The 54,640-nt window shown below is 42.1% G+C and carries 74 protein-coding genes (2 of these 74 cut by a window edge); 21 read left to right on the plus strand and 53 right to left on the minus strand.

What is annotated here, in order from left to right; genetic code table 11:
- The 4 genes in view from tusD to BS636_RS13360 are tightly spaced (at most 44 nt apart) and all read left to right on the plus strand, a layout consistent with a single transcriptional unit that may run on beyond the window.
- Positions 1–321, plus strand: the 3' portion of a protein-coding gene (tusD, locus tag BS636_RS13345; protein ID WP_099339215.1) for a sulfurtransferase complex subunit TusD. It extends 48 nt beyond the left edge of the window; the window shows 321 of its 369 coding nt (coding positions 49–369); its start codon lies off the left edge, out of view; the stop codon is at positions 319–321.
- Between the two features lie 44 nt (positions 322–365).
- Entirely contained in the window at positions 366–716 is a 351-nt protein-coding gene (locus tag BS636_RS13350; protein ID WP_099339216.1) for a hypothetical protein, read from the plus strand.
- 11 nt (positions 717–727) lie between these two features.
- Positions 728–1,012, plus strand: a complete 285-nt coding sequence (locus BS636_RS13355; RefSeq protein WP_099339217.1) for a DsrH/TusB family sulfur metabolism protein — start codon at positions 728–730, stop codon at positions 1,010–1,012.
- Between the two features lie 16 nt (positions 1,013–1,028).
- Positions 1,029–1,340 carry a TusE/DsrC/DsvC family sulfur relay protein gene (locus BS636_RS13360; RefSeq protein WP_099339218.1) on the plus strand — a complete coding sequence of 104 codons (312 nt, stop codon included), beginning with the start codon at positions 1,029–1,031 and terminating at the stop codon, positions 1,338–1,340.
- Between the two features lie 271 nt (positions 1,341–1,611).
- Here BS636_RS13360 and BS636_RS13365 read toward each other — a convergent pair whose 3' ends face one another.
- Together BS636_RS13365 and ybaK are read right to left on the minus strand one after the other, a co-directional pair.
- The gene (locus tag BS636_RS13365) at positions 1,612–2,088 is read right to left on the minus strand and encodes a hypothetical protein (protein WP_099339219.1); all 477 of its coding nucleotides are present in this window, start codon (positions 2,086–2,088) and stop codon (positions 1,612–1,614) included.
- Between the two features lie 273 nt (positions 2,089–2,361).
- Complete coding sequence (ybaK, locus tag BS636_RS13370; RefSeq protein WP_099339220.1) at positions 2,362–2,829, minus strand: Cys-tRNA(Pro) deacylase; 468 nt, start codon at positions 2,827–2,829, stop codon at positions 2,362–2,364.
- An 849-nt stretch (positions 2,830–3,678) separates the two neighbouring features.
- Here ybaK and aroQ point away from each other — a divergent pair.
- From aroQ to accC, 3 genes are read left to right on the plus strand one after another with little or no spacing between them, the layout of a single operon-like run.
- Entirely contained in the window at positions 3,679–4,134 is a 456-nt protein-coding gene (gene aroQ, locus BS636_RS13375; protein WP_099339221.1) for a type II 3-dehydroquinate dehydratase, read from the plus strand.
- 16 nt (positions 4,135–4,150) lie between these two features.
- On the plus strand, positions 4,151–4,567 hold the full coding sequence (gene accB / locus BS636_RS13380; RefSeq protein WP_099339222.1) for an acetyl-CoA carboxylase biotin carboxyl carrier protein: 417 nt from the start codon (positions 4,151–4,153) through the stop codon (positions 4,565–4,567).
- A gap of 18 nt (positions 4,568–4,585) precedes the next feature.
- The gene (accC, locus tag BS636_RS13385) at positions 4,586–5,950 is read left to right on the plus strand and encodes an acetyl-CoA carboxylase biotin carboxylase subunit (RefSeq protein ID WP_099339223.1); all 1,365 of its coding nucleotides are present in this window, start codon (positions 4,586–4,588) and stop codon (positions 5,948–5,950) included.
- A gap of 73 nt (positions 5,951–6,023) precedes the next feature.
- Here accC and BS636_RS13390 read toward each other — a convergent pair whose 3' ends face one another.
- On the minus strand, positions 6,024–6,449 hold the full coding sequence (locus BS636_RS13390) for a hypothetical protein (protein ID WP_171266094.1): 426 nt from the start codon (positions 6,447–6,449) through the stop codon (positions 6,024–6,026).
- A gap of 326 nt (positions 6,450–6,775) precedes the next feature.
- Between BS636_RS13390 and BS636_RS13395 the strand changes: the two genes are divergently transcribed.
- Together BS636_RS13395 and BS636_RS13400 are read left to right on the plus strand one after the other, a co-directional pair.
- Positions 6,776–8,203, plus strand: coding sequence for a diguanylate cyclase (locus BS636_RS13395; RefSeq protein ID WP_099339225.1), 1,428 nt, complete (start codon positions 6,776–6,778; stop codon positions 8,201–8,203).
- A gap of 36 nt (positions 8,204–8,239) precedes the next feature.
- Positions 8,240–9,730: an amidase gene (locus tag BS636_RS13400; protein ID WP_099339226.1), complete on the plus strand. Its 1,491-nt coding sequence runs from the start codon at positions 8,240–8,242 to the stop codon at positions 9,728–9,730.
- Between the two features lie 19 nt (positions 9,731–9,749).
- On the opposite strand, the gene BS636_RS13405 is transcribed toward BS636_RS13400, so the two are convergent.
- The gene (locus BS636_RS13405) at positions 9,750–10,916 is read right to left on the minus strand and encodes an MFS transporter (RefSeq protein ID WP_099339227.1); all 1,167 of its coding nucleotides are present in this window, start codon (positions 10,914–10,916) and stop codon (positions 9,750–9,752) included.
- A gap of 241 nt (positions 10,917–11,157) precedes the next feature.
- Here BS636_RS13405 and BS636_RS13410 point away from each other — a divergent pair, with 241 nt between their 5' ends.
- Together BS636_RS13410 and BS636_RS13420 are read left to right on the plus strand one after the other, a co-directional pair.
- A complete protein-coding gene (locus BS636_RS13410; protein ID WP_099339676.1) occupies positions 11,158–11,385 on the plus strand; it encodes a hypothetical protein in 228 nt (75 codons plus the stop codon).
- A 406-nt stretch (positions 11,386–11,791) separates the two neighbouring features.
- Positions 11,792–12,001, plus strand: coding sequence for a hypothetical protein (locus BS636_RS13420; RefSeq protein WP_099339229.1), 210 nt, complete (start codon positions 11,792–11,794; stop codon positions 11,999–12,001).
- 148 nt (positions 12,002–12,149) lie between these two features.
- Here the strand turns inward: BS636_RS13420 and BS636_RS13425 are convergent, their stop codons facing one another.
- The 49 genes from BS636_RS13425 to BS636_RS13650 form a co-directional block, all read right to left on the minus strand.
- A complete protein-coding gene (locus tag BS636_RS13425; protein WP_099339230.1) occupies positions 12,150–12,899 on the minus strand; it encodes an N-acetylmuramoyl-L-alanine amidase in 750 nt (249 codons plus the stop codon).
- On the minus strand, positions 12,896–13,456 hold the full coding sequence (locus tag BS636_RS13430) for a DUF1640 domain-containing protein (protein WP_099339231.1): 561 nt from the start codon (positions 13,454–13,456) through the stop codon (positions 12,896–12,898). Before BS636_RS13430 ends, BS636_RS13425 begins: the two co-directional genes overlap by 4 nt.
- 59 nt (positions 13,457–13,515) lie before the next feature.
- Positions 13,516–13,749, minus strand: a complete 234-nt coding sequence (locus BS636_RS13435; RefSeq protein ID WP_099339232.1) for a hypothetical protein — start codon at positions 13,747–13,749, stop codon at positions 13,516–13,518.
- On the minus strand, positions 13,742–15,829 hold the full coding sequence (locus tag BS636_RS13440; RefSeq protein ID WP_099339233.1) for a hypothetical protein: 2,088 nt from the start codon (positions 15,827–15,829) through the stop codon (positions 13,742–13,744). Before BS636_RS13440 ends, BS636_RS13435 begins: the two co-directional genes overlap by 8 nt.
- 17 nt (positions 15,830–15,846) lie before the next feature.
- Positions 15,847–16,233: a hypothetical protein gene (locus tag BS636_RS13445; RefSeq protein WP_099339234.1), complete on the minus strand. Its 387-nt coding sequence runs from the start codon at positions 16,231–16,233 to the stop codon at positions 15,847–15,849.
- Positions 16,230–16,583, minus strand: coding sequence for a hypothetical protein (locus BS636_RS13450; protein WP_099339235.1), 354 nt, complete (start codon positions 16,581–16,583; stop codon positions 16,230–16,232). The genes BS636_RS13445 and BS636_RS13450 overlap by 4 nt, the downstream gene beginning before the upstream one ends.
- Positions 16,576–17,802 (minus strand): hypothetical protein, encoded by a 1,227-nt coding sequence (locus BS636_RS13455; RefSeq protein WP_099339236.1) that lies wholly within the window; start codon positions 17,800–17,802, stop codon positions 16,576–16,578. The genes BS636_RS13450 and BS636_RS13455 overlap by 8 nt, the downstream gene beginning before the upstream one ends.
- A 53-nt stretch (positions 17,803–17,855) precedes the next feature.
- Complete coding sequence (locus BS636_RS13460) at positions 17,856–19,475, minus strand: hypothetical protein (protein WP_099339237.1); 1,620 nt, start codon at positions 19,473–19,475, stop codon at positions 17,856–17,858.
- Between the two features lie 9 nt (positions 19,476–19,484).
- Positions 19,485–21,458: a hypothetical protein gene (locus BS636_RS13465; protein ID WP_099339238.1), complete on the minus strand. Its 1,974-nt coding sequence runs from the start codon at positions 21,456–21,458 to the stop codon at positions 19,485–19,487.
- Positions 21,448–21,867 carry a hypothetical protein gene (locus tag BS636_RS13470; protein ID WP_099339239.1) on the minus strand — a complete coding sequence of 140 codons (420 nt, stop codon included), beginning with the start codon at positions 21,865–21,867 and terminating at the stop codon, positions 21,448–21,450. Before BS636_RS13470 ends, BS636_RS13465 begins: the two co-directional genes overlap by 11 nt.
- Entirely contained in the window at positions 21,864–25,616 is a 3,753-nt protein-coding gene (locus BS636_RS13475) for a tape measure protein (RefSeq protein WP_099339240.1), read from the minus strand. The genes BS636_RS13470 and BS636_RS13475 overlap by 4 nt, the downstream gene beginning before the upstream one ends.
- A gap of 92 nt (positions 25,617–25,708) precedes the next feature.
- The gene (locus BS636_RS13480; RefSeq protein ID WP_099339241.1) at positions 25,709–26,170 is read right to left on the minus strand and encodes a PH domain-containing protein; all 462 of its coding nucleotides are present in this window, start codon (positions 26,168–26,170) and stop codon (positions 25,709–25,711) included.
- Positions 26,171–26,248: 78 nt separating this feature from the next.
- The gene (locus BS636_RS13485; protein ID WP_099339242.1) at positions 26,249–26,914 is read right to left on the minus strand and encodes a zinc ribbon domain-containing protein; all 666 of its coding nucleotides are present in this window, start codon (positions 26,912–26,914) and stop codon (positions 26,249–26,251) included.
- A gap of 344 nt (positions 26,915–27,258) precedes the next feature.
- Entirely contained in the window at positions 27,259–27,822 is a 564-nt protein-coding gene (locus BS636_RS13495; protein ID WP_099339244.1) for a hypothetical protein, read from the minus strand.
- A 40-nt stretch (positions 27,823–27,862) separates the two neighbouring features.
- Positions 27,863–28,057, minus strand: a complete 195-nt coding sequence (locus tag BS636_RS13500; protein WP_150129003.1) for a hypothetical protein — start codon at positions 28,055–28,057, stop codon at positions 27,863–27,865.
- 4 nt (positions 28,058–28,061) lie between these two features.
- Positions 28,062–28,313 (minus strand): hypothetical protein, encoded by a 252-nt coding sequence (locus BS636_RS13505; protein WP_099339246.1) that lies wholly within the window; start codon positions 28,311–28,313, stop codon positions 28,062–28,064.
- A 107-nt stretch (positions 28,314–28,420) separates the two neighbouring features.
- A complete protein-coding gene (locus BS636_RS13510; RefSeq protein WP_099339247.1) occupies positions 28,421–29,176 on the minus strand; it encodes a hypothetical protein in 756 nt (251 codons plus the stop codon).
- On the minus strand, positions 29,176–29,346 hold the full coding sequence (locus BS636_RS16340; protein ID WP_171266027.1) for a hypothetical protein: 171 nt from the start codon (positions 29,344–29,346) through the stop codon (positions 29,176–29,178). The genes BS636_RS13510 and BS636_RS16340 overlap by 1 nt, the downstream gene beginning before the upstream one ends.
- 9 nt (positions 29,347–29,355) lie before the next feature.
- Positions 29,356–29,778 carry a hypothetical protein gene (locus BS636_RS13515; RefSeq protein ID WP_099339248.1) on the minus strand — a complete coding sequence of 141 codons (423 nt, stop codon included), beginning with the start codon at positions 29,776–29,778 and terminating at the stop codon, positions 29,356–29,358.
- A complete protein-coding gene (locus BS636_RS13520; protein WP_099339249.1) occupies positions 29,753–30,250 on the minus strand; it encodes a phage virion morphogenesis protein in 498 nt (165 codons plus the stop codon). Before BS636_RS13520 ends, BS636_RS13515 begins: the two co-directional genes overlap by 26 nt.
- A gap of 7 nt (positions 30,251–30,257) precedes the next feature.
- The gene (locus BS636_RS13525) at positions 30,258–30,698 is read right to left on the minus strand and encodes a gp436 family protein (protein ID WP_099339250.1); all 441 of its coding nucleotides are present in this window, start codon (positions 30,696–30,698) and stop codon (positions 30,258–30,260) included.
- Between the two features lie 7 nt (positions 30,699–30,705).
- On the minus strand, positions 30,706–31,053 hold the full coding sequence (locus tag BS636_RS13530; protein WP_099339251.1) for a hypothetical protein: 348 nt from the start codon (positions 31,051–31,053) through the stop codon (positions 30,706–30,708).
- 10 nt (positions 31,054–31,063) lie between these two features.
- Complete coding sequence (locus BS636_RS13535; RefSeq protein ID WP_099339252.1) at positions 31,064–32,143, minus strand: major capsid protein; 1,080 nt, start codon at positions 32,141–32,143, stop codon at positions 31,064–31,066.
- Between the two features lie 5 nt (positions 32,144–32,148).
- Positions 32,149–32,520 (minus strand): hypothetical protein, encoded by a 372-nt coding sequence (locus BS636_RS13540; RefSeq protein ID WP_099339253.1) that lies wholly within the window; start codon positions 32,518–32,520, stop codon positions 32,149–32,151.
- A gap of 3 nt (positions 32,521–32,523) precedes the next feature.
- Positions 32,524–33,495 (minus strand): hypothetical protein, encoded by a 972-nt coding sequence (locus tag BS636_RS13545; RefSeq protein ID WP_099339254.1) that lies wholly within the window; start codon positions 33,493–33,495, stop codon positions 32,524–32,526.
- Between the two features lie 53 nt (positions 33,496–33,548).
- Positions 33,549–34,754, minus strand: coding sequence for a phage minor head protein (locus BS636_RS13550; protein ID WP_099339255.1), 1,206 nt, complete (start codon positions 34,752–34,754; stop codon positions 33,549–33,551).
- On the minus strand, positions 34,732–34,935 hold the full coding sequence (locus BS636_RS13555; RefSeq protein ID WP_099339256.1) for a hypothetical protein: 204 nt from the start codon (positions 34,933–34,935) through the stop codon (positions 34,732–34,734). The genes BS636_RS13550 and BS636_RS13555 overlap by 23 nt, the downstream gene beginning before the upstream one ends.
- Positions 34,935–36,419, minus strand: coding sequence for a phage portal protein family protein (locus BS636_RS13560; RefSeq protein ID WP_099339257.1), 1,485 nt, complete (start codon positions 36,417–36,419; stop codon positions 34,935–34,937). The genes BS636_RS13555 and BS636_RS13560 overlap by 1 nt, the downstream gene beginning before the upstream one ends.
- A 10-nt stretch (positions 36,420–36,429) precedes the next feature.
- On the minus strand, positions 36,430–37,965 hold the full coding sequence (gene terL / locus BS636_RS13565; protein ID WP_099339258.1) for a phage terminase large subunit: 1,536 nt from the start codon (positions 37,963–37,965) through the stop codon (positions 36,430–36,432).
- Positions 37,966–38,436, minus strand: a complete 471-nt coding sequence (locus BS636_RS13570) for a DUF2280 domain-containing protein (RefSeq protein WP_099339259.1) — start codon at positions 38,434–38,436, stop codon at positions 37,966–37,968. It lies immediately after the preceding gene.
- Between the two features lie 45 nt (positions 38,437–38,481).
- Positions 38,482–39,123: a putative metallopeptidase gene (locus BS636_RS13575; RefSeq protein ID WP_099339260.1), complete on the minus strand. Its 642-nt coding sequence runs from the start codon at positions 39,121–39,123 to the stop codon at positions 38,482–38,484.
- Positions 39,083–39,523: a hypothetical protein gene (locus BS636_RS13580; RefSeq protein WP_099339261.1), complete on the minus strand. Its 441-nt coding sequence runs from the start codon at positions 39,521–39,523 to the stop codon at positions 39,083–39,085. The genes BS636_RS13575 and BS636_RS13580 overlap by 41 nt, the downstream gene beginning before the upstream one ends.
- Positions 39,524–39,576: 53 nt before the next feature.
- Positions 39,577–39,981, minus strand: a complete 405-nt coding sequence (locus BS636_RS13585; RefSeq protein ID WP_099339262.1) for a type II toxin-antitoxin system HicB family antitoxin — start codon at positions 39,979–39,981, stop codon at positions 39,577–39,579.
- 46 nt (positions 39,982–40,027) lie between these two features.
- A complete protein-coding gene (locus tag BS636_RS13590) occupies positions 40,028–40,210 on the minus strand; it encodes a type II toxin-antitoxin system HicA family toxin (RefSeq protein WP_026441143.1) in 183 nt (60 codons plus the stop codon).
- A 92-nt stretch (positions 40,211–40,302) separates the two neighbouring features.
- Entirely contained in the window at positions 40,303–40,476 is a 174-nt protein-coding gene (locus tag BS636_RS16345; RefSeq protein WP_171266028.1) for a hypothetical protein, read from the minus strand.
- 12 nt (positions 40,477–40,488) lie between these two features.
- Positions 40,489–40,656: a hypothetical protein gene (locus BS636_RS16350; RefSeq protein ID WP_171266029.1), complete on the minus strand. Its 168-nt coding sequence runs from the start codon at positions 40,654–40,656 to the stop codon at positions 40,489–40,491.
- A gap of 652 nt (positions 40,657–41,308) precedes the next feature.
- A complete protein-coding gene (locus tag BS636_RS13595; RefSeq protein ID WP_099339263.1) occupies positions 41,309–41,749 on the minus strand; it encodes a hypothetical protein in 441 nt (146 codons plus the stop codon).
- Between the two features lie 12 nt (positions 41,750–41,761).
- Positions 41,762–42,004 (minus strand): hypothetical protein, encoded by a 243-nt coding sequence (locus BS636_RS13600; RefSeq protein ID WP_005026858.1) that lies wholly within the window; start codon positions 42,002–42,004, stop codon positions 41,762–41,764.
- Entirely contained in the window at positions 42,004–42,423 is a 420-nt protein-coding gene (locus BS636_RS13605) for a hypothetical protein (protein ID WP_099339264.1), read from the minus strand. The genes BS636_RS13600 and BS636_RS13605 overlap by 1 nt, the downstream gene beginning before the upstream one ends.
- Positions 42,416–42,805: a hypothetical protein gene (locus tag BS636_RS13610; RefSeq protein WP_099339265.1), complete on the minus strand. Its 390-nt coding sequence runs from the start codon at positions 42,803–42,805 to the stop codon at positions 42,416–42,418. The genes BS636_RS13605 and BS636_RS13610 overlap by 8 nt, the downstream gene beginning before the upstream one ends.
- On the minus strand, positions 42,802–43,038 hold the full coding sequence (locus BS636_RS13615) for a hypothetical protein (RefSeq protein WP_099339266.1): 237 nt from the start codon (positions 43,036–43,038) through the stop codon (positions 42,802–42,804). Before BS636_RS13615 ends, BS636_RS13610 begins: the two co-directional genes overlap by 4 nt.
- Positions 43,035–43,301, minus strand: a complete 267-nt coding sequence (locus BS636_RS13620; RefSeq protein ID WP_099339267.1) for a hypothetical protein — start codon at positions 43,299–43,301, stop codon at positions 43,035–43,037. Before BS636_RS13620 ends, BS636_RS13615 begins: the two co-directional genes overlap by 4 nt.
- On the minus strand, positions 43,298–43,456 hold the full coding sequence (locus tag BS636_RS16355) for a hypothetical protein (protein WP_171266030.1): 159 nt from the start codon (positions 43,454–43,456) through the stop codon (positions 43,298–43,300). The genes BS636_RS13620 and BS636_RS16355 overlap by 4 nt, the downstream gene beginning before the upstream one ends.
- Entirely contained in the window at positions 43,453–43,713 is a 261-nt protein-coding gene (locus BS636_RS13625; protein WP_099339268.1) for a hypothetical protein, read from the minus strand. Before BS636_RS13625 ends, BS636_RS16355 begins: the two co-directional genes overlap by 4 nt.
- Complete coding sequence (locus tag BS636_RS13630) at positions 43,710–44,468, minus strand: ATP-binding protein (RefSeq protein ID WP_099339269.1); 759 nt, start codon at positions 44,466–44,468, stop codon at positions 43,710–43,712. The genes BS636_RS13625 and BS636_RS13630 overlap by 4 nt, the downstream gene beginning before the upstream one ends.
- On the minus strand, positions 44,465–45,436 hold the full coding sequence (locus BS636_RS13635; protein WP_099339270.1) for a hypothetical protein: 972 nt from the start codon (positions 45,434–45,436) through the stop codon (positions 44,465–44,467). The genes BS636_RS13630 and BS636_RS13635 overlap by 4 nt, the downstream gene beginning before the upstream one ends.
- A complete protein-coding gene (locus tag BS636_RS13640) occupies positions 45,433–46,077 on the minus strand; it encodes a GIY-YIG nuclease family protein (RefSeq protein ID WP_099339271.1) in 645 nt (214 codons plus the stop codon). Before BS636_RS13640 ends, BS636_RS13635 begins: the two co-directional genes overlap by 4 nt.
- A gap of 51 nt (positions 46,078–46,128) precedes the next feature.
- On the minus strand, positions 46,129–46,620 hold the full coding sequence (locus BS636_RS13645; protein WP_099339272.1) for a phage regulatory CII family protein: 492 nt from the start codon (positions 46,618–46,620) through the stop codon (positions 46,129–46,131).
- A 57-nt stretch (positions 46,621–46,677) separates the two neighbouring features.
- Positions 46,678–46,932: a transcriptional regulator gene (locus tag BS636_RS13650; RefSeq protein ID WP_099339273.1), complete on the minus strand. Its 255-nt coding sequence runs from the start codon at positions 46,930–46,932 to the stop codon at positions 46,678–46,680.
- Positions 46,933–47,048: 116 nt separating this feature from the next.
- On the opposite strand from BS636_RS13650, the gene BS636_RS13655 reads away from it, so the two are divergent.
- The 10 genes from BS636_RS13655 to BS636_RS16400 form a co-directional block, all read left to right on the plus strand.
- Positions 47,049–47,750 carry a LexA family protein gene (locus BS636_RS13655; RefSeq protein ID WP_099339274.1) on the plus strand — a complete coding sequence of 234 codons (702 nt, stop codon included), beginning with the start codon at positions 47,049–47,051 and terminating at the stop codon, positions 47,748–47,750.
- 108 nt (positions 47,751–47,858) lie between these two features.
- Positions 47,859–48,896: a nucleoid-associated protein gene (locus tag BS636_RS13660; RefSeq protein WP_099339275.1), complete on the plus strand. Its 1,038-nt coding sequence runs from the start codon at positions 47,859–47,861 to the stop codon at positions 48,894–48,896.
- Positions 48,897–48,907: 11 nt separating this feature from the next.
- Positions 48,908–50,107 carry a hypothetical protein gene (locus BS636_RS13665; protein ID WP_099339276.1) on the plus strand — a complete coding sequence of 400 codons (1,200 nt, stop codon included), beginning with the start codon at positions 48,908–48,910 and terminating at the stop codon, positions 50,105–50,107.
- Between the two features lie 95 nt (positions 50,108–50,202).
- Positions 50,203–50,553 (plus strand): hypothetical protein, encoded by a 351-nt coding sequence (locus BS636_RS13670; RefSeq protein WP_099339277.1) that lies wholly within the window; start codon positions 50,203–50,205, stop codon positions 50,551–50,553.
- Between the two features lie 218 nt (positions 50,554–50,771).
- Complete coding sequence (locus BS636_RS13675) at positions 50,772–51,194, plus strand: hypothetical protein (protein WP_099339278.1); 423 nt, start codon at positions 50,772–50,774, stop codon at positions 51,192–51,194.
- 2 nt (positions 51,195–51,196) lie between these two features.
- Positions 51,197–52,315: an ATP-binding protein gene (locus BS636_RS13680; RefSeq protein ID WP_099339279.1), complete on the plus strand. Its 1,119-nt coding sequence runs from the start codon at positions 51,197–51,199 to the stop codon at positions 52,313–52,315.
- Positions 52,312–53,742 (plus strand): hypothetical protein, encoded by a 1,431-nt coding sequence (locus tag BS636_RS16495; RefSeq protein WP_228206909.1) that lies wholly within the window; start codon positions 52,312–52,314, stop codon positions 53,740–53,742. Before BS636_RS13680 ends, BS636_RS16495 begins: the two co-directional genes overlap by 4 nt.
- A gap of 130 nt (positions 53,743–53,872) precedes the next feature.
- Positions 53,873–54,115 carry a hypothetical protein gene (locus tag BS636_RS13690; RefSeq protein ID WP_099339280.1) on the plus strand — a complete coding sequence of 81 codons (243 nt, stop codon included), beginning with the start codon at positions 53,873–53,875 and terminating at the stop codon, positions 54,113–54,115.
- Positions 54,115–54,390 carry a hypothetical protein gene (locus tag BS636_RS13695; protein ID WP_099339281.1) on the plus strand — a complete coding sequence of 92 codons (276 nt, stop codon included), beginning with the start codon at positions 54,115–54,117 and terminating at the stop codon, positions 54,388–54,390. Before BS636_RS13690 ends, BS636_RS13695 begins: the two co-directional genes overlap by 1 nt.
- Positions 54,390–54,640 carry the 5' portion of a hypothetical protein gene (locus BS636_RS16400; protein WP_213064241.1) on the plus strand. Its footprint extends 97 nt past the window's final position, so 251 of the gene's 348 nt are visible here — the first part of the coding sequence; its start codon is at positions 54,390–54,392; its stop codon lies off the right edge, out of view. Before BS636_RS13695 ends, BS636_RS16400 begins: the two co-directional genes overlap by 1 nt.

The following is a 54,640-nucleotide window of genomic DNA, read 5'->3' on the forward strand; positions in this document are numbered from 1 at the left end:
TGGCATGCCTTGGGACTGGTCAAAGCATTACATCACAAACAGGAAGACTTTCGAGTTTTCTTCTATCAGGACGGTGTGTCGGTTGCCAACGCTTTGCAATGGGTACCAGATGACCAGCGTCACCTGACCCGTGAATGGCAGTCTTTGCAAATACGTCTGCCTGTGTGTGTGAGTGCGGCCTTAGCGCGTGGCATTACAGATCAGGAAAATGCTCAACGTCACAATATTCAACAACATAATCTTGCAGATCAGTTCGAATTGGTCGGATTGGGCGAACTCGCTGATGCTGTTCAGTCTGCACATCGTCTGCTTCAATTCTAATCGGTCTATTTTTTGGGATATGTTGCTTTTAAAAGGTATATTGTGTGAAATCTGTACTCGTTATATTAACTCAATCGAATCTGAATTCCTTGCAGGTTCATGAAAGTCTCTCTGCGACAATGGTCCTTGCTACTTTTGGTTCAGAAGTTAAAGTCTTGCTACAAGGTGCTGCCTTAAGCTTATTACGCTCAGACCTACAATTTGAACAGCTCAAACATGCTTTTAAGATTGCTTCTAATATGGTCGATAGTTTCGAGTTTTATGATCTGACGCCAATTTTGGTGGAAAGCAAAGATCAGAACTCGGCTTTTGTGCAAAATACTGAACAAGAAGTTGAATTTGTCGAATTAAATCCTGCCTTTATCCAAGGCTTCGATCATGTGCTGTACTGGTAAGGTTGTCCATCATGTCTGATAAAACTCTTTATATGATTCAAGCCAACTATGCTGCTACGGCACAGATCCTTGAACAATTGTCCCAGCTTTATACTGAAAATGATCAGGTGATTTTGATGGGTGATGCAATATTGTCTGTTGAGCATCCTTTTATTCAGCAGCTGCAAGAGATTTATATTCTGGAAAATGAAGCTGAGTTATTGCTTCAGCCAGAAATTGAAAACTTGAAAATCATTAACTATGCCGAATTTGCAGAGCTATGCCTTAGCTTTAGCCGCTGCATTTCTATGAAGTAATACATACGGATCTATCATGAATCTAGAGTTAGACCAAGATGGTCATTTGGTCGATTACACCATCTGGAATGAAGACGTTGCACAAGTACTTGCGAACAGCCTGGAGTTACAACTTACTCCTTGGCATTTTGAGGTTTTACAAGCAGTCCGTCAGTTTTATCAGCAGTTTGGTCATTCCCCGGCAACTCGTCCTTTAATTAAATTCCTGATGAAAACTGTAGGGCCCGAGATCAATAATGCCGTGCTTCAAGAAAAATTTAATACAGGACTAGTAGCGCGTCATCTTAGCCGTCTGGCAGGTATTCCTAAACCGCCGAACTGTCTTTAATTTCGTGATAAATAAATGCGTAGTCAGGTTTCAGCGATTTAAACCTGACTGCATATTTTGTTTTAATATCTTGGGAGTCGAAAAGAGCTAGGCTATAAGTTCTTATTAAGCAGATAAAACATCCTTCGCATCCAGATTATTTAAATCACTAATGACCTAACGACCAGAAAGCCTTCTATAAGACAAATTCCATTCAACTCTAATCTATCTTTAGACCAAGCTCAGAAAAAACCTACTATTTCGTAGAATGCCAAACATCAATCTAGATGCTTTAAGCATAACGTGTTTTCAATTTTGCCGTTGCTCGTGTCAGTTCATGTTGATACTCAGGCAAGAAAGTCAGTAACAGATCAATATTGGCCAGCGCTTCTTCCTGTTTAAGCGCATTATTTTCTAATAGATTTTGTTGTCTATTCAGAAATATCCTGAGCTGCAAATATTCAGGTTTTTGCCCATCCTGCATTGCAAATAACATATTGGCAAAATCTGTGACAAATTGATCACGCTGTTGATTCAGAGACTGAGATTGATTCCGTGCTGCTCCCCGACGCTGTACTGCCTGATTCAGATTTTCTGCCTGAGCGTCTAGAAGTGGCTTATGCGTATTCATCCCATAAAATGCCAACGCACTAGAATAGTTCAATGCCAATTCTTCACGATGTATTTCATGATGTACCTGATAGCCAATTAACCATAAGATCAAAAATAAAGCTACGGTACTCAGCAGGTAAACACCTTTTTCATTCATCTGCCACCTCCAGGTTGAAACCGTACAGAAGTGGATCCCCAAATGATAGAAATGGACGAACGGCATTCAGTCGAATAACAATATTCATGAGCAATGCTCCAATTTATTTTTCTTTTAATTTCTTATTTTTATAGACAACTCATGGCTGCCTTTGCATTAAAACAATATACAAATGCAAAAATATTGTGTAGCGCTTTCCGACCAAAAGAAAACCCGAATTTTACGATTCGGGCTGAATTAAAATACTAATCAGTGTCTTTGTAATGTATCGAATTATTCATCAATCACATCAATAAAAGAAGCACTTAAAACCTTGGCTAAATCTGTTGGATTTAAACCAATATCCAAACCACGCTTGCCTCCACTGACATAAATTTTATTCAGCTTTTCTGCGGATGCATCAATTACAGTCTTCAAGCGCTTTTTCTGACCGACTGGACTGATTCCACCAACCAGATATCCAGTCAGACGTTCTGCCTGTTTAGGATCTGCCATTTGTAGTTTCTTGCAGCCAAATGCAGCAGCCACTTTTTTAAGATTCAGCTGATAATGAACGGGTAACACTGCGACAAAATATTGCTTTTCATCTGTGACTAATAATGTTTTAAAAACTTCTTCAACAGCTAGTCCAAGTTTCTCTGCAGCTTCCAGACCGAAGCTTTTGGCATTAGCATCATGTTCATACTCATGAATGCTATATTCGATTTTATTGGCTTTTAAGAGTTTGCAAGCTGGAGTCATGAGATTGGCTATTTTGTTTTAGATGAGCCCATTATATAAAATTCAAATGCTTCCCGAACGAGTTCAAGTTATCTATTGGATAAATTTTCTGCAAAGGGTTTCACTACAAGATGAATGACTATCATCGAGCAGACATCCTACGGCCATTCATCGCCTTAAAAGACGACCTTTTGCCAATTCAAGTTTCTTTTTATTTGGCTAGATCTAAAGCACTTACTCCAATTCAATGAACATTTCAGTCAATTTGACTACTCAGAAATACAGGAATGGATAAAAAGTAGAATCAGCTACTTTAAATATTCAAAGGATTACCCTGCTAAGTTCACAAGATAAATATCCTTATCCTATACTAGGCATGTTTGATTCATAGTGAATTATTAGCCAATTTATATTTTAAATTTATTTAAATTCATCATCTTATTAAATAATGATGTAGATAAATAAGCTAATCCTGTAAAAACAAAATCTGCATATAAATTAAACATCACTTTTGTGACGAAAAAGCCTGATTTATAGGCTTTAGATATTGAAACCTACAGTTACCTGACAGAATCTGATCAAAAATAGTTGACTTATTTACTGTCAGTCGGCAATGTTACATAAACATTATTAACTGTTTTAGCCAATTGCGCTTACAATGTAAAAATTCGACATAACTCCTATAAATGTCATTTTTTAACATTGCCAATTCCTTGCAAAGTTCCCATTATATAGACCGCTATCAGGTACGTACTTTCTACACCGATTCAAACAAAATTTTTATAAAATGTAGAATTTCATGCCATAATGGAGGAAGTTTGCTGACATCTTGCAAACTTCTTTTGAAACTTTTGAATTGGAGCAAGCTGAATGAGTTCGACCATTTTGGTCATTCATGGACCGAATCTTAATTTGCTGGGAAAGCGTGAACCAGAAGTATATGGTCACTTGACTCTTGATGATATCAATCAGCAACTCAGCGCTCAGGCTAAAAATGCCGCATTAGAATTAGACACTTTCCAAAGTAATTGGGAAGGTGCCATTGTCGACCGAATTCATCAAGCACAACAAGACGGCGTTCAATACATCATTATTAATCCTGCAGCTTTAACGCATACCTCTGTTGCAGTACGTGATGCGCTTCTTGGTGTTGCCATTCCATTTATTGAAGTCCATCTGTCTAACGTCCATGCACGTGAGGCATTCCGACATCATTCATATCTATCCGATAAAGCGATCGGCGTGATCTGTGGTCTAGGAGCAAAAGGCTATGCCGCTGCCCTCGATTACGTCATTGAAAAAATTCAATCTTCTAAGCAATCTTAATTAGGAATACTGTCTCATGGATATCCGTAAAATCAAGAAACTCATCGACCTGATGATTGAGTCTGACTTACAGGCGATCGAAGTTAAGGAAGGAGATCAATCCATTGCCCTAACTCGTCGCAATCCAGTGGTTGCAGCAGCTGTTCCTGCAATGCCTGCACCTGCAGCTGATGTCCCTGCTGCGAAATCTCCACGTGGTGCAGTGGAAAAATCTCCGATGGTTGGTGTGTTCTACGCAGCACCAAGTCCAGGTGAAGCACCATTTGTAAAAGTGGGTCAAACTGTTTCTGCTGGTGAAACACTAGGTATCATCGAAGCAATGAAAATCATGAACCCGATTGAAGCAACTCAAAGCGGTGTGGTTGAAGAAATTCTGGTGAAAAATGGTGAAGTGATTCAGTTCGGTCAGCCACTTTTCCGTTACCGCGCTTAATCACCCCGGGGATTCATAATGTTGCAAAAAGTTTTAATTGCAAACCGTGGTGAGATTGCCCTGCGCATCACCCGAGCTTGCAAAACTTTAGGAATTAAAACTGTCGGTGTCTATTCAGACGCTGACAAGGACTTGATGCATTTGCGCTTCTGCGATGAAGCAGTATGTATCGGTCCTGGCGCAAGCAGCGACAGTTACCTAAATATCCCAGCAATTATCACAGCAGCTGAAATTACCGGTGCGGATGCGATCCACCCGGGTTACGGCTTCCTGTCTGAAAATGCTGAATTTGCTGAAATTGTAGAAAGTTCTGGCTTTATCTTTATCGGTCCACGCCCTGAACATATTCGCCTAATGGGGAATAAGGTTTCTGCGATTATTGCCATGAAAAAAGCTGGCGTACCAACCGTACCCGGTTGTGATCATGCAGTAACGATTCACAATGCACTTGCTGAAGCTAAAGAAATCGGCTTCCCGCTGATCGTGAAAGCTGCTGCCGGTGGTGGTGGTCGTGGTATGCGTATCGTAGAACGCGTGGACACTTTACTTGAGTCTGTGCAAGCAGCACAACGTGATGCAGAAATGTGGTTCGGCGATGACACGGTTTATATGGAACGTTTCCTGCAAAAGCCTCGTCATGTTGAAGTACAGATCTTGGGCGATGGTAATGGCCATGCGATCCATCTGTATGACCGTGACTGTTCTTTACAGCGCCGTCACCAGAAAGTACTCGAAGAAGCACCAGCACCAAACTTGCCTGAACAGGCACGTGCTGACATTCTTGAAGCGTGTGTCAATGCATGTAAATTGATGCAATACCGCGGTGCAGGTACGTTTGAATTCCTGTTTGAAGACGGCGAATTCTTCTTTATTGAAATGAATACCCGTGTTCAGGTCGAACATCCTGTTACTGAAATGGTAACTGGTGTCGATATCATTGAACAACAGCTACGTGTTGCTGCTGGCCTAGGTCTGGATATTCAACAAGAAGATGTACAAATTAAAGGTCATGCGATCGAATGCCGTATCAATGCGGAAGATCCATCTACCTTTATGCCATCTCCAGGTCTGATCGAGACTTTCTATGCACCAGGTGGTGCAGGTATCCGTCTAGATTCGCACATCTACCCAGGTTATAGCATTCCACCGTATTACGATTCGATGATTGCTAAGCTGATTGCTCATGGTAAAGATCGTGAAACTTCGATTGCGCGTATGAAGCAGGCACTGGATGAAATGATTCTGACTGGAATCAAGACCAATATCCCGCTGCATAAAGACCTGATCCTTCAGGATAAGAACTTCTGTGAACAGGCAATGGATATTCACTATCTGGAAAAACATCTGCTTAAGCAACTTGAAGGCGCTGAAGAAAAGGCTTGACCCTTTTTCGGTATCCTCAAAAAAACCGCTGATTATTCAGCGGTTTTTTATTGGTAGCCATATAAACCTAAATTTAAGGAAGAATACGTCTTAACGTTGCAAAACACTGCTCTGCCTTGTCAGTGGCACAGAAGTTAATGGTATGCGGGTTCTGCCATTTCACAAAATATTGCGATACTTCACCAGACTGATCTTCCTGATTGCCAGAACAGTCTTTTTGATTATTATCATATTTCACTTGAAGAATTAAGGCAGGAACCTGAGCGGTGGTATCTTGAGGCAACTGATAGTCATAAATGCCTGATGACCACTCATCGCCACTTTTAATAATCACATTGTTATCGCTTTTAAAATTATAGTATTCGATACACTTGCGGTTATTCGGGATTTCCATGCCCCATAAGCCCATAATTTCAGGACGCGTCACCACACGATAGGTATTGGCAACAGCCGTAGCTTGAGCTGCTGTTTGAGTTTTATTATTTATATCTGCAGCCATCGCCCAGTTGGTTAAGGTAAGCAGCATAAGGCTTAGACATGTTTTTTTCATATTCAAAAAGTATTCCTTAGATTATCCCTAACTTAGCATATTTTTTACATTTGGGAGTATGGCGAAAAGTCATTTCATCTGCTTAGATAAAAATATCAGTTAGATACATAATAGCCATTTCTTTTCCACATAATTTTGTTTATATTTTGTACTTATACAATATTAAGTTTCGATTAAATTACAAACAATCAACAACAAGAAGAAAAATCTCAGAGCTTATTTAACTAAAAACAGCATGTGATTTTTCATTGTAAATTTATTAGGGTAGCTTCATTTTGCGATTTGCTGATTTTAAAGGAAAACAACTGGATCCGGATAGCTCTGCATATATTATCATTGCATTGTTAATTCTTATCTGTAGCTTTATTGGTATTGCAACTCGTCCAATAGGCTATTTAGCATTTCTGTGGCCCGCCAATGCAGCCCTGCTCGCCTTTTTTTTACGTTTTCCAAAGCTCAATAACAAAGGCGGCTGGTTAGGCGCATTTAGTGCTTTTATGTTTGCCGACCTGCTTACAGGCGACTTTGTACTACAAAGCTTTTTCCTGACTCTCTCAAATCTGCTCAGTACCATTGTTTCCCTATTTTGTATCCGCTATTTCAAGATTAATTATAAATACTACAATAGTGGCTATACCTTTATTCATATGTTTGGCATCTTTGCCTTTGCAGGATGTCTAGCCAGTGCAGCATTTGCAGTCATCACGCTGGTAAATATCCCCGGTTCCTTTGTCACCCTGGAAAATATGAAGACTGACTTTTTTCTGTGGTGGACGGGAGAAATGGTCAATTACATCATCATTCTGCCCTTGGTCTTGGCATTCCCTACTGCCAAGCAGATTCGTTATTTTGTCACTAATCGTAGAAAAAAAACGTATTCTTTCAGCTATTTTCTACCAGTAATCACCGTAGCGGTCTGTGTAGTCTTAACTCATATTTTTGCTGGTCCAGGTGCATTAATCTACCCTCTAGCCGCTTTAATCTGGGCAGCACTGACTTATCGCATTTTTACCATTTCAATCATTAATACACTGGTGCTGATTACTACCTATGGCAGCTTGACCCAGATCTATCTGGCTGATGATACGCTTGCAGATTCTACCGCCTTCATTTCCTTGCGCATCGGCCTGTTTATGCTGGCACTCGCGCCGCTGATTCTCTGTATTATTAGTCAAAACCGGAATGAGCTGTATAAGCATGTGCTTTATCTGGCGAATTATGACAGTCTAACACGCACCATGAACCGTCATTACTTCTTTAAAGAAGGTGAAAATTTACTGAAACAGTCTAGAAAGCTATCGTTTTCTCTCATTATGCTGGATATTGATTATTTCAAACGACTGAATGATCAATATGGTCACCATGTCGGGGATGCCGTGTTACAGCAGTTTTCGGAACTGGTACGTACCAATCTGCGCAGCTGTGATCTGTTTGCCCGGATTGGCGGTGAAGAATTTGTGGTGTTGATGTGGGATATAGAACATGATGAAGCACATTGGGTGGCTGAACGTATTCGCGATCTGGTGCAACAAACTCCGATTTATCTAGAACACGGCAAATCAGTACATATCACGGTAAGTTTGGGTATTACCCACCAGGAAACCCCACAGCAGAGCGAATTACAGGATTTAATCAATATTGCGGATCAGGCACTTTATCAGGCCAAGCATTTAGGCCGTAATCAGGTGGTGCTTGCGTCCTAAGCTTTTTAATTTTTATTTATTCAAACAAGGAATGTCATGAATTATCAGGAATATCTTAGCTATGATGGTCTGGGACTGGCCGAGCTGGTCGCAAAAAAAGAAATCCATGCTTCTGAGTTGCTGAATATTGCCTTAGAACGCAGTAATCAGGTCAATCCTGAATTAAATGCCATCATCATCCCAATGCATGATTATGCCCTAAAGCGCACTGAAGCAAATTTGTCTGGTCCTTTTGCAGGTGTGCCCTTCCTGGTTAAAGACCTGTTTCAGGAATATGCTGGGTATCCGACTTCTTATGGTTGCTCAGGCTTTAAACGTATTGGCTATATTCCGGATACCAATGCTGAGATTGTGAATCGCTGGGAAAAGTCCGGGATTGTGACCTTTGGCCGCACCAATACGCCTGAATTTGGAATCAAAGGCATTACCGAACCTGATGCTTGGGGGAGCTGCAAGAATCCATGGAACCTAAGCCATAACAGTGGCGGTTCATCTGGTGGCTCAGCTTCTGCCGTCGCTGGAGGTATTGTGCCGATTGCAGGCGCAGGTGATGGCGGTGGTTCGATTCGTATTCCCGCCTCTTATTGTGGTTTGTTTGGATTAAAACCGAGTCGTGGACGTACGCCGTGGGGTCCACAAATGAGTGAAGCGATGCATGGTGCAGCCATCCAGCATGTCTTGACTAAAACCGTGCGTGACAGCGCTGCAATGTTGGATGCCACCCATGGTGAAGACCATCACTCTATGTTCAAGATTGAGCGTCCACATACGCATTATTTGAAGATCATTCAGCAACCACCGAAAAAACTAAAAATCGCATTTAATACCAAATCACCAATTGGAACCAAAGTCTCCAAAGATGCCATTCAAGCTATCGATCAGACGGTGAAACTATTGGAATCATTAGGTCATGAGGTGATTGAAGATCATCCAGCAATTGATGGGATGCAATTGGCCAAGGATTTCATTACCACCTGGTTCAGCCAGTTCTCTTATATGCTGGAAGAAATCCGTAAGCAGTACCCGTCTAAATCGACTGATTTTGAGCTGGATTCTCTGGTTTTATCTGCTTTTGGCGCCAAAACCACGGCGATTGAATACATCCAGAACCTGAACAACTGGGGCATCTATGTTTCCCAGATGAATCATTTCTTTGACCGATATGATTTATACCTGACACCCGCTACGGCGTCGGTAGCCCCGCGTAATGGCGAAGTGAAAACACCAGCTTGGCAAAAGCCAATTCTAAAAGCTTTACTTGCTACGGGTAAGGCTCATCTATTGGCTCAGGGCAAACTGGTGGATCAGATCGTTAAGGAAAACCTGAAATGGGTACCATTTACCCAGTTATCCAACATTACCGGCCTGCCAGCAATGTCAGTACCGCTATACTGGAATGAACAGAATCTACCATTAGGATCTCAGTTCATTGCGCCGTTTGCCCGTGAAGACCTGTTATTACAACTGGCTGCACAACTTGAAGAAGCGCAGCCATGGTTTAACCGTTATAAAGACATTCAAATCTAGTTTTTGATGAAGCATTGCCTCAGGTGGACTTGGTAGCTTCCACCTGATTTGGCAAACCAGTTAAAAATATCAGACCTATTAATGTAGATGCGGCGGCATACATAAAGATGGTGGCACCCCCAAGTTGATCCCAATACTGACCAGCAAGAATACTACCGCTTGCCACCCCTAAACCCCACATGGTGCTATACAGTGCCTGACCACGTCCCTGCTGTCCTGCAGAGAAGTTCTGGAAGATCACCCGCATTGCAATCATATGAAATAGACCAAAACTAAAAGCATGAATACTTTGTGCAATAAACTGAGCCATAAATACCGATGGCAATAATCCTACAATCAACCAGCGCAGTCCTGTCAGCAATAAGCAGATGACCACTAGGGTTCGCCACGACCAGCGATTAAAAAATAAGGTCGCATAGGCAAACATGATAATTTCTGCGATAACACCAACAGACCATAGCAGCCCAATCTGACTAGTACTAAATCCATGCTGGCTCAGGAAATTACTATAAAAACTATAAAACGGCGCATGGGAAAACAGCATGATCAGTTCAATGATAAAGAAGCTGTATACCACTGGTCGTTTCAAGATAGGCAATAATGGTTCAAGTTGTTTTTGCGCTGATGGCGCCGTCGAAGGTTCCTTAATCGTAAAGGACCAAATAAAAGCGAGGAATGAAATACACAACAATAGCACTGGCAGCATACTTACTGGGATAATTTCGAATATTGCCCCAATACCAAATACGCCGACAATAAAACCCACCGATCCCCATTTACGCACTTTACCATACAGCTCAGCACGTTTTTCTCCGAGCCAGAATAAGGTCACACCTTCAAATTGCGCAAGAATTGCATTTTGGAAGAAGCTAAAAATCAGCATCAGTAATGCGACAGATTGAAAGCTATTCGGGATGATAAAGATCATGAACCAGATGCAGGCTTCCATCCATGTGGCAATGCGTACTAGCAGCATACGCTTGCCAGATTTGTCTGCGATCCAGCCCCAGATCAACGGTGCAAAGAAACGTGTCACAATGGCAATAGAAGATAAAATCCCGATTTCTGAATAGCTGAAACCCTGGTCTTCCAGGTACAAGCTCCAGAACGGCATGAATGCCCCAACTATTGCATAGTAACAAAAGTAGAAACCACTTAGTCTGGATTGTATTGTCAGTGATTGCATTAGTTTGTAATACCTTGCATTTTCAATAACTTAAAACTACTAATAGTTGCATCACATTGCATTCGTTTTGCCTTCATTGCAGTTCAACAGTCTACAAATCAGTCTACAAATTTTATTTTTTGTAGATTTCTGAAAATTTGTAGACTGCCTACTTAATTTGCTGATTTATAGGCTGGAATTTTAGCACAATGCAGTTATTATGCTTGACGATAGGTCTATTAGATCAATAGGTAATAATAAAATGGATGAGCTTGTAGATAAACCACATATTTACTGTAATAGGGAGTTTATAAAGTGCTCTATTTGTGGGTCTTTAGATAATTATGGTTTTAATACCACAGAGCATTTCTTCATTGTCGCTGCTACAGAGGGTAAGCCAATTAATGGAAGTTATCCTATAGCGAGTATTGAATGTATGCAGTGCCATAAAAAAGCTAAAACCAATCAAGATCCATATTTTTATTATTAAATGATCGTAGATGGCCCAAGATACTTCTACACTCTATATAAAAATTAATATCTTTTAAGTAAATATATCCTGATACACATAAGACCTATCTATTAATTAAGCAAAGGCCTAAGCTTATTTTATAACTAATAAAATAGTATTTATTAGATTTAGTTTGCAGGCCTTACTATGAATACGAGAAAGGTAACCGTACATAAAATGTATGAAGAGTTTCACTCATATCCTATCACTCAATATACGGGTGAATATGATGATAAGAATAATCTAATAAGATTATTTAATTCATCAAAGGAGCAATTAATACGAGTTTTTGGTACATACCAGTGGTGCTTGCCTAGTACAAGTATCTGCTATTTTGTTGAAGAAGACCCCTTCTATCAGAGAACTATGGATTAAGGAGATTGTTGTGAAAGATCTATTAACATCGTTCCAATTAAAACGTAATCAAGAAGCTGATGAAAAATTATTAAGTAATGATTTTAAGCAGAATTCTAATGATTATCTACATCGCGATCAGTATGATTTCTTTAAATACAGATTTATAGATAGCGTAAATGGTAGAAAACTTTACTATAAAAACTTTATTATTAATAACCCATCATTAGTAACTCAATAAAAAAATAAACTTAAATAAATATCAAATATTTAAAAGCCCTCAGTTGAGGGCTTTTTAGTTCACACACTGAACACAGACAGTTATATGAATTTTTGTGCTTATTGAATGAGCTGTGCAGCCTGAGAGTAGGAGGCACAGCAATAAAGTCTTAATTACGACTTTCATAATCGATCAGCACTTTGGCTACGGCTTTCGCTGCCAACCAGTAACGAGCGTTAAATCGGGCAAGCTCATCTTCGTTTGAGATAAACCCAAGCTCTACAATCAAACCGCCAGCATTCACGTATGCTAGACGGCCACGTGCTGACTTAGATTGATCAATCCAGCCATTATCACCACGTAAACGACTACCTAGTGCATCGGCTACAGTTTTAGATAAGTCCTGTGCAAGTTTCTTATCTTTCGGTAGCGCAATCGTTTCAACGCCATTAGCCTGTTTAGAAGTGGCAGCATTCATGTGAAATTCAACCGCAACGCTAGATCCTTTGATCAACTTAATAGCTGAAGAAAGCGGATCATTTCGAGATCCAGTGCCATCGGTCTTGACCTGTAATCCAGCCTCACGTAAATAGTGAGTCACTGCATTGCGGAAGTTGACGACCAGATCTGCTTCTTTAATTTTGCCACTTACTGCACCAGGGTCGGTGTTGCTATGCCCTGCTGTAATCGTGGCAAAACCTAAAGGTTGCTGGTGTAATTTTGGTTGTGCGATCTTACGACCCAACCAAGCAAGCGCTGGAATTAAAATACCGGTCACAGTGGCATGATATTGCTGCGGGATGATCTGGTAATCAGTCAGCCACTGCAGCAAAGGGATTAATACAAGCATTAAAAAAGCCCCCAAAATTGGGAGCTTCACGGAAAGATATTTCCAGGCACTTTCATTTATAAAATTCATTTTATCTCACCTGTATGGTTACGTTCATAAAGTTTGTTGCGGATTTCTTCGGTTGTTCTTAAAAGCTGGTCAGACTGTTTTTCAAGAACTTGGATTTTTTGACTGTTAGCCATAGCCAAGGCATTCACTGTGTCGCTCTTAGCTGTTTGATTATTCCAAGCAGCAGCAAATACACCGATGATTGCAATACCACCCCACCTAACCAGATTGGTTACGCTATCAATTTTGGTTTTGCTTTCATGGAGCACTCGGATCTGCATATCCATTTCTTTGAACTTTGGATCAATCTCATTTCGGACTTGCTTGATCTCGCTTTTGAAGTTGGACTTAGCTCGATCTAAGTCATCTTGCAGGTTGTCACGAGTCTGGGTTAAGTCATTCCGAGTCTGCTGATGCTCCTTATTGAGCTGCTCTAGCTGCATATTCATACGATCAAGCTTTTGGGGCATTTCAGCTAACTTATCCATGCTCTGCCGCAACTGGTTAATGTTGTCTGAGATGGCATAAAGCTGGCTTGGGGTTATCGGTGGTGGATCAGTTGAATAGTCATTTGACATTGTGCCCCCTAAATTTTGGTAATAAAAAAGCACCCGAAGGTGCTGTGATTTGGTTAAGTCTAAACTTCTATTTCTGAATGTGACCCACTTGGCGCAGGTCGCAAAATTACTTGATTGGATATAAACACTCTGGCACCCAAGTTATAAGCTGTGCCGGATGTGCAAAGAACTGGACCAGATCCACCATCAATCTGAACCCGATACTCTGGATGCTTCACTGAAGTAATAGTACCGATGTACTCAGCATGGGTCGGATTAAGCAGCTTGCGTAGTTCAAATAAAGGGTTATTCACGGCTGATACGCTCCACAGTAATGGTTTCATTCACCTTTTCATGTGAGAAGCTGCCTGAAACCGAATCAATCACACCCCACCACTGGCCGTTAAATGCAATCGACTTACCGGGCAGCATCTCGCCAATTTCTTGACTGACTGGAATATCAGAAAAGGTGTGCAACTCCTGAATGTTGGCTTTCACCAGTTCATTTTTGCCATAGCTAGCACCAGATACCACATTAAATAATGGCCCTGTGACTGTTTCTAGCGGCACATCACCCGAGGTACCACGTTGCTGTACCTTTAGGCTTTCGCCACTTCGACTATTCACTATGGTAATGGCATTAAAGTCAGCAATGTATTCATCGTTCTGCTTGATGTTTTGCTGCATCACCAGGCTTTCAGATAACAGAATGTCGTAATCATCCACGGTCATCGTATCCCAGTAGCCTTTCTGGTACCGGGGTAAAATGGTTAGTGTATTCCCTGCTTTTTGACTATAGATAAAGCCGCCGCCTGCATCAACCACCTGTTTGATTGCATCAATTGGTGCTAGTTCTGCATAACTCAGGCTTTCAGTTGGTACGATCCAGCCTAACTCATCAATCAGTTTCCAATCCAAGACTGTGCCGACATTAGCCCGGTCTAGTTCAGCTTGCACCAGCTGTACAGAGGTTCGCTCATTGTCCTGAATAAATGAGCGTGAAGGTGAGTACTTGTCTGAGTTCAAGGCTGTGACACTTCGACCTGGGTAAGTGTATAAAACACTGGCAAAGCGCCGAGTTTCTTCTGGATCCTCAAGCAAAATATGATGTTCAAAACCATTAATGATCAGTTTCAGAATCACCGGCTGGTCGTTAATCGGCTGTAGCTTTTCTTTTTCCGTATGAGCCACGGTAATGGAGTAAGTCCAGCACCACTGAGACCGACTGGTACTGTAGCTACCATCCATGACTTTAATCTTCTCGCCGGTATCGAGTCGCTCGGCTGTTAATGTGTTCACGATATACCACCAATTTTTATTCGGAAGTGCTGGAATACAATCATCCGCACCAAAATTTAAAATAACATTATGAGCATCAACCTCAGTACACAAACAAATGAAGTTGAGATTTCCATCACCCACATATTCAGGTATTTCTGGCTTTGGCCAAGGTTGAACCGGATGCTTGCTGTAATGAATCGCTTTGGCTTTATCCCATGGCAAATCTGACTTGGTGGCAATCTCAAGGCTTTTATCCCACTCAAATGAAAAGCGGTGCTCAAAGACTTGCGCCACCTCATGTGAATAAGTAAAAGTCTTACGCCGACGGATCATTTCTTGCCAAACGGTTTCACGGTTATGGCGCAGCTTAATTGTCTCTTCATGCAAGTATCGCTGATGAATAAAGCGCTTATCACCTTCCTCCCAGATCACATACGCATCAGAACTTAAGCCGGTTGCTTGCTCATGAAGGGATATAATCGCCCGAGTTAAGGATCCTGCCTGCTCATACCGGATATCTGCCTGACTTGAAACCACCAAACCCTGGTCATAAAAAAGAGCCTCATTCGAGACTCTTAATACTGGTTTGGCCCACGGTATTTCTGTGGTGCTCAGGCATGCAATCGCTTTCTGATATCGCATGTCAAAACCATAAGACACCCCGACCAGATGGTTGATGTCGAATAATGCTTTAACTTCAAATTTAAAATCAGTATCTAAAACCGTATCAATGGTGCACAGATTTTCATTAAATACTGCTTCGATTTCAAAGCTAAAATTGGTATCTAAAATCGTATCGATCTGGCCAATAACATCAGTGTTTTCACTAAATACAGCAACTACATCAAAGCTAAATCCAGTATCAAGCACCGTATCGATGACTGCAGTATTTGCACCACTGTCGGCATAGAACGCTGTGATTTCAAATGAGAATTCGGTATCGAGTACAGTGTCGATTACAGCTGTAACATCATCGCCAAAATTGAGATTGGTTGAACCATCGGCCAGGTGTTCAAAATTCAGAATGATGTTGTGGCTGTCGGTATTATCAGGCTTAAAGTTTAGGTTTAGGTTGTGAGCATCAACGGTGCCGAGCTTATTTTTAAAATCCACATGAGCACCCTTTTAGATTAAGGTCTGAGTTTTATCGATTGGATAGATAAGGTACCACCCACGACCAGATTTGTATTCGCCAGAGTTATGTCGGTTCCCACAGCTAAATCTGCAGCCACTTCACCTGCGCCGTTGTAGATCCGCGCCCAAGTAGCGGTCCCGGTTTTGATCACCGTTGCTGTGTCGGTCGGATGAAGCTCTACATAGTTGGGTGTGGTTTCTTTAATACAAGGCTTGGGGAGTGTGAGTGTTACCAGTGCACTATTCGAATCTGCTGCAACAGCAGGACTGGCTGGTTGTACGCCTTCATAAAAAATAACGGTAGCACTTTGGCTACCGCTATCCATAAGATTTGCAAAGGCTTGAATCATGGCAAGCCGGGCATTGATTGATGTTTGGCTCATTTGGCGATGACCTTATCCTGAATGACTGCGTTGTATTGATTGTTTGGGTCAAAAGCCACCACAAAGCAATCAAGGCCTACAGCAATATTTCGAAATGCATAGGAACCATCGGCTTTTGATGTGGTTTCCCAGAGCAATTGACGATTATCACGACGAAATACACAAACAGGGACTGGCGAGTACTTGGTACCCATTTTTTTGGTTGTGCCTTTAATCTGTCCTAAACCCTGATCTGCATTCAGCACTGTAATGATTGAGTGTGGTAGCCTGACAATCATAAAATTCATCTGGCGTAACTTATTGTAATCTGGGATATAGCCACCAAAAAAGGTTCTAAGTATTTTAAGCAATTTTTATCTCCTCAACAGGTAAAGAAAGCCATGCTGTGCCGGAAGAACCGGAGGAATTTGCGGATTTTATAAAATGAACTGCTACATAATTACTAAAATCAATTTCAGAGATTAATGCTGGAAAATCTCCTTTTTTAGGCGCTGGAGAATTAGAAGAATTATAAAGGACTTGATACAAGCCAATTGCATAACCTGCAAATTGACGTTCTGAATAAGTAAATACCGCAACTGGTTGACAAGTAGTGGTATTAAAATTTTCAATTGTTGGAGGTAAAAAGCTTGAAATGGCATTATTCCGATCAAGAAGCTCTGAAGAATTTCCGCTTAAGTTCATCCTATTGATAGACAAATATGCTCGCATTGCTGAAAGCTGACCGGAAGTAGTTATGGTAGCTGCTCCATTGTCTTGCGCTAACAGCAATGGATAATTAAGAATATCGTAGCTTGATTGAAATGGCATTATTGCAGATACCGCAGCAAAATGCTCATACGCAGCACTACTTGATTGAGAATACATTAGTGCAAAATGATAATAGCTACCGACAACCATCCCCTTGCCGAAAGTGGCAAAACCTTGACTGTATGTGTAATTGTCAAAAGTACGTGCTGTAGAGCTTGTGAAATCCCATCTGATATTGCTAGTTGCACCCGTTACAGTCGCACAAGTTGCCAAGTCAGTCATGCAATTTGGATCAGCAATATACCCCAAGGCTAAATCAACCGTGCGCCCAATACCGACTGCAATACAGTTTCGACCTGTGCCTGTTGCATTTTGAAAGCACAAACGAGCATACATATCCGAGTCATCAATGTGCTTAAACTTATAGATATGAATATGCGCTTGCTCATACACCAATTCCCACCCGAGTGATGCAATCTGTGTTGTAAATCCACTTGCAACAGAAGTTGGTGCGTCATCAAGCGTAAATGTCACTGTATTTGTGGTGACAGAATCAATCCAAAACTCACCTCCATTGATTGACGCAAGCGCACCTGAATCAATTTTTAAAACACGGTCAGCAACATAACCATGCGTACCGCCATACGTCAGTGTGACTTGATTGCCTGCAACCGAAACACTCGATACAGTCTGTTCATTATAACCAAGGGTAAGCATTTTTTTAAACCGGTCTGGAAACAGGTTTTTTGATCCTGCACAAAAATCCAACCCAGCGTCTGAAAAATCAAATAACTTTGTTTGGGTTTGCTTTATCGCCATTTTTATTTATCCATGAAAAAGACCGCATGAAGCGGCCATATTTGATTTAGATTTTAGACAACGCGGTCAATGTCACCGCGCAGCATGATCTGGAATTGATCTGAAATTACCGTTGGCTCTGACTGTTTTACAGTTCGAATTACCCAGACTGGGAAATTTGCTGCAATCGTATTGAAGCGCAATGTATTGCCATTCGCCCAACCCGTCCCCCAGCCTTCTTTTTTAATGATGAAATACGGTACACCAGTGACTGGGTTAAGTGGTGCATAGTCAACACTGATTGAGCCAGCCAAAGCCAAGCGCCCCGTGTACTCACCTACGCAATAGAAGGTTTCGTTACCTGTAAATACAATTGCCCAACGCTCCTGAATTGAACCCTTGTTTGTGACTTGCAGCGGATACAGTGAATCATTGTAATTTGCTGAAATCCCCGCACCTGTTGACTCATCAGCCCATACATTGCCCCAAGATCCCTGTACAAACTTGCGGGTATATCGGGCCTGCATATCACCAATGACCAAAGCAGAACCGACTATAGTATCTACTGCATCATAGTTATGGGTTAAAGGCTTGGTAAGGGTTAGCTGACCGTTAATCTGCACATCACGGATCAAGCCCATATCCTGATAACGGTATTTGACTGTGAGTGGTGCAACGAGATTACCCAGTACGAAGTCACCCCCCAATGTCACGCGGCCATAGTCATAATCAACCGTGTACAAATCAAAAGGCACTTTGGTTCCATTGGCATCTTCAAGTTCCGCCCATGAAATACGCTGATCGTTCAGGTCGTACGTGCTCCCTGCAGTTGCACTTGGCAGCTCTTGCGCTTTGCTTGAGCTGACAATTCCGATACCACCAACACGGAAGATCGGCACCCGGCCATCGATCGGCAAACGTGTTGCAGACAATCCTAGAATTTCTGAATCCAGCGGGATATAGGTATAAGCCACAGCGTTATAGCGTACAGATGAAGCATCGACCCAGACCGGAACATTGATATAGGTATCCACTCCTTCCTGGTATTCCAGCAACGGGTCATACCAGTCATTCGCTTCAATCTCTGCCCGGTTGGCTTCAGTGATCTTGGTTTTGGTGTAAAAGTAAATTGTGACAAAACCATTATCCCAATTCACTTGGCCATGCGCCCGGCTGGTTTCAATCACACCATTTTCATCAGCTGTTAAAGTCAATTGACCATGCTCGATAGTACCCACAACCACAGTTAAGGATTGTGGACGGATCGGCATGATTGGCGTTCTAAAGCTGATCTTATTGACTGGCAACAAGTCAGTTGTAGTGGTCAAGGATTCCAGAGTAATCGTGTTGTCTGTATTCGGTGTCCATGAGTCGATTTCAACAATACCGGTGCCATATTGAATGACACCAGACTGAATCCCGCTGTTATTGGCTGGATTCACATTGCGATACAGCAAGCCAGTACGATCCAAGAAGGTGTCATCACCGACTTTAAAACGCGCTGAGCCTGTCAGAATCTGCTCATCAAAGCCAGAGGATAAATCCAGCTTTAACTTGTTGGCCGTCACTGTATGGGTTGCCGAATTGGAACCTGATGTATCGCGATATCTAACTTGCACATCAATAGCGTTAAAGGCTCTTAACTCAACCTGTTCACTTTCAATACTGGATGTTTGTGGGATATAAAAAGACATATTTCCTCACTATGCTGCTGCGTAGGTTGTTGTAAACATTGGCTGGTATTTTTTGATAAATTTATTTGCCATGTGCTCTGGTGTAACTTCAACCGCACCTGTGGCATAGATAATGGTGCCTTGTACTTGCCCGCGCTCATTGACCAGATTCCCGATGGTCGAATTTACCGGTACATCAGATAAAATTACCTTACCGGTTGTTTCCCCATCAGCACTCTGTAGAGGAATTTCCAGATACACACTGTTCGGCTGAATTGCTGATCCTGTGCCGATGTTAAAGACCAGTTTTTGATTGACGTCTGGTGCAACATCCATTTTGGTCTGTTCAAGTGATTGACCATAGTTGTAGATCACCGAAAAGACCGTACCTTTCTGCGGCAACTTATTTGGAATGATTTTTCCAGTACCAGCGGAATAATTAATTTCACCTGTAGCATCTCCAGTAAACTTGCCTTGAGCATTCGAAGTCGCTGTTTTGGACTCACCCTCAAGCAACCAGTTGATGGTGATACCCGGCAATACACCTGGTCGACCTAAATCAAACTCAAATGCAGCTTTTTCCACACTTAAATTGGAGCGTACGAAAGTGACAATTGGTGTACCCCAGTTCAGCAAAATCGGGGTGTCTACATCTGGCAAGGCACCAGTCGTTAATAGCCATGAGCCGGTTTCATAATTGATCATGCCTGAGCCAAAGGAAGGACTGGCAGCCTTTAACTGGCCTGAACCATCATCTTTAAGCTCATAGAACTTGCCCTGCGACATGTATGAAATCGAAAGTGCGCCAGGTGCAGGAATTGGAATTAAAACTCCGGTCCAGTTGGTGCTTTGGTTATTTTGAGTCACCGGAATGGCATGACTCTGGTAATACTGATTCGGTGCAGCTGCTGGTTTAAAAGTAATATTCAAACTTGCGGTTCCAGCCGGTGCTGCCGCAGTCCACTGAATCAAACCGCGCTGGTAATCAATAGTGCCGACTTGGGTGCCTTGGGTATTTTTAAGCAAGCCGCCCTGATCGGTGATCTGCTGCCCCTGCATCGTGAAAGAAACACTAGATGGAATCACTGCAGAGCCGATATACAGGTTTTGACTAGCCCCAACAGTAATGCCGGGATAATTGACTGTAATCGTGCCTTCATTGCCTGCGACCAGCACCACACTTTCACCTGCAGCGTTCACATCAATGATCGGGGTTTCAGTCTGGGCAGATGGGATGAGTTGAGCAAAGATACTTTTGGCATTTACGGTAAATTCACCCACATTGGCATCGGATGCCAGCGCTGTAGACGAGTAATACAGACCGGTATCAGCTACAAGTGTGTCACGGATAATGGTTTTTGATTTTTCCAGGCTATACCATTGACGCGCTGAAAGGCCGACAAAATCCACTTCAAGCGGATCGTTTATGGAATAAGTAGCAACCTTATATTCAACATCTTTTTGATCAATTACCATCTTGGCAATGCGGGTCTCTACCTTGGTGATTCGCACGTACTGCTCGCGCTCTAAAGCCTTCCCTTCATCTGAAATCAATACAATGGTATCGCCTACCGATGCTTCAACTTCTTGTGGCCACATCACGACCTGAAGCGATGACATGCCCTGCCAATGGGTATCAAGTGGCGTACCAGCAATCTGACCACCTTTGGCTAGATAGTTTTCTACCCGGTTCTGGGCAGACTGACGTTCATCGGTCCAATTCTTGGTGCTGAACAGCAAAGCAGACACGTTCGGATCTTCTGGCAGTTCAGAGATAAAAACAGTTGCGCCCATCAACAGGTCCGTGTCTTCAGTCGTTACCGCCGGAAAGACTTTGCGCATGGATACATCACCCATCGTGCGATCCATTTCCGAGATGTCGTTGAACAGGTTATTGCTGATCCCATCCTGAACCACGACACCGGAATATTTACCACCGCCGTCGGAGTTGTCAGTCAAGCGTTCAGACTTGTAAATTACTAAATCTTTGGTTTCAATCGCCATCGTCTAACTCCGTAAAGCGTAAAGTCACGTTGTAATAATCATCCAGTGATACCGCTGGAATTCCTTTTACCGGTGCGGCTTCTAAAGCCCCGTCCTGGTGGTTAAATTTGACTATGAATTGCCGGTTGTCATGAGGCTGTTCAAACTGCAGTCTGAAATTTTCATCTTGCAGCTTGGACCACTCCAGAACAGTCCATAGTTCACGCAATTTGATCCAGCCCATTTCCCGATCGGCAGGCTGTAAAGTGATTGGCCGGCCAGACTTCTTTTTGCCTTCCTGAATATGCAAAGTGCCGTCCATGGCATAGGCTTGGTTCTGCTCAATGGCCTTCCATGAGAATTCATCAGGCCATAAAAAACCGTCCTCTAATGGGACGGTTTCTGATGTTGCTAAGCGAATAAGTTTCATGTTGATTTCGCCTGTACTTTTAATTGATTCACAAGTTCATTCATTAAGGATTCCTGTCCAGCAGGCCCGCTAAATTTCATCTGCTTACCATTGAAGTCAAAGTTGTATGTAACTTCCTTGGCAGGCTGATTGGTGTCTCTGACAGACGGCGCAGAAGGAATCGACGGTGCATAGTCATTCAGGCTACTGGAACCGGTCTTACCAACCGATGGGCTCATTTTCTGCAACATTAAATCAATATAGTCCTTGTTGTTCGCAGCCATAAGGTTTACAGCTTTAAAGTCCAAGGCAAACCCGGGAATATTCTTGCCAGCCTCATACTGATATTGCATTAGTGCATTTTTACGAGTTGATGCAGAGGCGTTAAATAATTCATTTGCTTTACGGTTGATTTCCTTTTCATCGCTAAAGCCTTGAGAGCGCAATGCCTGCTTCACACCCTCAAGCGTATATTCAGTACGTGACTTGCGCCCCGCCATACCGCGATTCGTTACAGAGTTTTCATCTGCATTTGCTGCCGCCTCTGCTGCTTGTCGTGCTTCTTCCCATGCATCACGGGTTGCATTGCCGCTAGCCACACCACGGCGTCCAAGCTCATCAAAGCCAGAACCAGCATGACCTGTTGCGTTACGGACGCGGTGTAAGCTTTCTTCCACAGCATTATTGGCTTTTACTGAAACTTGGCCAGTTTCACTGACCTGAACAGATAAACCTAATGAAGCCGCTTTGGCGTTTGCTGCAGCAATACTTTGGGCATCTCCTGATGCGTAAGCCAGTTGAATTGTCTTTTCATAGGCCTTTTGAAGATCAGCTTGTGTTGCTTGACCACTTTGACGCACTGTTTCAAAGTCAGCCAATGCCATTTGAGCTGACAATCGGAGTTGCTCCTTGGTTTTGATCCCGAGACGCTCAAAGGCTTTCCCTGTTTCATCCAATTCATCTGGTAATTCAGCATTAGCCTTACGGATAGCCATAATGCCGAGTTCAACCTGCTTGGTTGAGAATACACCTTGCGCTTCAAACTCACGCATTTTGGCATTTGCCGCATCAATTTCAGCCTGGCTTCTGGCCTTACTAAGCCAATCCTCCCATGCTTGGTAAAGAACATCACCGGCTTGTTTACCGGTATAGCCTGCTTCACCTAACTTAGTTTTAAGTCCCTCTAGCTCATTCCCAGAGTTGGAAAACGACTTAGAGACTTTATTTAAGGATGCATCAAGGTCTACACCAAATAGCCTGGCCGCTTCCGATGCTCTGGAGTATGCGGATTCAGCAACCTGACCAGAGCCAGTTGTGGCATTGTTAAGCTCGGTAATACGAATCTCGCGATTATTCTTAAGTTCATTTTCCTTAGCATTAATGGCGTCAACTGACGCTTGTGCTGAAGCCAATGCATTTAAGTCACCAGTCTTTTTAGCTTCCTCGATCTGCTTATCCAGTAAAACTCGCTCAACAGCGGCTTGTTTTTGATAGGCAAGCAATTCTTCATCAGCTTTTTTAACGTTTTCCTTGGCCAGTACTAACGCTTCTTCCTTTTTAGCGGCAGTTTCAGCAGCCTGTTCGGCACTCTGCCCAGCTTGAACACTAACCTTGCCAGCCTCATCAATTGTGACGATATAGCCCTTGGTTAATAGGTCGGCCTGCATTACGCCGTCCATGACACCACCATTAGCTTTGATAGCTGCTTCAGCGGTGGCTTGAGCAGAAGCCAGGAGGTCCTTATCTAATGCGGCCTTATTACTGGCATGCTCTTTTTCACGCCCTTCCAATTCATTAGATTTTTGGATAATTTCGTCAATAGTTGACTGATTGCCATCCTTGCGGGCCTGGTTTAATTGCGCCTCTAAAGCTGCACGTTCATCAGTAAGTGCTTTGGACTTCTGATTAAAATCCTGATTCTGTTTTATCAGTTCGGCAAAAGTAGCGTTATTGCTTTGTAAGGATTCTTGGTTTTTCTGGTCTTGGGTTTTGCTAATCTCCTTGATGGCAGCAACACCCTTGGACTTGAAATCCATCGCGCCATCTGAAGCTCGGTCATAATATTCTTGAGCTTTCTTAGCCATTGCCTCCATATCTGCAATGGCTTGGTCTTTAGCATCACCCCACTTAAATTTAGCCTTAAGCCCTTCCCATGCAGCACCAACGTCATAGAACACACCGGCAAGCAAATTAGAAACGATACTAATTGCCTCGAAACCATCACCAATAAAACCAAAGACCACATTGAGGGCCTGTAAAGCTTTGGTAAAGCCATTAGTTTTATCTGTTGCAGTATCCACACCACTATCAAAATTGAATATTGCCCCAAGGAGTGTATTTAGCTGATCTACAGTGTTTCCAATTCCAGTCCCTAGAGTGCTAGCCATAGACTTTACAGTCTCATAAGCAGTACTTAACGCCTCTTTAAGTGCTTCAATGGTGGCAGGGTCAATCTTCTTGAGTTGATCCCCTACCCAGATAAAGCCCTCTCCAACATCCTTAAGAATGGTCTCTATTACATCCATGTTGTCAGCAAGAGTCACCAACCACTGCGCTACCGTTGCAGATGCACCGTTTGCCTGATCCATGGTGCCAATCAGGATCTGCCATTGTGTAGCGATACGCTGCAAGGCATTGCCGATTGTAGTTGGGAACTTAGCATAATCAGCTTCAATTGCTGCTGACTGCTGCTGTAGTGCCTGGATGACTTTTTCAGCTGATAACTCACCCTCTCCTGCCATTGCGCGCAGCTCACCAGTGGTCACCCCTAATGACTTAGCCAACGCCTGAGAGATACCAGGTGCCTGCTCCATGATAGAGTTAAACTCGTCACCACGTAACACACCGGATTGCAGCGCTTGAGTCAGCTGAACAATTGCAGCTTCTGATGCCTGGGCAGATCCACCACCAGTCTGAATGGCCATGTTAATAGTTTTGACCAGATCCAGACTTTGCTGCTGGGTCATCCCCATCTGCTTACCTACATCATTCACTTTTGTGAATAGGCCCGCAGTAGCATCAAGACTGGTATTGGTCATCAGTGAAACTTGGTGCACGCCAGCCATAGCTTGCTGGAAGTTGCCACCATCACTGGTTGCAATATTGATTCGGGCTGAAAGGTTAGTATAAGCATCTGCTGTTTCGGCAAGCTCACGAACACCTAGGCCAATACCAATTGCAGCCATGGCCCCAACAAGAGCATTCACCGCAAATTTTGCGCCGTCGATCCCCTTTTGGGCCGACTGAGCTGCTGTATCTGTTTCTCTTAGGCTTGTATTTGCCTTGCCTACTTCTGCCTGGAATCCACTAAAGGCCTGATCTGCCTGCTGGACTTCTTTTTCCAGCTGGTCGACCTCTACCTGAGCTTTTTCAATATCCGCAGGTGATGCCTTGGTTTTTGAAAATGCTTCAAGATTTTGCTTGGCTTGGGCCAAATCACCCTTAAGCTGATCTAATGCCTTTTCAGCCCTATTACCAAAATCAGTAAAATTGCCGGCCGTAGATTTCGCATTATCACCAGCGCTCTTAATAATGCTTGTAGCGCCATTTAAAGATTGAGTAAGTTTGTCTGCTAACTCACTGGTGCCTTTAGGAATGATATTGCCCATTTCCTTCGAGGTATCAGTGGTTGCTTGTTTTAATCGATTAGATTCTTGTTTTATTGCATTAAATACAGACTTTGCCGCATCTTCCGACTGTTTGATGTTGCCAACAAAGCCTTTAGTATCGGCATCCATGACTAATTTGAATGTTAAATTTTTACCAGACATGCTGACCTCTAATCAAAATTGCAAGCAATAAAAAACCCGCCGAAGCGGGTATAAGCTAGGTATCAAAAAAGCACCCTAAAGTGCTTTTTGATTTACGATACTTTTTTATCAGCATCATCTAATTCATCGAGAAAATTGTTTACTTGCTGTCTGAATTCCATTGGTCGTGAAATATATGGAATTGGCGCATGTGAGCCCCCTACTCCTTTAACCACAATAGACCCAAAATTAAGAATGCGCCCCAAGATACCTTGATCCACACCTAGACTTTCGACACGGTTAACTTTTAACTCGATTGTATTTCGACGTATTAAACCTGACTTTGCAATGATGCGTCTATTTGTTAGGGCTAGCTCTGTGGTTAAGACATGTACAGCAGCAATTGCAATTAAGATTAGACCGAAAATTAAAGATACTGCGCTTTTAGAACCAATTGCAGATAAAACAAATAATCCACCAAATAGTAAATACCAAAATTGGGATAGCCATGTTACTTGCGCTTTGATGATTATTTTTTCATCTCTTGCTAAATTTTCCTCAATATAACTGCCCATATAACCCTCTTATAAAGTATTAAAATAGTGGAAGCATACTAATACCTGCTTAGTTCTATATCAATGACTTGTTTAACCTTAAAGGGTTTCTTCCACCATACTTCCGCAATGCTTGCATTTAATTGCAGCAAGTTTTATTTCTTCTGCACACAGCGGGCATAGCTTCATATCAGTAGCAACCGCCTGAATAGGAGTTTCTACACGCCTTCCTGCATTGTGGGAAAAAATATCATCTGATACCAGTTTTGTACTGGTGGTTTTTCGCACTTTAGGCTCAGGCTGATTTTGCTCATCTAAATCAATATTATTTAAAATTGGCTTATTTGCAGTTTTGGTAAATGCAGCATAAACCAGCAAAAGACTACCTATAAACAAGAAAACCCATCCATATTGTATTTGAACGGTGCTCATCATTGCTTCTGCCATGCCACTAAATGGATTGCCCTCAAGTTTATCTACAACATCACCCTTAATACTATTTAGCTTATAGAGCAGATAAATAAAATCTATCACCACTATTAAAAGCGATATACCACCAGTAACCCGCAAAGGCTTTATATTGTTTATGAAAGCAAGTATAAGGCTGACAATCGACAACCCTAACAGCACATACCCATCTGCACGCCCACTACTAAATACAGATATTGATCCGACAATAGGCATACTGACAATAGGGAGAAAAATCCCAAGTAAAAGCACAACCCCGCCCACTAAACCAGCCAGCTGTTGTTTAGAAAATTCCATTCATACCCCCTACAAATTACGCCATAGAATTTTCACAATTCTATCTCGGCATAAAATAATGGTGTATTCCTGCAAATCTACCTGTTTTACATACTCAGTTGCTGCACAGTGAAAACGACCATCATTCAAAACATAGAATCTCGGCTTACCAAGTTCCAGTTTGCTTTTAACCGCATCATGACTGTCCCCGACTCTTACCAGGTCACCCGACGGCGCTCGGATACTTGTTGTTGTCTTCTCAGCATATGCAAACCCCGATACCAAACACAAAACTAATAATAATTTTTTCAAAACTATCCCCCTAAATTATTATTTTCCCATAATAACTTTAGGGTGATGCATGATCAATCCGAAACCATTTCTTTTTTAAATGATTCAAAACCTTTCTTGTCAGACTGTGCTACACGTGCTGCTACGGCGTTATTGAAGATTCCCTGTTTATACAACTTGTTTGCCGCTTTGACATAAGCCTGGAATGCGCCGTAGGTCATTTTCATAATTTCGCTATGTTGATGACCCATGGATACCAGAAACTGGAATGAATCGAACCAGGTAGATTCAGTAGTTGGCTTTTTGATGCCACATTTAGGCTTTTCATATTTGAAGTAAGCCTGGTTGACCAGCAGTACAGCTTTAAGCAGATCCTTAAATCCCTGCTCATCAGCAGCGAGTTTCATTAGTGATTCATGGTCCAGATCGGTAACGCATGCCATGGTCGAAATGACTTGCACACCGTGAGCCTTGAATAGCCCTGTCAAAATCTCATCTGAATGATTTTGGTCTTTAATGAAGTTTTTCAGTACTTCAGCATGCGCTAACCACCGATCAAAGTCTTTCATCTGGATCTGACGTACTTCAATGTCATTCACTTTGATACTGCGATTCGTTGCTAGGAAAAAATCATTCATGATGGGGTCTCAAGTATTAAAAAACCGCCTTAGTGGCGGTCTATTTAAATAGGGTTTTGCTTATCCAATCCAAGGCTTTGATAATTGGTTTTTTAATTTCCGCCATCAGTTCATCGAGCGGATGTTTAGCTTGGAGTTTTTTGTGATACTTCAGTGCTTTTGAATCATCATTACTACAAAAGCCTTTGGCTGCAACTTGTCTTTCAATAATTTCAATCTGCTCACGATGATTCATCTTCTCACCCATGCAAAAAATCAGCTAAGACAATATACCCATCTTTAAACTTGTCTGTAATGCCAATCAATTCAACTTGAATATTATTGCCATTAAAATGTGTACCATATGGCAGTGTTAGGTCGGCATATTTATGATCGTATTGTGCCATATAAGCTGTTTGCTTTGCCGATTCCTCATCTTTAGCTGCCACAACCAAGCCTACGAATTCATCATAACTAGGGTCATCATTGCGTGTGATTCGGTAGAGGTTCATTATTCTCACCTATGCTTATAATTCTGCTTCAATTATAGCATCAGTGAAAAATACAGGCACAAAAAAAGACGCATAGCGCCGTGGAGGTTCTTTGTGCCTGCATGGGTTTAGCTTGTTGCCGGAATCGTTACGATATGACCATATAAGCCAAGTGTTGGGTCTGTTTCTTTACCCACATCGGATAAGGCCTGACCAGAGATTTCATACTGACCCAGCTCTTCATGAATCAATGGGAAAGTTGTTTCTGGTGACTTCTTGGTACGCCATAAGCGCACAGCCATGTGCTTACCATTTGCTGTATTCACCCCTTTGAAGAACAATTCATATTCTTCATTAAAGTTGTTTGCCAAAGTGGTATGTGTTACGGCGCCAGTCGTATAAGTTGCCAGAATAGGCATCGTGAGATCAGCCACGTCATGGAAAATCACAGTGCCAAACTTAGCATCCACGGTGTACTGATCATCGGTAAGTGTTTTTGGTGTGCCACTAGCAGAATCCTTAAAAGACACTTGGGATAAGTTATAACCCTTTAATTGAATTTCCTGACCAGTAACCACAGTCCCTAGAGACTCATCAGTGATGGTGTTACTTGCAACTTCAGAATTTGTACCAGAGACAATGTACTCCAGATTATCTTTGTCCACTTCCTCAAGTGTTCCAGAGAAATTCACAGAGGTTGTATTCACCATTGTGAAATCAGTTGTGCGATTACCTGATGTTGATTCCTGATGCTCAATAATGTCTGCACCAATTTCAAGCTCAAAATCAGGCACGTTGCCAAGGTGACGCATAGCACCAGCAATACCATTGGTTAGTTTGGATAAGTAGAATTTACCCTGCAATGAAATATATTCTTTAGCCATTACTTTTCATCCCCTGTGGTTTTCTTGGCTGGAGCAGCTTTAGGTTCAGGCATTTCCTGAATCACACCATCTGCCAGTAATTTTTTAATCTGAGCACCATCCAATCCGCCGACCATATCGCCTTTTTGAAAGCGGCCGACAGGCTGAGTTGCCTTATATTGTTTTGCCATGACTGGCTCCTAAATGAATTTTTGTGATTCAAAGATAATCGTGATGTATGCAAAGCCAGGACTGTAGCCATCCCGTACCGAAATCATTTCCAGCGCTGTCCGTGATGCTTGAGGTTGCCAACCCGAAAGCAGTTGAATTACTTTCTCGGTCAAAAGCCCTGCTTCATCACTTACAGCACGTCCATCGGTCATTTGAGACTGAGCATTACGACACGCCACCGTGACCGCCCATTGCTGGCCGATCTGATTAATACTTCCACGGCCTGCACTTGCCTTTTTATCTATACGGACAAAATTGACATGTGCCGACGGCGCAACCTGCGACATCTCCGTCACAGTGACTGAATTCAACGGCGTATAGATCTTTAGAAACTCTGGAATTTCTTTCAGCTTATTTGCAATCTCATCACGTACCGCGAAGAAGGTGCTCATCTATAAAACTCCCAACAATGTCTAAAACCATAACTTCATCCTCAGCATCAATACCAAGCTGAGTCCGAGGTGGAATAATGGATTGCTTAACCTTTCGATATTGACCACCCACCGCGAAAGTAATGTATTGACCATTCTTGGGTAGGATTGTTGCGCCGTAATGCAGATGAGGTGCATAGGCAACATCTGTACCCACTTCCACACCATTTGAAAGCACATTGTGAGTATAGGAATTCATTAAACGACCAGTATCACGCAGCGTTTCACCGCCTTGCATACGTGCACGCCATGAAATCCGCCATGGATTGCCATCTACACCGGTACCAGTTAGAAACCGATGCTGAGTACTGTTGACCAACCCAGCACCAATCTCATCAAACAACTGGCTCTTGAGTGAATCAAAGTCACCTAATTGACTCAGCACCGCTTCAATAGGTGAACTATCAGCTCGAATGGTTATTGCGAAAGCCATAAACACCTCACTTCATGCTGGGCATCATGTCTAAAGTGGCATCACCAAATACACCACCGGTATATGAAGTACCGACTGGTGCCGTTGATGGTCGCCCTTTAGGCTGGTCATCCACGATCTGGTTTGTTTCAGGTAACTGAATCTGCAAATGTGCTTTGTTGTCAGCCACACGTTTTAAAAATGCGATTGCATCTTCATAACGCTGTCGCACTTCTTCAGTGGGTTGCTGAAAGTAAAGCCGATAGCGTGCGATGTCACACGCCATACGCTTTAAATTACTCGGCACATTGGGAAGCGGCAAAGGATAACGACCACCAATGTGACCGTTAATCTCTTCTGTTGCATCCTGAATTGCATCGGTTACTGAAGACTGAGAAGGAAGCATCGTTTTCAAACCCTCAATCTCATCACCAAATCGTGCGACCAAATCTGCTTCAGTCGCATACATGGGTCACCTACTTGGCTGCTTTTTTAGCTTCAGCCTCTGCTTTTTTCAAAGCTGCCTGAGCGTCAGATAAAGCCTTTTCAAGCTCAACCGCCTTTTGGTTTGCAGCTGTTAGATCCTGCTCGGCTTTTGCCTTCTGTTCAGCCAATTCGGTACTAGCTTTGGTCAGTTCAGCATTAGCCTTTTCAAGCTCAACCAAACGTGCTGCTGTGCCATCGGCTTTAGGTTCTTCTTTGGCTTTCGCCTCTTCAATAGCTCCAGATGTTAAAAGGGCCTGAAGTTTTTTATCTTCAAGCCCTTTGATTTCGTCACCTGGCATAAAGTGCCCGATGGATTGTTTGGCAATATACTTTGGCATTTTCTACTCCTTACAAGGTAATAAAGCCGGTACCACAAACCACACCGTTCTTATTAGAAGGCACAACCAGTGGAGCAGATTCAGTCATCAAAATAATGCCGCTTGGATCTTCACAGTACCATTGACGATCAAAGTACTGTTGGGCAACGCCGTTGGCCAGCATGTTCTTAATCTTACAGTGAGCAACAGAGCCATTGGTATCAGATACCAGCGAGAAGAAGTCTTTAGGAATAAAACGATTCACCTGACCTTTGCTGCGGTAGGTTGCGTCATATACCCAGAACTCGATCCCATCAAACGTACCTTTAAAGGTCGCAGATTCTTTGACACCAAAGCTTGGATTAACCGGAACTGAAATTCCTGCATACGGCGTAACGAATTCTTTTTTGAATTCTGCATCATTCCATAGTGCAGCCCATACTGAGCCAGACATGATGGCTTTCTTAGCCTCACCACCATCTGCAGCTAATTGACGTTCCAGCATGCGCTTGATGTCATCAACTGGTTTTGCACCTACTTCATTCCATGCAGTCACTGGTGAGTACGTTAATGATGCATCACGACGGTAATCCACCAGGTTGTATTCATAGTCATCTGAATGAAGAACGTATTTACCATTTTTCAGTAAATCAATCGCCATCATCATGACCGAATTATCAATCGCATCATGGTTACGCTTCATGACTGAGATCTGGGAAATCACCATCTTTTCCTGATCAGATAACTGCTGATTGCCAGTTGAGATAATACCTGCAGAACGTAGACGTTCAAGCAAAGCAATTTCAAATGTTTCTGCTGGGGTAACCTGATTTTTTGGCTTGTAGTAAGCTGGCTTCACATGACGAACTTCGCCAGACTGAGTGGTGTCAAATGGTTTACCAGGTTGTTGTGGTGATACCAGTGGTGCTAGATCGTGTTCAGCAGACAACTCAGCCAAAGGCACATCATCACGAGTGAATAGTGGGCGATTTGGAAATAGTTGATCCAGAAGCCAAGTGTCCATTGGTCGATAATTCGAGTGGATCAGTGCAAGCTCACCCACATCAAGAAGTTCAAGTGGAGCACCTTCAATATTAAAAGACTGTGGCATGTTGTTTACACCTTAGAAAGTTCGATTTTGTTTTTAGTTGCTTTGGCACGTGCTGCATCGTATTTAGCGGCAGCAAGCAAAGTTCCGCTTAATGACACTGCTTCAATGCTGAATACGCCACCGTAATACACTGGAATTTCAATTCCAGCAGCTGCTTTGATAGTGGCTTCTGCAGCAGTAACATCTTGGCCACAGATTACATCCCACGTTTTTTCATCAGCGGCATGAGTAAGTACATTAGCTTCGGATAATGCTAATAAATCACCCTTTTTGTACGCCGTAGCTGTAGTTACTTTGGCATTAGCACGACGTAACTTTTCATTGTCTAGGACCAGCTTTTTAGACTGAACCGTAATGTTTGGAATAACCTGGCTCATGAATTATTTCCCCTTGTTTTGGTCTGCGAATGCTTGTGCACCAGAAGTGAATTTGTGCGTGTCATTGTTATTTGACTGACCACCTTGACCACCATTTGCCTGATGAGTAAACAAATGAGCAAATGCCGGATTTACACCTGGTGCTGGTTGCTGTTGTTGCCCTGCTGGTGGTTGCTGACTTCCTGCCGAGAACTGACGAAGCTGCTTGGCCGAGAATGCAAATGCAGAATCATCAAGCTTTTTCATTTCTTCAACATCTTCAGCGCTAAACTCTTTGCCTAGGTCTTTACCTAATGCAGTGATTTCAGCTTCACGTTTTGCAGCTGCGAATTGTTTGTTTTGTTCAGTCAAAGTATTCACCTGACCTTCCAATTCGGTAATTTTGGCCTGAGCCTTTTCTAATTCGGTCACGTCTGTGTCCTCTGGTTGATTGAATTGTTTTGGAGAGTGACTTGCTGCCACGGCGTTTGTGTTGTCATCCGCACCCAAAGCACAGAAAGACACTTCACGAATACGACCACCACGAAAAACCGTGATAGGCCCTTGATGCACTTTTCCATTTACAGTGACTGATGCACCTGCTTGAATTTCTTCAACTGCAGAGGGTTCAATGCGAACTGACATCTGCCATGGAAAGCCGTCATCGGAGTCTTGAGCAACCTGAGTACCAAATTCATTACTCATTAGATCGCCTGAAACTGTTAGACCGTTCTGGTGGTCAATACTATGGCTGTTAATGGCTCCAGCACGTTGTCGGGTTGAGTGATCCAGTAACGCAGGAATTCGACCTTTAATTTGCATAGAATCCAGATCAAAGATGATTCGATCCCAATACCAATGATCAGTAATAACTTCACCACTGTATGCAATACCGGAGAAAGTCCGCTTCTTCTTGCCTTCTTCGGCTTGGTCGACATTTAAATTTCCAACCTGGAAGCAATACTGATTCGGCTTATGTTCCTCTTCTTTTGGCATTTTTCATGCTCCATAAAAAAACCGCCCAAAAGGCGGTCATATTCATTTTAAAATTAGTTCAACAAAGGCTTTAGTGTATAAACCATCTGCCCTTCAATGGCCTCAATCGAAACCACCTCAAAAGATAGTCCCATCGGCATGAGAACACCGTTACCAGCATTCAACATATCCAGATCAACACCCAAGCCTTTAGCATTCTCAATCTTAATCACGATATCTGAAGCTGTATCAGCCATCAGCAACGGCGCATTCAACTGGACAGTTTGCCCAACTTGGTATGCTGCTACTTGATTAAGTGTCGCAGCACCCACTACGGTTGAAGCCGTATTACTTGCCACAGCCTGAATTGCTGCCATATCGGTACTAAGCCAGCGCTTAAGTACATCATCAGCTAGTGAGCCTGTAGCGGAGTTTAAATAGCTAGTCAGTGCGGCATCATTTCCTTGCACATAGTCTAGAAAGGTACGGATCGCACTTGGCCGAATACTTGGATCAAGTGGAATTACCGTATTGGCTACCGTATCAAACAGGTCCCGAGTCTTATCATCCATCGGAGCAAATAGACTGGTGAGCTTTTTACTTGCTGTCCATTCAGCCTTGATAACTTCCTTCTGTTCGAGTAGGTATTCCTTATCCAGACTTGAAGTGCTGATCTTTTTATCAACCAAAGATTCAAGTTCACCAAACTGCAAAGGATGCGATGACCAATCCAAAGCCTCGGCAATTTCTGGCAACTGATCATCAGGCGTAATACCGTATTTCAGCGCCTGTTTCTCAGTTAAGGCAATCACTGTGCACCGGCAACGAAAGCCCAACGGCGGGTAATGCGTTAGCCAGAATGGATGATCAATCGGCAACACAATCCGATTCAAGGCCAAATGACTTGGACGCACTCGACTATCATTGATCGCCGAGTACATCAGGTAAGGTCGTTTAGCCTTATTCCGTTGCTGTTGTTGCCACCGGCCATGACCATAAGCGTTCTGGATATTGGTACGGAATACATTGTCCAGGTAATGCTTTGGCAGAATGATTTCAGATTCTTCAATCAGCTTCTGGAAGTCTTTAAAAGTACCGCCGTCAGCAATGGATTTGTTCACTGCCTTAATGACAGTCTCAATCTGCTCAAGACTCGATAGAAAGCTAACCGTAATTGCCATCTGCCGGGTCTTAAGGTCCATTGAATAAAACTCATCAGGTAGCACGATCTTTTTACTGTGAGCGTAACGAAGTGCCTCAAGGAAGGTAACTGGTTGCATTGCCGGCATCCTTGCTATATACATGCTTTGCATTCAACCAAAGCTTGAAATATTCATCACGAGCATCAAAGTAATGGCCTAATTTCTTACGCTGATATATTGAGAATTCATCGAAAGTGAGTCCACAATATTTGGTGCAAAACTCTTCAAACTCATCATATAACGCCTGAATATCTTCCATCACTTACCTCCACTTGCAGTCACATACCCCAAAATATCCGCAGCATATAAAGCCTGATCTAACTTGGCTGTAAACTCAGTTTTGGTGGCATTCGGGATAAGCTGCATAAGATTGAACGCCAACACCTCTGGAGTTTCCGACGTGCTTGCTAACTGCCTAATCTCAGCATCACTAAGCAGCGTTAATTCATCCTGGCCATCTGTCAGCTCTTCAACTTCCTGCTGTTCTGGTGAGAGCTTGTTTACTGTTGCCTTGAAGTTGAAGGCCTGACGCGGTAATGCAGAGAATTGATTAAAGCCAATCTGGTTCTGTTCAATCACATCGCCATCTTCAAGCCCATACTCGCGTTTAAAGTATTGCGGCGTTAAGACTGCACCAGCATTTCTTAGCTTCACATCACGGTCTGCTTTAGGCCCTTCAAGTGATTTCTCTTCACCAATAATGACTCGGTGGCGCTCCCAACCATTAAGATCGCATAATGCATTGATAATGGCTTGGATCGTTGGCATGATCATTCGTACGTCGGCTTTATACTTTGAGTTTTGTATTTCAAGATGTACATCACCCAAGGCACGTGATCCAGAGCCATCTGTACCGGATGTGAGAGTCTGACCCAGAATCACCTTTTGAATACGGCGCTCTAAGTTCTTGTCAAAGACTTCAAATGTCTGGGAAGCATTGCCGTTGGTATTGGCTGTTTGGATTTCTACCGAATCACTGCCACTCAGAGCAATCACTGAACTTGCATGTGCTTTGAGTAATGCATCACGCATATCTGTCGTCTTGCCAGTAGTTTTACCAACCAGCATTGGCAAGCCAAACTTTTCAACGAACTTGGCCCAGAATTTAAAGCCAGACGTTTTGAAGAACCAGACCCAGTACAGTCGACTTAAAAGAGCCTCACCTAATGGATTCTCATAAGTAGATTTACAACGTGTCAAAAAGTGTTTAAAGCGCTGGTCCACTTCTTGATCCTGCCGAGTCGTATTGTAGTTAGCCAGCAACATCAGACGACCATCATTTCTAGGCTCATACCATTGCATTGGCTTTTCACCAATCCACTTAAACCCAATAAACGGCGTAATAGTGTCACCGTCAATATGTAGGCTTGGCTCTTCCGGCTTGGTGTAAATCGCTTCCAGGACTGAATACCCATACCAACGGGCATTTTGTGCACCCAGTAGAATCTCAGACCACCACTCGCGCAAATGCTCCATAATGATCTTGGACTCTGGTCGATCCATTGGTTCTACACGCCATGATGCACTCTCAAGTTTATCTTGGCGCTTTTCAATAGCCTGATAAATCTCATCGTCATACATCATGACTTTCAAGCGTGGACGAGTGACCCCTGCTTTTCGCAGAACTTCATCGCCGTCTGGCATTTTGGTTAGATAACTGATTAAAGCCTGTTCAGCTTCATGAGAATAGAGTGCACCAGATTCGGGCTTACTATTTTCAGACTTTTTACTTTTCTTAGCCATAAATAAAACCTTAAGCCGCTGGTGGGCTGTAATTAATTGCAATCACTGCGTCTTCAATCGCATCAATCAGCGTATCTACCTGGTCATCATGATCATGGGTAAATGCCGCATTGAATGCTTCACATTCTTCAAAGAATTCACCGATCCAATGTGCATCTTTAGGTACCATCACAAAACGATCTTCAGGTTTATCCTTATAGTTCGCCTCAAGATGGACCTGCACATCCATGAAACGGGATAGCTTGTCTGTATTACGCTGGACTGGAATCACAGCAACACCAGAGTATGTGCCAAGTGTTTGGATCAGTTGGGTACCAGATGCCTTATCTTCTACTTTCATGTAGCGGATTGGTTTGGTATGCCAAGTGTATTCCTTGTGCTTATCCAGAAATGCTTTAGCCTGACGGTTAAGCTCTGGTGCTTCCCATTTACCGCGCAAAAGATCTAGCAAATACAGCTTGCCATCTACCCCCATACCCACCAGCAGGAATACGGAGTAATCGTTGTGCTCTTTGGTTTTCTGTGCTGTATCGACAAGGACGGCGCGCCACTGAAGCTCTGGAATGTCTTTATAGAATCCAAACCATTCAGACTTAATTAGGTCACCACCTAATTTCTTAGGCTGCTGCATGTACTGGCTTGAAAATGTATATCGAGATACCGTTGCGCCCTCTTTGTCCTTACCACCCTTTTCGAGTTGTAATAGAGATTGCAATGATTCTTTCTTGGGCCAGTAGCTTTGACGACCTTGCTCATCACGTTCGGCATCTTGCGGTACCAGTTTTTGAATATGCTCTGGTAGGGTTGCAATGTACTTATCATCAATCAATGCTGGAATAGATATCTGAGTCCATTCACCAGGCAGGTTTCCCGTCATGACGAAGTTAGTCGGATCTTCCGTGTGAAGCCGCTGCATGATCATGATGATGGGTGTATCAGACTTGGCTTTACGCGAGTTCACCGTATTAAGTAGTTTGCGATTCGCAGCATCCCGCTTGATCTTACTAAAAGCATCTTCAGGCTTTAATGGGTCATCAATGATGATACAGCCAGTGAAGCCATCATCCGCCAGCGTCCCTGCTCGCCGTCCTGTTACCTGTCCACCCATGGAGGCAACATACACATGACCAACATCGTAATCCTCAACCGTAATCTTCCACTCTTTCTTAGAGTCGGTGCTATTTGATACAGTTAAGTCCCACATCAGGCGGTAGTCTTTCGACTTCACAATATCACGCGCTGTATCCGACACCCCCTCAACCAGTGATTGCGAGAAGGATAGATACAGAAAACGAGAACGTGCATTTAAAGCCAAGCCGCGTGGGATTAGATTAGTTGTCAGTTCAGTTTTTCCGGCCCCTGGTGGAACGTTGATGACGACGTTTGCAATCTCACTAGCAATGACCTGATCGATAATCCATGAGATATAAACGTGGTGCCAATTCACCGTAAATTTAAATCCCATACGGGGCTTAAAGAATCGCCGGGTGAAATATAAATGCTCATCTTCACACAGCTTCTTTTCAACCTGTGTTTGCAGATCCATTTAATATTCCTCTTGGGCCTTCTTCACTGCAGCTTCAACCTGTTCTTGAGTAGCATGTACGACTGTTGTTTGAAGTGGTTCGCCGTCTTTACCGGTAATTTCTATTTTCTTTTCATAGTGGCCTTTAACAATCTTTTGCATCTGGTCAATCAGCTTAATAGCCATAACGACATTGCCTTTTTTAGATACCAACAGATCACTCAGAATCTGCAGTTGTACAATGTCGTTAGCACCTTCAATGTTGTAGATCGGCTGCTCAATGTATTTCTTACGCGCCTCATAAAACATATCTACGAATTCTTGCGATAAGTCAGCACCCGCTACTTTTGTTGGGTCATAACATTCCACCTGTTGTCGAGATACATCAATCTTGAAATTTTCCTTGACAGCCTCTACTACTTGCGATGGCTCCATAAACTGTGCAAGTGATCGAACTATAAAGGCTTTTTCATGTTTTTTAAGTCTTGCCATAAGTCACAATCCGTCAAGGTGCGTCAAGGAAAGCGGGCAAAAAAATTAACCAATCACACAGTTCCCGCAGCACGCCGCAATACTAGTTTCAGATACAAACGGCGCATTCTTGGAGATTTCCAGAAGCCGCTTAACAGATTCGTCTGCACCCCATCGTTTAGTCTCACCAAAGAACACTTCAACATCATGGCCGGCTAAGTAATGCTTAGGCAGTCCAGTCATATCGCTATAAATGATTTCGCCGTCTTCATCGCGTTCAACGCCTATGTGATATAGCTCATGCTCAATCAAACGGCAGAAGTCACGATCTGAGGCTTGTTCGCAATAAGTGGCATCAATGGTGATGAGGTATTGAGGCACAAAGCCGAACCAGTCCCGCATCTGTTGTTCCTGGCGTGCTTTCTTCCAGCCACCGACGTTAAACATGACCTTTTCACATTGGCCAAGCACCATACGTTTTTTCGCTACGGCGGCAGATGAAGCCCATGCAAATGCAAGGAACTCTTCATTATCGTGAAGTAGCTCAGCAATATGGTCATGATCCGGGTTATGCAGTTCACTACCTAAAGTGAGCCAATTCTTCACGACCCATTCTTTAAGCTCTGGTGCTGGTGCCAAGCGAATCGCTTCCTCTTCCTCAGCCTGATCAATCAGATCCGACGGCGGGAATGGTCTGAACTGTTCCATGTGATGCCTTTAAGTTTCTTAGCCACTGTATAGCCCTATTGGATGATGAGATATCAGATACTTCAAATCGGTGATAGCGATATCCCATTTCTTCAGCATGGTCATAGCGATCTATGCTCCAGGCTTTAGTTGCCAGCTTGCCTTTACGTCCACCAGACCAGGGACCACCAGCGATCTCAATCAGCATTCGATACTCAATCAAGTGCAGATCGAAGCGCCAGTGCTTGGTGCTTTTAAAGTGGAAGTATTCTTCGTATTTGATTTCCATCCGATCAAGGATTTCTTTTAATCGCTCGAATGCTTCTAGATATTTCTCACCAGCTTTAGGTAGTGGTCTGGTACGTGGTTTTGTTTTAATGGGCTTCTTATCCGTCAGGGTTTTATATCGATCAATGTCCATAAATTTTGCCCATTAAAAAACCCGCACTAGGCGGGTTCTTATTTCAATACCAGTTAAGCATGAAGCATTCTTTCTGCACTCGCAGCCAAAAATGCTGAGCGTGATTTAAAACGTGCATCTTTCTTCACACGATCGTCAATTAAATGAATTAAGCGGCTTGGTAAAGTGACGTTTACTTTTTCCGCCTTACCCAGATAACGACTTACATCAATATCGACCACTGCCCAAACCATACCTTGATAATCTTCATTATCAAAGAAATTAGCAGCTTCGGATGCCAAAGGAATATCCTCACCATCTTCAGCTAAAATCTCTAAATGTCCAGCGATTGCCTCTTTCACATTCTCAAGTGCCTCTTCAAAAGTATCACCTGCTGAAAAACAACCTGGAATATCAGGGACAATCACACCGTAGGCTTCTTTGTCTGAGCCTCTCTCTACTGCGATTGGATATAACATTTGCCCACTCCCAAAAAAGGTTAAATTTATCTGGAATTGCTGCGGGTCACTTGAGACCCGCTTGCTTCAGAATGCTATTCACAGTGCCAGGTGGTAAATCCTTTTTAGGATGAGGAATCGTAACCAACCCCTTCTTAGTAGGATGTTTGAAATGATGATGATCACCCTTACATCTAACTTGATACCAACCGTCTGCTTCAATCATCTTGATTAAATCCAGACTTTTCATTCAACCCCCATATTAACGTTATGGAGCAATTATAACCCCAGAGTTATATTTAAACAATAACCCCAGAGTTATGTTTTATAAATTTTTCCCAATCATGCATATAGCGCCATACGCAAATTCTTAATACGTTCTTTCAGCTTAATCATGATGCCGTCAATTGCATGCAGCTCACTAAGCGTCAATCCAAATCTACTGAGGTTCTGATACTTAGACAGCTCAGCACTGCAAAATTCTAAGTCTTGTTTAGCTTGTACTTTGTCTGTCATAAGTCGCACCCCTCACCAGTCTTGTTCTTCTTCATCAAGTTTCTTCACTTCAATACACTTGTAGGTTTTCGATCCAACAAAGAATCCACCTAACCGCTCACATTCATTTGCCACGTAGATATGCGTATACCAACTGCAAATAACCCAAGCCACGATAAAGCCAAGTAAGAATTGCCACATGAATCACCCATAAGAAAAGAAAAACCCTGCCAATATCTAGAATTGAGCAGGGTCTTAGATGCCGTAATACGTTCGGCGAATTATTTAACTTCGTTTAAGCAGTCACGACATTCTTTTTTATTGTCGTTAATCTCAGTCGCACCATGCAGACCAAATAAACAAAATATAAATTGGAGCATGCTTTTCTCCAGATAAAAAAATACCTCCACCTGGGGAGATGAAGGTCTAAATTAGGAAACTACAGCGTCAAATATGTATATCTTGCAAGCGCTTAATATATATTCAATTTTTCAAAAATACAATATAGTTCAAATAAAAAAGCCCGCTTAACTGGGGAAAGCTAAGCGGGTAGGATTCAATACTTCGTTATGGTTTTTAGCTACATCATCATTCATGGAGTGATTTTTAAAATAGCACCTATAGCCCAATAACAATGTATGAAGAATACAAAGAAACTGTTTTAATCGGTTTGTTTTGGGTTGTTTTTTGAATCCTGTTAAAACTAGGCGTTCAGATATTGCTTACACGGGCATTTCTCAGGGCATTGAAAAAGCCCACCATTTGGCGAGCTTTTAAATTAATCTAGTGCTTTAACGTACACTTCGATCACTATAACAGAAATATGCCATATCCTGTCCGGACAAGCAAGTGGTTAATCAATACGCAAACGTTTGTCATGTCCTGCTAAATAAAATTTTCCGCAATACACCATACTATCGATTGAAGATTTTCCAAGACGGCGCTCATCAGCGAGTTGACGCAATGACATCCCACGAACACATTTATCAATAAAAATGCTCACAGCTACTTTTGCTGAAGAACAAATAGCTTCTGATTTGTTGATGGATACAATCAGCTTCCGCACCTGCTCTGCTTCGAAATCATCAATCTTACAAATCAACTGATCCTTACGCGGTGCCACCCCTTTATTGTTCTCACAGATCAGCCAGTAGATCTGATTTACCCCAAGTGAGTCCGGCTCATTACCTGACTTCATACGTGAAATCTGGATGTATGCCCCATACTGCTTAAACCAATCCTCAATACTAAAACGATCCCAATCCATTACTTCAGCCTTAACCATCGCATTCATCCCTATTCCCTCTTACAAATTCACGTATTTAAAAAACAAGGTAGTCCCATCCTGCTGAGGGATTGAAACGCTTTGGCCCTGTTCTAAAGTTTCGATCTGTTCTGTTGTTAAGTGTTTGCCTGCGTGTTTTAAGAAGTCTTCTTTAGAGTCAAATTTGGCTTTTCCATAGATATTTGTATTGGTCTCATTCCAGTGCTCATAAAGCCAATACTTACCATTTGAATAAAGCGCCCAATCAAAATTATTAGTACTCATCACTTCATCCCCACAATCAACATCGCAGCATCCCGCTGCTCTTGATTCGTTCTGCCTTGCCAACCTGTAATTCGATTAAAATCTTCTGCCTTCAGCTTTGTGCGTGTCGGCTTAACCAATACCACCGCTAAACCGCATTCTTTTGCCATTTCTGCGAGCAATTTACCTGTTGCGTGGTTCTCCCCTACATTCTTGGCAATCTTCTCTCCTGCGGTCTTAGAATGCCCGAAACGGAAGTTTGATTTTTTATTCAGCCAACCCGCCTCGATGACCACTTTCTTGATTTCGCTCTTGTTTACTTCAAAATACTGAGATAAGTCATAAAAGCTCATATTGCAGACTCGGAGTGAGCCGTCTTTTAAGACAGCCACCCCTGATTTTTCTAAGTCTGGATCGATGCCGATAATCAAGTCAGTCATTGGCACCTCGCAGGGCTTTTTCCCACCCTTCAATATTTTCAAGCAATTCCCGGCTGCAACGCGGCAAAACCTCTTGTGCTAATACTCGGTAATTACCCACCAACAACCCTAACAACCTGTATTCCTCATACAGTCGGTCGTATCTGCCACAGGCATCTTTGGTTTGATTTAATTGATCCTCCAACCCCTTCTTCTTCTCGATATAACACTGTTCCATGTTGTTGAGCTGGGCTTTTAAATCGTCGATTTCGGCCTGTCGGTGCTGCCACACCTCAAATTGATCTGAATACAACTCAGATAACTCTTGATCTGGGTAGCGAACCTTCATGAGCAAATAGTCAGACGGATATTTGTTTTTTATGTATTCATCAAAATCACTCATCTCTCAATCACCTTCGTAGTCGGCGCAATATGATTACGGATATCACTTACATAGTCAGTACGGTCGTGATCTGCGATGGCTGCGCGTAATTCACCATGAGTAAAACCAACCGAACTTCTTTGCCACACTCCATTGATTACAGCGATTTTCCAGCTCTCAGGCACACCATGCTTTTGAAGCATCCCATCAAGTGCTTTTGCGTTTTCCAATCCCAATTTTTCGATTAAGTTCATCCCTTCACCCCAAATAACTGCTTTGTCTTTGGTGTCAGGAAATATCTGTATTCATCATTCCCACCACCAATTGCCCCAATTAACCCAGCCTGAACCAATGTCTTTAAATAACGCTGAGTGGATCGAAGAGTTAAATACGGCAACGCCTGGTCTCTTATTTCCTTCGATGTCGCAACTGGTGTGTTTCGAATCACCAGCAAGACATCAATTCCGCGATTTAAAACAGCCGCTTTGCTAAAGCTATGGTCTCGCTCACTACTCATGCCGCCACCCGTTTAGCTTTCTTTTTCCTGCGCTCATTTATATAAATCCGGCATGCTTCACGTGTTTCCGGGGTTTTAACGCCTTGGTTATAAGCAGACCGCAATGCCATGACCTCAACCCAATCCACGGTTTTATTGTCGTTTTGGTCTTTCATGCAGCACCTTCCTGGATACAACCTTCGTCGTAAATCCATAGAGTCCGACCACCACCCCAGCGCATACCAATAATTCCAGTTCCTTTGGTGCGAGCAAGAACACTAAGATCGTACGCACATTGTCTTTCAGTAATTTGGAAGCCTTTTTCTTGCATTCTTGATACAACACCTTTGGTATAAGGGCGTTTCTTTTGTTGTTTTGCATCAATCACGCATTGCAATACTTGATTCTGACGATCAGTAAGATCTAATTTCACACCCCACCCCCTGCGCTTTTCCCTACACGCTGATCCATCCAATTGCACTCAACCACAGCCAATCCGTCATGCTGGAACCGGGACCATAGCCGATCACCTAAATCAGTCGCCAAATCACCCTTGGTCATATTTGAAATCAGCATGGTTGGCTTCCCTGCGTCATAACGCGCATATAAAACCTTGTGAACCAGTTGCAGGCGGTTTTCATGGCGATCATGCAATCCATATTCATCCAGAATCAGAAGGTCATAATCGGTATAGCGCCAGATTGCGTTGGCTTCGTTGTCATCGGCTTTTTTCCAAGCGTTGGCAATCTCATTAGCCATATCTTCAGAAGTGACATAGCGGGCATATTTACGCGCTGAAAGTACGTTACGAGCCACGGCGCAAGACAGATGTGTTTTACCAGTACCAGTACGACCAACCATGATCAGGTTGCGAGTAATGCCTTCCAGGAAGTCTCTGGTGAATTTCACACACTGAGCTTTAGCATTTCGCTGACCATCGTTTTCAGTGATGTATTCCTTGAATCCACTGTTTGCATGTCGAGTCGGAAGCTTGGCACCTTCAAAATGCTTTTCACGGACCATCTGATTGACAGAGGCTGCATGATCCTGATGAGCCTGATTTAAGATTTCAGAAGCACACTGTTTGCAGATCGCCTGGTTACCCAATTGAACTTTCTGCATCTGGTGACGTTCGCAGTATTCAGAACTGATCTGAACTTTTGAACCAAGTAGAGCGTTTACGTTCATAGCAAGCCTCCCAGATCGATGTCATCGGTAGCGGGAGCATATTGCTGAACTTGGCCCCAAGCCTGATTCACATTGCGATTGCTTTGAACTGGTGCCGATGGCGCTTTCTGCTTAGGTTCAAACAGACCTTGATAGTTACCAGTGATCGATGTTTTCAGAGACTGATTGCTGCCCTCATATCCCCATTTCTGGAAATCCTTGTAAATCGTATTCAGGGCATTTTTGGTCAGTTTGGTTTTTGCTGTTAGAGAACGACTAGATACGTACTGCTCCCAAAGATCGAAATCACATAGGTTTTTAAATTTCTCTGATGTCAGTTGAATGACTTCATCAAAAGATAATTTACGAGCCTTTTCTTTTCGCTCAGCTTCGGCTTTTGCCTGTTCCTGTTTTTCAAGAAATAGGCTGTTGTTAAAAATAACGATCAACTTGTTGGAGCGAAGCGGGCTTATATAAATATCTATATTTAAATATCTATAAGTAATATCTATTGAGTGTTCAGTTGGTGAACTAGGTTGCGGTTCACTTTCTGAACTGGTGCGGTTCACTTTCTGAACTAGTTTGGATTTTGAACTAGTCTTTTTACTGAACTTCTCAACTAGAGAAACCTCATTCAAAAGATACTTATTGCCAAACTTTGGATGACTTCCAATGATGCTAATAACCCCAAGTTCAGTAAGCTCTTTAAGACCTTTAGCAACAGTTGCTCGCCCAAGAGTACGAGACCCAACAAGGTTTTTATTGCCTTGCAGTTGAGAGTAACTAACGTAATCAGATTCCTTGTTAAATCCGGTTAGGTAATTCTCCAATCGCGCATAGATCCGCATTGCTGCATCACTTAAAAAAGGCTCAACTTCATTGCGGTAAAGGCGGCTTGACATGACATAACCCTTGTCAAATTTGTCGGCCATTTTTTTACCTTTGCTGAACGGGACAATATTGTCCTCATGTTTTTTTAAAGCCGTCATGCTGCATCACCTTGCTTTGCAGCAAATGCAGCAATTAACCCTTTGGAATCATCAAACCATTCACCCACCGTGCGTAATTCACAAAACTGCTTATGAAGCATGGCCTCAATATCTTTAGGAATGATGGTAAGAACTTCTAGATTTGCACCTGATTGTGTCTCTAATGTGCGGATACGCTTTTCAACATGGATGCTCTTTCCGATTTTGACTTCATGAGTTCCTTGCTTGCGAACAATGTAGGTTTTACACACCAGTTTTTTGGCAGGACTATTCTTATTTTTTTGCGGTTTATCCGTGCCATCTGCATTTAAGCCGCACATGTATGCGCCTGCTTCAGACAAGCTCATTTGCCAAGCTGTTGGAAACGCTTGTGCCACACTTGAAACTAAAGGCTGAATTTCATCCCAGATTTCAGTATTACCATCTATGGCAATCACTGTTTCGCGGGTCATGACTACTGGGTGTTGAGCCAATGTCACCATGAACATTGCGCATTGCTCAGCAAATGTGAGCTTCTGCTTGTCCTTAAGTTTATGTATTAGGTGATTAACAGCTTGAGCATGATTCATTGAGTTGAAATCAAGCTCATTGCTGCTAGACATGCTCTGTTGATTATGATTAAATTGTGTCATCATATTCATGTTTACTTTCCTGTCAGTTAGTGAACAACCGGAAAAGCCTGATCTCGCACATCAGGCTTTTTCTGTTTGTAGAGCTGATAAATACTTTGCACACTCGCCTTTCATGGCTTTACGCAAAGACTGAATCTTGTGTTCGATTTCTTCCAGGATGCGATCTGTCTCATCCATTTCAGCAGGTGTAACCACACCATCTTCCAGAGCAGATAAAACCTGCTTGTTCGCTGCACCATTACCAACGTTCATACCAAGTAGTGACTCAAGAACGCCTAATTGATGATCTTTTCCTTCTGCTTGCTCTACCGGCATCAATGCAAAACCCAATTTATGGGCCCACACCTTTAATGAGGCTGGGTTCTGCGTATAGGTCAGCATTACTTCGAATGCTTTCAGGCTTGGCAGGTGGTTTTCCATATTAGGATTGGCATAGTTCAGAATTGTGTTGTGAGACACGCCAACAACATCGGCTAATTCTTTCGGTGTGATTCCTTTCGACTGGTGCACCATCTTGTGTAAAGCGGTTTTAGTCTCTTTTGATATATCCATGTGAACTCCTTGTTTACATTCACGTTTATTTAAAACGCCAAGTTATTGATAATTGATTTAAGCGGTTAGTGATAAGGCTTGAGTTCTGATGTACTCAAAATCCACATCAGGACACAGTGAGTCACAACTCACTTGGCCGTTACTTTCTTTATCAATCTTGATTGCTAAAGAAGCGCCACACTTGCTGTTGCCATACATAATCTGATTTAAGTATCCGATGGATGTTTGGCAGCGCTTAGCGAATGCTTTTCGCTCACTAGGGGTTAATTGACTTAGATAGTTTTTTAGTTCGATGGTTTGGGAAGAAGACATTTTAATCTCCTTTACTAATTAAATTTAGTAAATACTAATTTTTATCACTTAATAAGTCAATAAAGATTTAGTGTTTGCGAATTTACTTTTTACTAAAAAGTCTGTGAAATACCAAAATGGATATAATTTCTTTAAGACGCGCCAATTTGCGCCAGGCTATTGATGCCAAGTTAAAATCTGAGGGGTTTTCTTCGGATGCTGCTTTTTGTGAGCATTACGACCTGAATCCAAGCCATATATCTCAACTTGTGAAAGGTCATGGGAGTTTTGGCGAGCGCGCAGCTCGAAATTTAGAGAAAAAGGTTGGCTGGGAAGCTGGATATTTAGATAGGGATATGCCTGACACTCGGTCTGAAGTGGTTGCCCCAGTTTCTAATGTAAGACCGTCAAGAAGGAAATTAAGGAAGATTCCGGTGTTAGATTTTGTGCAAGCTGGCATATGGAGAGAGGTTGTATACGATGGAGTTCATCCGAAAGATGAGACTTATACAACCTACGAAGGCAAAGACCCTAATGCTGTTTTCTCGTTAGAGATCGATGGCTTAAGCATGGCTCCCGAGTTTATGCCAGGTGATGAAATTGTTGTGGATGCAGCCTTGGATCCAAAGCCTGGTTCATTGGTCGTTGCTCAGGAAATTCAGCATGGTGTAGCGATGACTACCTTTAAGAAATACCGTGTTGTTGGGGTCAATGAACATGGTGTAGATATTATTGAGCTGGTTCCCTTAAACCCAGACTTCCCTACTTACAATTCGTCTCAGATCGAAATTTCAATCATTGGTGTTGTTGTTCAGCACCATAAAGACTTTAAGTACTAATAATAAAAGCCGCTATATGCGGCTTGGGGAAATTAACTGTGAACCCGACGCACTTATTTATCGGGTGGGGAAATAAATGCTTTACGATTATAAGGTTTTAGGTGATTTATGAGTATTCAACATATTATTGTTCATGAAATTCGACGCGTTAAAGAAGATAAAAAAAGTACAGAAATTTTAATTTCTAAGATTAAAGATACAGAGAATGATTTAAGTTCATTAAGCGGCGAATTAGCAGAAAGTTTATTAAAGCTATTTTCTAAATCTAGTTTAATTGTAGGGCAATTCTCAATAGGAAAAGATGTAGATAAGAAACCTGCATTTGAACAGGGATTAGATAATTTTTATTCTGGTGACAATTGCCTAGACTTTGTTGAAATGACAAGGGAGTTAGCAGAATACTTTAAAACTTTTCTCGTTGAAAATAAAAGTATTACTGGCGGTTTTCTTGTGTTTTTTGAGTTTAAAGGAGAAGAGCACACTAAATTAGCTGTTGCAGTCATCAACAAATCCAATGCAACTGATATTAATCCTAATCTTGATTTTATTGCGAAAGAAATTCTTGACCTAGAAAAATTACATTTGGGTGCGACAATTAATATTACTCAATGGCGTGATGAATTCGCAGAGCGATATATCCGTTTTAAAAATGGTCAGTCGGAGCAGGTAACTGATTACTTCCAGAAATTTATCGGTTGTGAGGTCGATAACAAGGCTGCTGTTGAAGAAACTAAACAGTTAAGGAAAGCAATTGAAAAATTTGCTAGTGTAAAATTAAATTTACCTCAAGAAGAAGTAGATGGATATCTTTCATCGGCCTATGGATACATCAATGAGTGTATTAGTAAAGGTGATGACATTGTTCTAGGTAATCTAGCTAAGAGGGTATTCTCAGAACATAGTGAAGAATTTTTCGAATATGCCAGTGATGGGCATAACTTATCAGGGATAATTAAGATTAATACCACTGAATTGAAAGGTTTCATGAAATTAAGCAGTAAGCGAAAAGATCTTTCAATTACTTTTTCCAGAGAGCTTCTGCACAATAAAATTAATTTTGAAGATGATATACTTAAGATTGATAGTTCATTACTGTCAGAAAATTTAGTTGCAGAGCTTAGGGCTGCAACAGTTAAAAACGATTAAGATGAATAGATATGACCATGAATCCAGCGCAAATTTATCGTGACGTCTTCCTGTCTATGCATGATAGACAGGAAAGTCATGACCAATTTATATGCTGGATGGAACTAGATTCAGATAAACTTGCTTCATTAAAAACTTTGAGTGAATACTCTTTAGTTTCAGGTAGTCTTGATGTAAAAATTGATGGGAAGCAGCGTGATTCAGGCGTAAATTTAGACAGGATTCAAGATAAGTTCTTTGAAAGTAGATATATTTTTGAAGTTAGGTTAAATAAAAATAATATTAGTTTAGGGCATAATTTCATTATCTGTGATTGCTGGGAGACTGTTCTTAAATATGAACATCATATAAAGAAACCTATTAAGAATATTTTTCTTACTAAAACTGGAAGTTATTTTGAGAGTATTTCTACCGATAGTAAATTTAAAAATTATCTCGCTATGGGTGAGCTATATTCTTTCATAAAGTTTTTATCTGAAGAGTCAAGTGCTGATAGGGATTGTATTTTTTATAATCGTAGTTACAAGTTTAAAATTAAAGCTTCTGAAGATGATTTAAATTATTCAATTGATACAAAAAGCTTAGAAAAATTTATAAAATCTGACATGCACCGTGAGGCTATTATTCATCTCATGTGTAAAGAAGTGACAGCTTTTGTTAAAGATCAAATTGAAGAAATTCGATTCAGTTATTTGATTCGAAATTTGAATCCATTAATCACGAATATTAACCATAGTTATCAAAGTTATGTAGAAGATTATACCTTCGATAAAGTACGTAAAGAATATAATGAAAAGAAAACAGAATACGTTAAAAAGTTAAATGACACCTTTGATTCAGTGGCGACTAAAATGTTTGCTATTCCAGCCGGTATTTGGTTTGCAACTGCTCAAATGAAAGTGATAGGTGAACCAAGTAACTATCTTTTTACTAAGAATTTTATTGTATTAATGACTGTACTTTGCATGGTATTGATTATGATCTTAAATATTTGGGGGCAACGTAGCACAGTCACTCAAATGCAGGAAGAATACACCACAGTTTTTAAAGCATTAGAAGCAAAGTTTGAGGATGAAAAGCTTAAAATTCAAAGTGTAAAAGGTGAGGTAGATAAAAGGTATAAGAGAATCATGTCAAATATTAGTATTTCAATTATTATTTGTGTTGCTTTAGCTACTTATACGTCAGTCCTGTTCTATCAAAGTGTTTAATAATTAATACAAGCCTATCAACCCACCCCAGCGGTGGGTTTCTTTTTTCTATCAATACCTTATAATTTCTCTACCAATAACAATAAGAAACCATAATGAAAAGAATAGCTTTTATTGCCCTGCTTACCACCTATGCTTTTACTGGCTGCCAGAAACAACCTAAAGAGTCTGACACGACCATCCCTTCTGGAAAAGAATCTACAGACGTTATTCAGCTTGAAATGGCTGATCAGAAGATTGGCTACTTCTTGGATCAGCTAGATGATCCCAATACACCTATGGATAAACGCAAACAGATCATCTGTAAAGACTACCCTGCTACTTACTATGATGAATACGTCCCTGCTCTCATGAAGCTATCACCCGAGAATACTCAAGACCAACTTAAGGAAGATCTTGAGAAAGTCATAAGCTACTATAAAGAAAAAGATCGAATATCATGTTGATCTAAAACCTTTTAGAAAGCCCGCTATATGCGGGTTTTCTTTTGTCTATTAAAGCATAAAAATTAGCAAAGACTTAATTTTCACTAAATTAATTTAGTATTTACTATTGACAGTTTATTTAGTAAATACTAAATTATCTCTCACAGACATTAAAAAACCTCAGCGTTGTTGTAGCAACCTGAGGCGTGACCCACAACTTACCTGTGAGTAAATAAATTATGAACGTAAAACCAAATCCTTTCAACTCTGCAAAAGTGTTTCTTGCTTCTTCAGCATTAACACTTGCTGCCTTAGCTCTAATTGCTAAACCGGAAGCGACTGAATACAAGCCAAGCTATGGCAATTCCCAGCCTTCTGACTACGGCGTACAAACCCTTCAAGTCAATGGTGAAACTGGAGTTGCTGTTGTAAAGCTTGACGGTTTCCGTGTACAGGTCAGTTTTGACTTTGAAGCACATCCTGATAGCTACGGCGTTCCAGGTTCTGACTTTACAGCGGTTGAAATCACCAATCTGGCAGTAGACAAGATCACCGATGCGAATGGTAATCCGTATAACGATTTCACTGACCACAACGACCACCGCAATATCAATTTATTGCTCTCCACTTTTATTGAAAAAAATAACCTGGTGGAGGTGTAATCATGGCACTACCAATTATTCCAGCTAATCAACCTTTACAGGTTTCTGCAATTATCACTTACCTGTATGCCGATCCTGGCTTAGGTAAAACATCAATGGGCTTCACTGGTGACAAAGCGATTTCATTCGACTTTGACAAAGGTGCACATCGTACCGGTGAACTACGTCGTGGCGCAGTAGTTCAGGTTAATCAATGGGCCGATGTTGCCAATCTTACTCCACAAGACCTGGCGCCTTATAACACTGTGGTTATTGATACGGTAGGCGCAATGCTTGAAAGCATCAAAACTCACCTGATGCTGAACAATACCAATAAGCAAAAAGATGGCTCTTTGAAACTTAAGGCTCAAGGTCTGGCAAATAACATCTTTAAGCAGTACGTGAATACCCTAATTTCAGCAGGTAAAGACGTGGTGTTTATTGCTCACGCCTCAGAAGATCAAAGTGGTGACCAGGTGATCTATCGCCCTGATCTGGGTGGGAAGAACCGTAATGAGCTATACCGCATTGCAGACATCATGGGTTATCTGACCACCGTAACTACTGGTGAAGGCAAGAATGCCCGGGTGATCAGCTTTAAACCGTGCCCTACCCATCATGCAAAAAATGCAGGCGGTCTAGGTGGTGAAACTGGTGAGGTGTGGGTTCCTGACCTAAAAGAGAATCCAACATTCTTGGCTGATCTGATCAAACAGGCCAAGGACCACATTAACACCATGACACCAGAGCAACTTGCTGCGATCAAAGCTCAAGAAGACTTAGACAACTGGATGCAGAGCTGTGCTGAAGCGCAATACGCAAGTGACTTAAATCAGCTTACTGAAGCATTACCACAAGGCCATTGCTACGTGTTGAACATGTGGAATGCTGTCAAATCAAGAGCTAAAGAACTTGATTGCACATACAACAAAGACCAAAAGCGCTGGTCTGATCCAGCTGAGTTCTTTGGCTTATCAGATCAAAGTTTGGCTGAACTACAAGAATTCATTGATACACGCGGCCTAGATGCCAAAACCGTATGTGAACACCTGGGGATTGATGCACTGAACCAAATTGAAGCCAGCAAACTGGCAGCGGTACAACAAGAAATTGAACAATTAGCAAAGGAATCAATGGCATGAAGATTTTAAACGGAAAAGAAGCTTTTGAAGCAATGATGGCTGGTCGAAATATTATGTGCCGCGCCGTTGGGGGGTTAATGGATTTTGATGATCTGGATCGTTTCCCGGCAACTATCTTTGCAATGCCTGGCTATGAGTTCTCTATCAAAGTTGAAACTATGGAACTTGCAGGTATTACCTTTGCTAAGCCTTTAACGCTTGATGATGTCGTGGAAGATCAGGAAATCTTTATTATTCATCCTGATCACGTTTCCCTGGTTAAATACAGTAAACAGAATGGGGAATATTTTGCTTGTGTGCGTAATGGCTTTGCCCAGGCAGATAATAAAAATGCAGTGTTACAACTAGAGGCAATGGGTAAGCTGTTTGGTCGAGTTATTTGTTATTCACCAACAATCGACAATACAGGTAAAACTAAAAAGAAACGTTCAACCAAGGCTAAGAGTGAAGCTGATCAGACAAGCATTCCAGCTGGCCCAGTTAATGCTGTACCAAATATTGAAAAGCTGCCTGAACCAGAAGTTCCTCAACCTATCGAAGTTGTAGTACAAGATCCGTCTGTTACTACTGAGGTTCCAGCGGCTCAACCTGCTGAACTTGATGAAACAGATCCAGCTATTCTGAAGGTTATCGAAGCTATTGAAAAATGTGGTTCAGATTATGAGTTAAAAGGCGTTGAACGTAATTTGGATAGCAATCAGCACAAGCTAACTGAAACTGAATACAGTGAACTCAAAAATCGTATTGCACAAAAACGTGAACTTCTTTTTGCTTCTAAAAAGCCGGTAACAGTAGATTCACTTAAAAAATTTGCAATACAAAGTGAAGCATGTACTGCCTACATTGATCAAATTAAGGCATGCACCACAACAAATGAGCTGGCTGATTTAAGCAGCGCAATCATTGCGGATGACAAGCTAAATATTGATCTGCAAGAACAGTTGTGCAACCAGATCAATGAGGCAGCTAATCAATTAAACCAGCCCAAACCTAAGGAAGAGCAGCCACCTGAAAACTTAAGTGTTGCTGAGCTTCAAAGATTGCAGCATGAGGCTGAAAAGCTGGTACAGAACAAGGCTCAAGATGAAGAATATCAAACATTGCTTACTGACCTATTGGATCGTGCCGAAAAAGCTAATACACCAGCTGAAGCAAATTCTTTAGTTCGATACACCAGAGCCTGGACGGAAGAACAGCGTAAGCCACTGCTTGATGCAATCCATAAACGCCTAGTGCAGTTGAATGATGCTAATGAGCAGCCATCACTGGCAGTACGTATTCAACGAGCTGAAGATCTGACTGAGCTGGATTCCTTGGAAATTGATGTGTCTGCATGCGATGAAGTGATTCAACCTCGACTAATGGAGCTTATTGAACAGCGTCGCATAGAGCTTGAGTTACCCACTGAAGCTGGTGAGGCTTCATGAGTTACCAGTATTCATCAATAACCCGTGTGCTGCTTGTGCAGTACAGGGGTCGGGTTAAGACTTATAGAAATATCAATCTGTTTGGAATTGAAGATTGCATTAGAGACTTTGTAGATAGCTGGGGGTATCGATGATTTTCCGAATTAAACAAAAGCATGAGCTCGGCTTCAAGCTATGGCTTGAAAAGCTTGGATACACCAAGAAAGAACTTACAGATGGTAGCTCAACATTTTCCGGCAAAGGCACACGTAAGGCATTGAGTTATGTGTTTTTAAAGAATGATTTAACAGGTAATGCGGCATGCCAGGTGTTATTTGATGAATATGAAATGCACCTATGCAGTCCTGATTATTTAGAGATGAAGGTAGCGTGATGGAAAAAAATAAATTATGGGCAGTTAATATCCCTGAAGAACCTGATTCAGAAGAAATTTTATATCCAATTCCATCTAAAGAATTGGGCGAACAATTGGTTGAGCGTCTTCGTCAGGAGGCAATGCAAGTTTTTGAGGGGTGTATCGGGGAGTGTATTGCTGAATCAATAACGCTTGAAGAATGGAATGGCTCAGAATTCGAGCACATGGAGTACTTGATATCCAATCTGAGTTGGTGGGATGAAACCACTTTTTTGGATGGCGGGGTGGCGTGATGACTAAGATCCAAGTGGCCAACTTCATTATTGGTGAACTACATAAAGAATTGCCTTTTGAGCTGGTATTAAACCAGGTAGAAACAGAAGCATTTCTGACATTTGTTGAAGGTTATAAGGGGGATTTACGACTTCCGATGACCTACAAGAATGAATCAACCATCATTCAAATCAATAAAGAAAATGTAGATGCCATCTACCTCATGCTTTCAACTCACACTGAACAGTATGAACAACCTAAAAACAGCAT

It is taken from the genome of Acinetobacter sp. LoGeW2-3 (assembly GCF_002688565.1).
Classification (GTDB): domain Bacteria; phylum Pseudomonadota; class Gammaproteobacteria; order Pseudomonadales; family Moraxellaceae; genus Acinetobacter.

Coding starts and splice junctions, on each gene's coding strand:
- BS636_RS16355 (WP_171266030.1), bottom strand. CDS start 43,456: ATGAAAGACCAAAACGACAATAAAACCGTGGATTGGGTTGAGGTCATG.
- BS636_RS13525 (WP_099339250.1), bottom strand. CDS start 30,698: ATGTATGCGACTGAAGCAGATTTGGTCGCACGATTTGGTGATGAGATT.
- BS636_RS13495 (WP_099339244.1), bottom strand. CDS start 27,822: ATGAATGATTTTTTCCTAGCAACGAATCGCAGTATCAAAGTGAATGAC.
- BS636_RS13630 (WP_099339269.1), bottom strand. CDS start 44,468: ATGAACGTAAACGCTCTACTTGGTTCAAAAGTTCAGATCAGTTCTGAA.
- BS636_RS13680 (WP_099339279.1), top strand. CDS start 51,197: ATGGCACTACCAATTATTCCAGCTAATCAACCTTTACAGGTTTCTGCA.
- BS636_RS16345 (WP_171266028.1), bottom strand. CDS start 40,476: ATGACAGACAAAGTACAAGCTAAACAAGACTTAGAATTTTGCAGTGCT.
- BS636_RS13535 (WP_099339252.1), bottom strand. CDS start 32,143: ATGCCACAGTCTTTTAATATTGAAGGTGCTCCACTTGAACTTCTTGAT.
- BS636_RS13635 (WP_099339270.1), bottom strand. CDS start 45,436: ATGACGGCTTTAAAAAAACATGAGGACAATATTGTCCCGTTCAGCAAA.
- BS636_RS13655 (WP_099339274.1), top strand. CDS start 47,049: ATGGATATAATTTCTTTAAGACGCGCCAATTTGCGCCAGGCTATTGAT.
- BS636_RS13615 (WP_099339266.1), bottom strand. CDS start 43,038: ATGAACTTAATCGAAAAATTGGGATTGGAAAACGCAAAAGCACTTGAT.
- BS636_RS13500 (WP_150129003.1), bottom strand. CDS start 28,057: ATGAATCATCGTGAGCAGATTGAAATTATTGAAAGACAAGTTGCAGCC.
- BS636_RS13465 (WP_099339238.1), bottom strand. CDS start 21,458: ATGGCGATTGAAACCAAAGATTTAGTAATTTACAAGTCTGAACGCTTG.
- BS636_RS13520 (WP_099339249.1), bottom strand. CDS start 30,250: ATGGCTTTCGCAATAACCATTCGAGCTGATAGTTCACCTATTGAAGCG.
- BS636_RS13410 (WP_099339676.1), top strand. CDS start 11,158: ATGGATGAGCTTGTAGATAAACCACATATTTACTGTAATAGGGAGTTT.
- ybaK (WP_099339220.1), bottom strand. CDS start 2,829: ATGACTCCAGCTTGCAAACTCTTAAAAGCCAATAAAATCGAATATAGC.
- BS636_RS13660 (WP_099339275.1), top strand. CDS start 47,859: ATGAGTATTCAACATATTATTGTTCATGAAATTCGACGCGTTAAAGAA.
- BS636_RS13670 (WP_099339277.1), top strand. CDS start 50,203: ATGAAAAGAATAGCTTTTATTGCCCTGCTTACCACCTATGCTTTTACT.
- BS636_RS13455 (WP_099339236.1), bottom strand. CDS start 17,802: ATGGCGATAAAGCAAACCCAAACAAAGTTATTTGATTTTTCAGACGCT.
- BS636_RS13695 (WP_099339281.1), top strand. CDS start 54,115: ATGGAAAAAAATAAATTATGGGCAGTTAATATCCCTGAAGAACCTGAT.
- BS636_RS13470 (WP_099339239.1), bottom strand. CDS start 21,867: ATGAAACTTATTCGCTTAGCAACATCAGAAACCGTCCCATTAGAGGAC.
- BS636_RS13570 (WP_099339259.1), bottom strand. CDS start 38,436: ATGGCAAGACTTAAAAAACATGAAAAAGCCTTTATAGTTCGATCACTT.
- BS636_RS16350 (WP_171266029.1), bottom strand. CDS start 40,656: ATGTGGCAATTCTTACTTGGCTTTATCGTGGCTTGGGTTATTTGCAGT.
- BS636_RS13515 (WP_099339248.1), bottom strand. CDS start 29,778: ATGAGCACCTTCTTCGCGGTACGTGATGAGATTGCAAATAAGCTGAAA.
- BS636_RS13620 (WP_099339267.1), bottom strand. CDS start 43,301: ATGAGTAGTGAGCGAGACCATAGCTTTAGCAAAGCGGCTGTTTTAAAT.
- accB (WP_099339222.1), top strand. CDS start 4,151: ATGGATATCCGTAAAATCAAGAAACTCATCGACCTGATGATTGAGTCT.
- BS636_RS13610 (WP_099339265.1), bottom strand. CDS start 42,805: ATGAGTGATTTTGATGAATACATAAAAAACAAATATCCGTCTGACTAT.
- BS636_RS13640 (WP_099339271.1), bottom strand. CDS start 46,077: ATGAATATGATGACACAATTTAATCATAATCAACAGAGCATGTCTAGC.
- BS636_RS13560 (WP_099339257.1), bottom strand. CDS start 36,419: ATGGCTAAGAAAAGTAAAAAGTCTGAAAATAGTAAGCCCGAATCTGGT.
- BS636_RS13445 (WP_099339234.1), bottom strand. CDS start 16,233: ATGAGCCAAACATCAATCAATGCCCGGCTTGCCATGATTCAAGCCTTT.
- BS636_RS16495 (WP_228206909.1), top strand. CDS start 52,312: ATGAAGATTTTAAACGGAAAAGAAGCTTTTGAAGCAATGATGGCTGGT.
- BS636_RS13605 (WP_099339264.1), bottom strand. CDS start 42,423: ATGACTGACTTGATTATCGGCATCGATCCAGACTTAGAAAAATCAGGG.
- BS636_RS13460 (WP_099339237.1), bottom strand. CDS start 19,475: ATGTCTTTTTATATCCCACAAACATCCAGTATTGAAAGTGAACAGGTT.
- terL (WP_099339258.1), bottom strand. CDS start 37,965: ATGGATCTGCAAACACAGGTTGAAAAGAAGCTGTGTGAAGATGAGCAT.
- BS636_RS13430 (WP_099339231.1), bottom strand. CDS start 13,456: ATGTCAAATGACTATTCAACTGATCCACCACCGATAACCCCAAGCCAG.
- BS636_RS13480 (WP_099339241.1), bottom strand. CDS start 26,170: ATGGGCAGTTATATTGAGGAAAATTTAGCAAGAGATGAAAAAATAATC.
- BS636_RS13405 (WP_099339227.1), bottom strand. CDS start 10,916: ATGCAATCACTGACAATACAATCCAGACTAAGTGGTTTCTACTTTTGT.
- BS636_RS13505 (WP_099339246.1), bottom strand. CDS start 28,313: ATGAACCTCTACCGAATCACACGCAATGATGACCCTAGTTATGATGAA.
- BS636_RS13390 (WP_171266094.1), bottom strand. CDS start 6,449: ATGGCTGCAGATATAAATAATAAAACTCAAACAGCAGCTCAAGCTACG.
- BS636_RS13540 (WP_099339253.1), bottom strand. CDS start 32,520: ATGAGCCAGGTTATTCCAAACATTACGGTTCAGTCTAAAAAGCTGGTC.
- BS636_RS13675 (WP_099339278.1), top strand. CDS start 50,772: ATGAACGTAAAACCAAATCCTTTCAACTCTGCAAAAGTGTTTCTTGCT.
- BS636_RS13580 (WP_099339261.1), bottom strand. CDS start 39,523: ATGGACATTGATCGATATAAAACCCTGACGGATAAGAAGCCCATTAAA.
- BS636_RS13365 (WP_099339219.1), bottom strand. CDS start 2,088: ATGAATGAAAAAGGTGTTTACCTGCTGAGTACCGTAGCTTTATTTTTG.
- BS636_RS13400 (WP_099339226.1), top strand. CDS start 8,240: ATGAATTATCAGGAATATCTTAGCTATGATGGTCTGGGACTGGCCGAG.
- BS636_RS16340 (WP_171266027.1), bottom strand. CDS start 29,346: ATGGCAAAACAATATAAGGCAACTCAGCCTGTCGGCCGCTTTCAAAAA.
- BS636_RS13590 (WP_026441143.1), bottom strand. CDS start 40,210: ATGAAAAGTCTGGATTTAATCAAGATGATTGAAGCAGACGGTTGGTAT.
- BS636_RS13665 (WP_099339276.1), top strand. CDS start 48,908: ATGACCATGAATCCAGCGCAAATTTATCGTGACGTCTTCCTGTCTATG.
- BS636_RS13585 (WP_099339262.1), bottom strand. CDS start 39,981: ATGTTATATCCAATCGCAGTAGAGAGAGGCTCAGACAAAGAAGCCTAC.
- aroQ (WP_099339221.1), top strand. CDS start 3,679: ATGAGTTCGACCATTTTGGTCATTCATGGACCGAATCTTAATTTGCTG.
- BS636_RS13530 (WP_099339251.1), bottom strand. CDS start 31,053: ATGCCAAAGTATATTGCCAAACAATCCATCGGGCACTTTATGCCAGGT.
- accC (WP_099339223.1), top strand. CDS start 4,586: ATGTTGCAAAAAGTTTTAATTGCAAACCGTGGTGAGATTGCCCTGCGC.
- BS636_RS13645 (WP_099339272.1), bottom strand. CDS start 46,620: ATGGATATATCAAAAGAGACTAAAACCGCTTTACACAAGATGGTGCAC.
- BS636_RS13545 (WP_099339254.1), bottom strand. CDS start 33,495: ATGCCAAAAGAAGAGGAACATAAGCCGAATCAGTATTGCTTCCAGGTT.
- BS636_RS13595 (WP_099339263.1), bottom strand. CDS start 41,749: ATGAATGCGATGGTTAAGGCTGAAGTAATGGATTGGGATCGTTTTAGT.
- BS636_RS13425 (WP_099339230.1), bottom strand. CDS start 12,899: ATGAATTTTATAAATGAAAGTGCCTGGAAATATCTTTCCGTGAAGCTC.
- BS636_RS13475 (WP_099339240.1), bottom strand. CDS start 25,616: ATGTCTGGTAAAAATTTAACATTCAAATTAGTCATGGATGCCGATACT.
- BS636_RS13485 (WP_099339242.1), bottom strand. CDS start 26,914: ATGGAATTTTCTAAACAACAGCTGGCTGGTTTAGTGGGCGGGGTTGTG.
- BS636_RS13550 (WP_099339255.1), bottom strand. CDS start 34,754: ATGCAACCAGTTACCTTCCTTGAGGCACTTCGTTACGCTCACAGTAAA.
- BS636_RS13360 (WP_099339218.1), top strand. CDS start 1,029: ATGAATCTAGAGTTAGACCAAGATGGTCATTTGGTCGATTACACCATC.
- BS636_RS13510 (WP_099339247.1), bottom strand. CDS start 29,176: ATGGCTAAAGAATATATTTCATTGCAGGGTAAATTCTACTTATCCAAA.
- BS636_RS13600 (WP_005026858.1), bottom strand. CDS start 42,004: ATGAGTACTAATAATTTTGATTGGGCGCTTTATTCAAATGGTAAGTAT.
- BS636_RS13690 (WP_099339280.1), top strand. CDS start 53,873: ATGATTTTCCGAATTAAACAAAAGCATGAGCTCGGCTTCAAGCTATGG.
- BS636_RS13575 (WP_099339260.1), bottom strand. CDS start 39,123: ATGGAACAGTTCAGACCATTCCCGCCGTCGGATCTGATTGATCAGGCT.
- BS636_RS13555 (WP_099339256.1), bottom strand. CDS start 34,935: ATGGAAGATATTCAGGCGTTATATGATGAGTTTGAAGAGTTTTGCACC.
- BS636_RS13355 (WP_099339217.1), top strand. CDS start 728: ATGTCTGATAAAACTCTTTATATGATTCAAGCCAACTATGCTGCTACG.
- BS636_RS13650 (WP_099339273.1), bottom strand. CDS start 46,932: ATGTCTTCTTCCCAAACCATCGAACTAAAAAACTATCTAAGTCAATTA.